The 55,742-nt window shown below is 44.2% G+C and carries 75 protein-coding genes and 3 pseudogenes (2 of these 78 running past the window's edge); 73 read left to right on the top strand and 5 right to left on the bottom strand.

The features are described from left to right. Positions 1-14: the 5' end (the start) of a cation diffusion facilitator family transporter gene (locus Q0V21_RS28475; protein ID WP_301881733.1), read on the bottom strand. It extends 955 nt beyond the left edge of the window; 14 of the gene's 969 nt are visible here — the first part of the coding sequence; its start codon is at positions 12-14; the stop codon falls past the left edge of the window. 314 nt (positions 15-328) lie between these two features. On the opposite strand from Q0V21_RS28475, the gene Q0V21_RS28470 reads away from it, so the two are divergent. From Q0V21_RS28470 to Q0V21_RS28365, 22 genes are all read left to right on the top strand, one after another. Beyond that, positions 329-1,006, top strand: coding sequence for a response regulator transcription factor (locus tag Q0V21_RS28470; RefSeq protein ID WP_079346508.1), 678 nt, complete (start codon positions 329-331; stop codon positions 1,004-1,006). Next, complete coding sequence (locus Q0V21_RS28465; RefSeq protein WP_301881732.1) at positions 1,003-2,379, top strand: sensor histidine kinase; 1,377 nt, start codon at positions 1,003-1,005, stop codon at positions 2,377-2,379. Before Q0V21_RS28470 ends, Q0V21_RS28465 begins: the two co-directional genes overlap by 4 nt. 66 nt (positions 2,380-2,445) lie before the next feature. Continuing rightward, on the top strand, positions 2,446-3,570 hold the full coding sequence (locus tag Q0V21_RS28460) for an ABC transporter permease (protein ID WP_301881730.1): 1,125 nt from the start codon (positions 2,446-2,448) through the stop codon (positions 3,568-3,570). Further along, positions 3,567-4,244, top strand: coding sequence for an ABC transporter ATP-binding protein (locus tag Q0V21_RS28455; protein ID WP_301881729.1), 678 nt, complete (start codon positions 3,567-3,569; stop codon positions 4,242-4,244). The genes Q0V21_RS28460 and Q0V21_RS28455 overlap by 4 nt, the downstream gene beginning before the upstream one ends. 165 nt (positions 4,245-4,409) lie before the next feature. Then, positions 4,410-4,949, top strand: coding sequence for an NUDIX hydrolase (locus Q0V21_RS28450; RefSeq protein WP_301881728.1), 540 nt, complete (start codon positions 4,410-4,412; stop codon positions 4,947-4,949). A 120-nt stretch (positions 4,950-5,069) separates the two neighbouring features. Continuing rightward, positions 5,070-6,158 carry an L-dopachrome tautomerase-related protein gene (locus Q0V21_RS28445; RefSeq protein ID WP_301881727.1) on the top strand — a complete coding sequence of 363 codons (1,089 nt, stop codon included), beginning with the start codon at positions 5,070-5,072 and terminating at the stop codon, positions 6,156-6,158. Between the two features lie 233 nt (positions 6,159-6,391). Beyond that, positions 6,392-6,943: a helicase gene (locus Q0V21_RS28440; RefSeq protein WP_301881827.1), complete on the top strand. Its 552-nt coding sequence runs from the start codon at positions 6,392-6,394 to the stop codon at positions 6,941-6,943. Further along, on the top strand, positions 6,933-7,976 hold the full coding sequence (locus Q0V21_RS28435) for an alpha/beta fold hydrolase (protein WP_079346494.1): 1,044 nt from the start codon (positions 6,933-6,935) through the stop codon (positions 7,974-7,976). Before Q0V21_RS28440 ends, Q0V21_RS28435 begins: the two co-directional genes overlap by 11 nt. 47 nt (positions 7,977-8,023) lie before the next feature. Further along, positions 8,024-8,527, top strand: a complete 504-nt coding sequence (locus tag Q0V21_RS28430) for a GNAT family N-acetyltransferase (protein WP_079346492.1) — start codon at positions 8,024-8,026, stop codon at positions 8,525-8,527. A 56-nt stretch (positions 8,528-8,583) separates the two neighbouring features. Continuing rightward, on the top strand, positions 8,584-9,561 hold the full coding sequence (locus tag Q0V21_RS28425; RefSeq protein WP_301881724.1) for a GNAT family N-acetyltransferase: 978 nt from the start codon (positions 8,584-8,586) through the stop codon (positions 9,559-9,561). Between the two features lie 3 nt (positions 9,562-9,564). Continuing rightward, complete coding sequence (locus tag Q0V21_RS28420; RefSeq protein WP_301881723.1) at positions 9,565-10,572, top strand: aminoglycoside phosphotransferase family protein; 1,008 nt, start codon at positions 9,565-9,567, stop codon at positions 10,570-10,572. 45 nt (positions 10,573-10,617) lie between these two features. Continuing rightward, positions 10,618-10,911 carry an RNA polymerase alpha subunit C-terminal domain-containing protein gene (locus Q0V21_RS28415; RefSeq protein WP_079346486.1) on the top strand — a complete coding sequence of 98 codons (294 nt, stop codon included), beginning with the start codon at positions 10,618-10,620 and terminating at the stop codon, positions 10,909-10,911. A 445-nt stretch (positions 10,912-11,356) separates the two neighbouring features. After that, entirely contained in the window at positions 11,357-11,863 is a 507-nt protein-coding gene (locus tag Q0V21_RS28410) for a DUF2569 domain-containing protein (protein ID WP_024628170.1), read from the top strand. 95 nt (positions 11,864-11,958) lie between these two features. Then, positions 11,959-12,558, top strand: a complete 600-nt coding sequence (locus Q0V21_RS28405; protein ID WP_301881826.1) for a histidine phosphatase family protein — start codon at positions 11,959-11,961, stop codon at positions 12,556-12,558. A gap of 16 nt (positions 12,559-12,574) precedes the next feature. Then, on the top strand, positions 12,575-12,901 hold the full coding sequence (locus Q0V21_RS28400) for a hypothetical protein (protein WP_301881720.1): 327 nt from the start codon (positions 12,575-12,577) through the stop codon (positions 12,899-12,901). Positions 12,902-12,952: 51 nt separating this feature from the next. Beyond that, complete coding sequence (locus Q0V21_RS28395; protein ID WP_301881719.1) at positions 12,953-13,609, top strand: pyridoxine/pyridoxamine 5'-phosphate oxidase; 657 nt, start codon at positions 12,953-12,955, stop codon at positions 13,607-13,609. Positions 13,610-13,630: 21 nt separating this feature from the next. Continuing rightward, positions 13,631-13,939, top strand: a complete 309-nt coding sequence (locus Q0V21_RS28390; RefSeq protein ID WP_179132685.1) for a hypothetical protein — start codon at positions 13,631-13,633, stop codon at positions 13,937-13,939. Between the two features lie 67 nt (positions 13,940-14,006). Then, entirely contained in the window at positions 14,007-14,585 is a 579-nt protein-coding gene (locus Q0V21_RS28385) for a GNAT family N-acetyltransferase (protein WP_301881718.1), read from the top strand. Between the two features lie 111 nt (positions 14,586-14,696). Beyond that, a complete protein-coding gene (locus Q0V21_RS28380; protein ID WP_301881717.1) occupies positions 14,697-15,371 on the top strand; it encodes a hypothetical protein in 675 nt (224 codons plus the stop codon). Between the two features lie 147 nt (positions 15,372-15,518). After that, complete coding sequence (locus Q0V21_RS28375) at positions 15,519-16,487, top strand: radical SAM protein (RefSeq protein WP_301881715.1); 969 nt, start codon at positions 15,519-15,521, stop codon at positions 16,485-16,487. A gap of 207 nt (positions 16,488-16,694) precedes the next feature. Further along, positions 16,695-17,696 carry a phosphodiester glycosidase family protein gene (locus tag Q0V21_RS28370; RefSeq protein ID WP_301881713.1) on the top strand — a complete coding sequence of 334 codons (1,002 nt, stop codon included), beginning with the start codon at positions 16,695-16,697 and terminating at the stop codon, positions 17,694-17,696. Positions 17,697-17,698: 2 nt separating this feature from the next. After that, entirely contained in the window at positions 17,699-18,712 is a 1,014-nt protein-coding gene (locus Q0V21_RS28365) for a bifunctional glycosyltransferase family 2/GtrA family protein (protein ID WP_301881712.1), read from the top strand. A gap of 351 nt (positions 18,713-19,063) precedes the next feature. On the opposite strand, the gene Q0V21_RS28360 is transcribed toward Q0V21_RS28365, so the two are convergent. Genes Q0V21_RS28360 through Q0V21_RS28350 form a run of 3 tightly spaced genes read right to left on the bottom strand, consistent with a single transcriptional unit; the run spans position 19,064 to position 21,939 of the window. Then, positions 19,064-20,521: a PTS transporter subunit EIIC gene (locus Q0V21_RS28360; RefSeq protein ID WP_301881710.1), complete on the bottom strand. Its 1,458-nt coding sequence runs from the start codon at positions 20,519-20,521 to the stop codon at positions 19,064-19,066. Positions 20,522-20,551: 30 nt separating this feature from the next. Continuing rightward, complete coding sequence (locus tag Q0V21_RS28355) at positions 20,552-21,058, bottom strand: PTS sugar transporter subunit IIA (RefSeq protein ID WP_024628180.1); 507 nt, start codon at positions 21,056-21,058, stop codon at positions 20,552-20,554. After that, entirely contained in the window at positions 21,055-21,939 is an 885-nt protein-coding gene (locus Q0V21_RS28350; protein ID WP_301881708.1) for a PRD domain-containing protein, read from the bottom strand. Before Q0V21_RS28350 ends, Q0V21_RS28355 begins: the two co-directional genes overlap by 4 nt. Positions 21,940-22,205: 266 nt before the next feature. Between Q0V21_RS28350 and Q0V21_RS28345 the strand changes: the two genes are divergently transcribed. The 4 genes from Q0V21_RS28345 (at position 22,206) to Q0V21_RS28330 (ending at position 27,204) form a co-directional block, all read left to right on the top strand. After that, entirely contained in the window at positions 22,206-22,763 is a 558-nt protein-coding gene (locus Q0V21_RS28345) for a glycerol-3-phosphate responsive antiterminator (protein ID WP_301881706.1), read from the top strand. Positions 22,764-22,957: 194 nt separating this feature from the next. Then, positions 22,958-23,779 (top strand): MIP/aquaporin family protein, encoded by an 822-nt coding sequence (locus tag Q0V21_RS28340; RefSeq protein ID WP_301881825.1) that lies wholly within the window; start codon positions 22,958-22,960, stop codon positions 23,777-23,779. A 36-nt stretch (positions 23,780-23,815) separates the two neighbouring features. Continuing rightward, positions 23,816-25,309, top strand: a complete 1,494-nt coding sequence (glpK, locus tag Q0V21_RS28335; RefSeq protein WP_094937673.1) for a glycerol kinase GlpK — start codon at positions 23,816-23,818, stop codon at positions 25,307-25,309. A gap of 206 nt (positions 25,310-25,515) precedes the next feature. Then, entirely contained in the window at positions 25,516-27,204 is a 1,689-nt protein-coding gene (locus tag Q0V21_RS28330; protein ID WP_301881705.1) for a glycerol-3-phosphate dehydrogenase/oxidase, read from the top strand. Positions 27,205-27,481: 277 nt separating this feature from the next. Here Q0V21_RS28330 and Q0V21_RS33030 read toward each other — a convergent pair. Next, positions 27,482-27,583: pseudogene (locus Q0V21_RS33030) on the bottom strand (CidB/LrgB family autolysis modulator); the annotation flags it as partial. A gap of 178 nt (positions 27,584-27,761) precedes the next feature. Between Q0V21_RS33030 and Q0V21_RS28325 the strand changes: the two are divergent. The 47 genes and pseudogenes from Q0V21_RS28325 to Q0V21_RS28090 all read left to right on the top strand — a co-directional run. Then, positions 27,762-28,190: a VOC family protein gene (locus Q0V21_RS28325; protein WP_301881704.1), complete on the top strand. Its 429-nt coding sequence runs from the start codon at positions 27,762-27,764 to the stop codon at positions 28,188-28,190. 20 nt (positions 28,191-28,210) lie between these two features. Continuing rightward, positions 28,211-28,537, top strand: a complete 327-nt coding sequence (locus Q0V21_RS28320) for a DUF962 domain-containing protein (protein ID WP_024628187.1) — start codon at positions 28,211-28,213, stop codon at positions 28,535-28,537. A gap of 41 nt (positions 28,538-28,578) precedes the next feature. After that, positions 28,579-29,286, top strand: a pseudogene (locus tag Q0V21_RS28315) (AAA family ATPase). Between the two features lie 42 nt (positions 29,287-29,328). After that, positions 29,329-29,888 (top strand): annotated as a pseudogene (locus tag Q0V21_RS28310) (AAA family ATPase). An 18-nt stretch (positions 29,889-29,906) separates the two neighbouring features. After that, positions 29,907-30,395 (top strand): cysteine hydrolase family protein, encoded by a 489-nt coding sequence (locus tag Q0V21_RS28305; RefSeq protein ID WP_094937679.1) that lies wholly within the window; start codon positions 29,907-29,909, stop codon positions 30,393-30,395. A gap of 468 nt (positions 30,396-30,863) precedes the next feature. Further along, positions 30,864-31,385, top strand: coding sequence for a GNAT family N-acetyltransferase (locus tag Q0V21_RS28300; protein WP_301881703.1), 522 nt, complete (start codon positions 30,864-30,866; stop codon positions 31,383-31,385). 228 nt (positions 31,386-31,613) lie between these two features. Next, on the top strand, positions 31,614-32,096 hold the full coding sequence (locus Q0V21_RS28295) for a hypothetical protein (RefSeq protein WP_301881702.1): 483 nt from the start codon (positions 31,614-31,616) through the stop codon (positions 32,094-32,096). Between the two features lie 89 nt (positions 32,097-32,185). Next, positions 32,186-32,491 (top strand): hypothetical protein, encoded by a 306-nt coding sequence (locus Q0V21_RS28290; RefSeq protein ID WP_301881701.1) that lies wholly within the window; start codon positions 32,186-32,188, stop codon positions 32,489-32,491. Between the two features lie 249 nt (positions 32,492-32,740). After that, positions 32,741-33,055, top strand: coding sequence for a hypothetical protein (locus Q0V21_RS28285; RefSeq protein ID WP_301881699.1), 315 nt, complete (start codon positions 32,741-32,743; stop codon positions 33,053-33,055). Positions 33,056-33,093: 38 nt separating this feature from the next. Continuing rightward, positions 33,094-33,708, top strand: coding sequence for a zinc dependent phospholipase C family protein (locus Q0V21_RS28280; protein WP_301881698.1), 615 nt, complete (start codon positions 33,094-33,096; stop codon positions 33,706-33,708). Positions 33,709-33,746: 38 nt separating this feature from the next. Continuing rightward, complete coding sequence (locus tag Q0V21_RS28275; protein WP_301881697.1) at positions 33,747-34,055, top strand: hypothetical protein; 309 nt, start codon at positions 33,747-33,749, stop codon at positions 34,053-34,055. A 65-nt stretch (positions 34,056-34,120) separates the two neighbouring features. Then, entirely contained in the window at positions 34,121-34,603 is a 483-nt protein-coding gene (locus tag Q0V21_RS28270) for a GNAT family N-acetyltransferase (RefSeq protein ID WP_301881695.1), read from the top strand. Between the two features lie 89 nt (positions 34,604-34,692). Continuing rightward, on the top strand, positions 34,693-35,196 hold the full coding sequence (locus tag Q0V21_RS28265; protein ID WP_301881693.1) for a DUF4188 domain-containing protein: 504 nt from the start codon (positions 34,693-34,695) through the stop codon (positions 35,194-35,196). Positions 35,197-35,254: 58 nt separating this feature from the next. Continuing rightward, positions 35,255-35,767, top strand: a complete 513-nt coding sequence (locus Q0V21_RS28260; RefSeq protein ID WP_301881692.1) for a hypothetical protein — start codon at positions 35,255-35,257, stop codon at positions 35,765-35,767. 32 nt (positions 35,768-35,799) lie between these two features. After that, a complete protein-coding gene (locus tag Q0V21_RS28255) occupies positions 35,800-36,183 on the top strand; it encodes a hypothetical protein (protein ID WP_301881691.1) in 384 nt (127 codons plus the stop codon). 268 nt (positions 36,184-36,451) lie between these two features. Beyond that, positions 36,452-36,898 carry a LytTR family DNA-binding domain-containing protein gene (locus Q0V21_RS28250; RefSeq protein ID WP_301881690.1) on the top strand — a complete coding sequence of 149 codons (447 nt, stop codon included), beginning with the start codon at positions 36,452-36,454 and terminating at the stop codon, positions 36,896-36,898. Next, positions 36,895-37,305: a hypothetical protein gene (locus Q0V21_RS28245; protein WP_301881689.1), complete on the top strand. Its 411-nt coding sequence runs from the start codon at positions 36,895-36,897 to the stop codon at positions 37,303-37,305. Before Q0V21_RS28250 ends, Q0V21_RS28245 begins: the two co-directional genes overlap by 4 nt. 15 nt (positions 37,306-37,320) lie before the next feature. Continuing rightward, on the top strand, positions 37,321-37,722 hold the full coding sequence (locus tag Q0V21_RS28240; protein ID WP_301881688.1) for a hypothetical protein: 402 nt from the start codon (positions 37,321-37,323) through the stop codon (positions 37,720-37,722). A 32-nt stretch (positions 37,723-37,754) separates the two neighbouring features. After that, positions 37,755-38,111 (top strand): immunity protein Imm33 domain-containing protein, encoded by a 357-nt coding sequence (locus Q0V21_RS28235; protein ID WP_256984635.1) that lies wholly within the window; start codon positions 37,755-37,757, stop codon positions 38,109-38,111. Positions 38,112-38,158: 47 nt separating this feature from the next. Next, the gene (locus tag Q0V21_RS28230; protein WP_301881687.1) at positions 38,159-38,569 is read left to right on the top strand and encodes a hypothetical protein; all 411 of its coding nucleotides are present in this window, start codon (positions 38,159-38,161) and stop codon (positions 38,567-38,569) included. Beyond that, positions 38,559-38,897 carry a hypothetical protein gene (locus Q0V21_RS28225; protein WP_301881686.1) on the top strand — a complete coding sequence of 113 codons (339 nt, stop codon included), beginning with the start codon at positions 38,559-38,561 and terminating at the stop codon, positions 38,895-38,897. The genes Q0V21_RS28230 and Q0V21_RS28225 overlap by 11 nt, the downstream gene beginning before the upstream one ends. A 237-nt stretch (positions 38,898-39,134) precedes the next feature. Continuing rightward, positions 39,135-39,812, top strand: a complete 678-nt coding sequence (locus Q0V21_RS28220; protein ID WP_301881685.1) for an HAD family hydrolase — start codon at positions 39,135-39,137, stop codon at positions 39,810-39,812. Then, on the top strand, positions 39,809-40,312 hold the full coding sequence (locus tag Q0V21_RS28215) for a hypothetical protein (protein ID WP_301881684.1): 504 nt from the start codon (positions 39,809-39,811) through the stop codon (positions 40,310-40,312). The genes Q0V21_RS28220 and Q0V21_RS28215 overlap by 4 nt, the downstream gene beginning before the upstream one ends. Positions 40,313-40,350: 38 nt before the next feature. Continuing rightward, a complete protein-coding gene (locus tag Q0V21_RS28210; protein WP_301881682.1) occupies positions 40,351-41,199 on the top strand; it encodes an adenylyl-sulfate kinase in 849 nt (282 codons plus the stop codon). 29 nt (positions 41,200-41,228) lie between these two features. Continuing rightward, entirely contained in the window at positions 41,229-41,714 is a 486-nt protein-coding gene (locus tag Q0V21_RS28205; protein WP_079346432.1) for a YcxB family protein, read from the top strand. A gap of 379 nt (positions 41,715-42,093) precedes the next feature. Continuing rightward, positions 42,094-42,660, top strand: a complete 567-nt coding sequence (locus tag Q0V21_RS28200) for a histidine phosphatase family protein (RefSeq protein WP_301881679.1) — start codon at positions 42,094-42,096, stop codon at positions 42,658-42,660. A gap of 25 nt (positions 42,661-42,685) precedes the next feature. Further along, positions 42,686-43,063, top strand: coding sequence for a MerR family transcriptional regulator (locus tag Q0V21_RS28195; RefSeq protein ID WP_079346426.1), 378 nt, complete (start codon positions 42,686-42,688; stop codon positions 43,061-43,063). A gap of 33 nt (positions 43,064-43,096) precedes the next feature. Continuing rightward, complete coding sequence (locus Q0V21_RS28190; RefSeq protein ID WP_301881676.1) at positions 43,097-43,735, top strand: Type 1 glutamine amidotransferase-like domain-containing protein; 639 nt, start codon at positions 43,097-43,099, stop codon at positions 43,733-43,735. A gap of 19 nt (positions 43,736-43,754) precedes the next feature. Then, positions 43,755-44,648, top strand: coding sequence for a PhzF family phenazine biosynthesis protein (locus Q0V21_RS28185; RefSeq protein WP_301881674.1), 894 nt, complete (start codon positions 43,755-43,757; stop codon positions 44,646-44,648). A 26-nt stretch (positions 44,649-44,674) separates the two neighbouring features. Beyond that, complete coding sequence (locus Q0V21_RS28180; RefSeq protein WP_301881672.1) at positions 44,675-45,463, top strand: aminoglycoside adenylyltransferase domain-containing protein; 789 nt, start codon at positions 44,675-44,677, stop codon at positions 45,461-45,463. 84 nt (positions 45,464-45,547) lie between these two features. Further along, entirely contained in the window at positions 45,548-45,772 is a 225-nt protein-coding gene (locus Q0V21_RS28175) for a cytidine/deoxycytidylate deaminase family protein (RefSeq protein ID WP_301881671.1), read from the top strand. Between the two features lie 79 nt (positions 45,773-45,851). After that, complete coding sequence (locus Q0V21_RS28165) at positions 45,852-46,331, top strand: GNAT family N-acetyltransferase (protein WP_301881668.1); 480 nt, start codon at positions 45,852-45,854, stop codon at positions 46,329-46,331. Beyond that, positions 46,273-46,680 carry a GNAT family N-acetyltransferase gene (locus tag Q0V21_RS28160; protein WP_483312391.1) on the top strand — a complete coding sequence of 136 codons (408 nt, stop codon included), beginning with the start codon at positions 46,273-46,275 and terminating at the stop codon, positions 46,678-46,680. Before Q0V21_RS28165 ends, Q0V21_RS28160 begins: the two co-directional genes overlap by 59 nt. Before the next feature lie 28 nt (positions 46,681-46,708). Then, on the top strand, positions 46,709-47,308 hold the full coding sequence (locus tag Q0V21_RS28155; RefSeq protein WP_301881665.1) for an HD domain-containing protein: 600 nt from the start codon (positions 46,709-46,711) through the stop codon (positions 47,306-47,308). A gap of 46 nt (positions 47,309-47,354) precedes the next feature. Beyond that, positions 47,355-47,804 (top strand): NUDIX hydrolase, encoded by a 450-nt coding sequence (locus Q0V21_RS28150; RefSeq protein ID WP_024628219.1) that lies wholly within the window; start codon positions 47,355-47,357, stop codon positions 47,802-47,804. Between the two features lie 22 nt (positions 47,805-47,826). Beyond that, a complete protein-coding gene (locus tag Q0V21_RS28145) occupies positions 47,827-48,156 on the top strand; it encodes an HIT family protein (RefSeq protein ID WP_301881663.1) in 330 nt (109 codons plus the stop codon). Positions 48,157-48,377: 221 nt separating this feature from the next. Beyond that, the gene (locus Q0V21_RS28140) at positions 48,378-48,536 is read left to right on the top strand and encodes a hypothetical protein (protein ID WP_173405199.1); all 159 of its coding nucleotides are present in this window, start codon (positions 48,378-48,380) and stop codon (positions 48,534-48,536) included. 109 nt (positions 48,537-48,645) lie between these two features. Next, on the top strand, positions 48,646-49,422 hold the full coding sequence (locus tag Q0V21_RS28135) for a hypothetical protein (protein ID WP_301881661.1): 777 nt from the start codon (positions 48,646-48,648) through the stop codon (positions 49,420-49,422). Between the two features lie 64 nt (positions 49,423-49,486). Further along, positions 49,487-50,179 carry a hypothetical protein gene (locus tag Q0V21_RS28130; protein ID WP_301881660.1) on the top strand — a complete coding sequence of 231 codons (693 nt, stop codon included), beginning with the start codon at positions 49,487-49,489 and terminating at the stop codon, positions 50,177-50,179. Positions 50,180-50,258: 79 nt separating this feature from the next. Next, positions 50,259-50,678: a hypothetical protein gene (locus tag Q0V21_RS28125; RefSeq protein WP_301881659.1), complete on the top strand. Its 420-nt coding sequence runs from the start codon at positions 50,259-50,261 to the stop codon at positions 50,676-50,678. A gap of 297 nt (positions 50,679-50,975) precedes the next feature. Continuing rightward, complete coding sequence (locus Q0V21_RS28120; protein WP_301881658.1) at positions 50,976-51,536, top strand: GNAT family N-acetyltransferase; 561 nt, start codon at positions 50,976-50,978, stop codon at positions 51,534-51,536. 112 nt (positions 51,537-51,648) lie between these two features. Beyond that, positions 51,649-52,149, top strand: coding sequence for a PH domain-containing protein (locus tag Q0V21_RS28115; RefSeq protein ID WP_301881656.1), 501 nt, complete (start codon positions 51,649-51,651; stop codon positions 52,147-52,149). After that, positions 52,146-53,681: a PH domain-containing protein gene (locus Q0V21_RS28110; protein WP_301881655.1), complete on the top strand. Its 1,536-nt coding sequence runs from the start codon at positions 52,146-52,148 to the stop codon at positions 53,679-53,681. The genes Q0V21_RS28115 and Q0V21_RS28110 overlap by 4 nt, the downstream gene beginning before the upstream one ends. Before the next feature lie 324 nt (positions 53,682-54,005). Continuing rightward, positions 54,006-54,785, top strand: a complete 780-nt coding sequence (locus Q0V21_RS28105) for a Cof-type HAD-IIB family hydrolase (RefSeq protein WP_301881653.1) — start codon at positions 54,006-54,008, stop codon at positions 54,783-54,785. A gap of 103 nt (positions 54,786-54,888) precedes the next feature. Then, the gene (locus Q0V21_RS28100; RefSeq protein WP_143805381.1) at positions 54,889-55,059 is read left to right on the top strand and encodes a YHYH domain-containing protein; all 171 of its coding nucleotides are present in this window, start codon (positions 54,889-54,891) and stop codon (positions 55,057-55,059) included. A 121-nt stretch (positions 55,060-55,180) separates the two neighbouring features. Then, positions 55,181-55,327 (top strand): hypothetical protein, encoded by a 147-nt coding sequence (locus Q0V21_RS28095; protein ID WP_179132684.1) that lies wholly within the window; start codon positions 55,181-55,183, stop codon positions 55,325-55,327. Between the two features lie 17 nt (positions 55,328-55,344). Next, positions 55,345-55,742: the 5' portion of an HAD family hydrolase gene (locus tag Q0V21_RS28090; protein WP_079346402.1), read on the top strand. Its footprint extends 265 nt past the window's final position; the window shows 398 of its 663 coding nt (coding positions 1-398); its start codon is at positions 55,345-55,347; its stop codon lies beyond the right edge, outside the window.

The following is a 55,742-nucleotide window of genomic DNA, read 5'->3' as shown; positions in this document are numbered from 1 at the left end:
TGATGTCCGGACATATGAAATCCTCTCCTTTGGAGCCGTGCTCCGGTATGTAATATAATTTCTTTTGTGACTAAAAGTGATCCTCGGCAATGATTAATCATTTATAAGTGAATATATGAGCAACCGTTCATATGTTATGTTTTTATTATAGGTGCGCTTAATAATAGTGTCAACCAGCTTTGAGAAAATATAAACATGACCGATGCACTCATTGCATGTTCGCTGGCGATTTACATTGCTTTTGTGCTACCATCTGTGCAGGATCAATATCGCGGTGGTTCCCACTACAAATTAGATGAATTTGAAACTAGAAGGGGCGGACAACGATATGAAGAATCTGCTTCTGGCGGACGATGATGCCAATATTAGAGCACTTCTCCGGCATGTTATGACCAAGGAAGGGTACCGGGTGCATGAAGCACAGGATGGAGTGGAAGCGGTCAAGGTGATGCAAGAAACGCCGATCGATCTGGCGATCCTGGATGTGATGATGCCAGGCATGGATGGACTGGAGTTATGTGATTTCATTCGCCAACATTATGACATTCCGATCATGCTGCTGACAGCACGGGATCAGCTATCCGACAAGCGGGATGGGTACTTAAGAGGTACGGATGAGTATGTGACAAAGCCGTTTGAACCCGAGGAACTGGTCTACCGGGTCAAAGCATTATTTCGCCGGTACCATCGCACGTCCAGTGACATCATTCGCATGAACCGCATCGTGATTGACCGGAACAATGTGGAGGTCTCCGATGGGCAATCGATTCTTTTTTTGCCAATGAAGGAGTTCGAATTGCTCTCCCAGCTGGCTCAATTCCCAGGCCGTTTGTTCTCGCGTGATGAACTGATTCGGTTGGTCTGGGGAGCCGATTACGAAGGAGATGACCGTACCGTGGATGTGCATATCAAGCGGCTGCGTGACCGTTTTGCCGATTATGCGGATGATTTTGTCATTCAGACGGTACGGGGGATTGGTTATAAGATTGAGGTGAAAGCGCATTGAGATCACTGTACTTTCGGGTATTTCTGATTACGATCGCGGTGATTCTGGTCAGCGCCATGCTCGGTTTTCTTTTATCCAACATTTATTATCATGCGAAGCTGAAGTCTTTCAATGATGAGAAGCTGGTGAGCATCGCAATGCAAATGAAGCAGTTTGTGGAGCAAGAACCCGCTACGGTGGAGCATTATCTGAATAATGCCGCAGCGCTCGGTTACGAAATCTATGTGACGGATGGAAAAGGGAATGACCAATTCTATGGTCGTGAATTCCGCCAGAAGGATCTGGACAAGCAGGCTGTAGACCGGGTACTTGGTGGTGAGATTTACCACGGGGTTGCCGAGTTTCCTAGCAAACCGTTCATTACCGGGTTCTTTGATAATCAACTGAGCAATACCGTCGGTGTTCATCTGCAGATGGGCACTGCAAGTTATGCTCTGTTTATGCGTCCGGATGTCATTTTGCAATTCGGTGAACTGCGTATCTTTTTTGCGCTGATTGGCGCGTTTACGGTGGGCATTAGCATCCTGCTCTTTTTGATCAGTACCCGCTATCTCGTGAATCCGATTGAACGTCTGTCGGAGGCGACCAAGCGCATTGCCCAAGGAAACTATAATCTGAAATTACGTACCACGCGGCGCGACGAGATTGGACAGCTGGCCCAGCATTTCATGACCATGAGTCGTGAGTTGGAACGGGTAGATCAGGCACGTCAGCAGTTTGTATCCAATGTATCACATGAGATTCAGTCGCCTCTGACCTCCATTCAGGGATTTGCCCAATTGGTAGGGGATCGCGAACTGCCTGAACAAGAACGGGAGCACTATGCCTCCATTATTGAGGAAGAGAGTCGTCATCTGTCTTTGCTGAGTAAACAGTTGCTGCTGCTCTCCTCCCTTGAACAGGGCCATGAGGATTTGACGAAAGTGAAATTCTCTCTGCGGGATCAGTTCCGTCAAGCGGTTCAGGTGCTGCAATGGCAGCTGGAAGAAAAGGAGCTGCTGCTCCGAATTTCGGTACCCGAATCCATCCAGCTATATGGCAATGAAGTGCTGCTCATGCAGGTCTGGATGAATCTGTTGGGGAATGCCGTGAATCATCTTCCACAGGGGAGAAGCATCGAGATTCGTGCCGAGGAGATCAATGCCCAATGCATAATCCATATTCGGGATACAGGGGATGGGATTGCGGCGGAGCATTTGCCTTTCCTATTTGATCGTTTCTACCGGGTAGACCGTGCAAGAGAGCGTTCTTCCGGCCGAACCGGGCTTGGACTTGCCATTGTGCAGAAAATTATCCGCATCCATGACGGTACGATTGAGGTGTCCAGTTCAGCTGAAGGAACGGTCTTTACCGTGACGCTCCCGCAGATGTAATCTGTTATTCATTTGCCGTTCATTTTCGCCTCCTATACTTGGGTTATCAAGAGGAGGTCAGAGAATATGTACTTGGCTATTAGAGAGATGAGGTTTGCCAAAGGGCGGTATGCGTTAATTGCTACAATTATGGTGCTTGTTTCATTTCTGGTTTTATTTGTAACAGGTCTGGCACAGGGACTCGCGTATGACAACGCGGCTTCCATCAAAAATATGGCAGCAACCCATTTTGTTCTGGAGCAGGATTCGAATCATCGTTTTACCCGCTCCCAGGTCAATCAGGAACAACTGGAGCAGACACGCTCCGCTGTGGGGCAAGAGAATGCTGAGCCGCTGGGTGTGAAAATGACAACGGTCAGTCCAGCTGGTGAGACGAAGAAGATTGATGTAACGCTTTTCATGGTGAATCCTGAAGGCTGGCTCGCTCCAACCGTAACCGAAGGGTCTCCGATCACGGATCAGAAAGACGGGCAGGTTGTGGTGGATCAAAAGCTGTCTGAATCCGGCGTGACGATTGGAACGGTACTGGTTGACCAAGCCTCGGGAACGGAGTGGACCGTGGGTGGATTTGTTGAAAATGAGTCCTTTAGTCACTCACCGGTTGTGTTCCTGAACGAACAGGAATGGCTTGCTATTCAGGAAGGTTCCCGTACTTCGCAAGGAACAGCAGACTCCAATGCTCCTGTATACAATGCAATTGCCGTTAAGGATGCAGGTGAGAAGGTAGACAGCCTGAGTAGCGCTCTGCCGAATACGGAAGTAATTACGAAGTCTGACGCGGTATCGGCTATTCCTGGTTACAAAGAAGAGCAGGGATCACTGCTCATGATGATTGCCTTTTTATTTGTCATCTCGGCGTTTGTACTTGCGGTATTCTTCTACGTCATCACGATTCAGAAAACGAGTCAATTTGGCATTTTGAAAGCCATTGGGACGCGAAATTCGTATCTGGCTGGCAGTGTTTCATTGCAAGTATTGCTTCTGTCCGTCGGCAGTCTGGTGATCAGTGTTCTGCTGGTTCAGCTGTTTGAGTCCATCTTGCCAGCTTCAATGCCGTTTCAATTAAGCTTGTCCACACTGGCACTAACCTGCGTGTTATTCCTCATTATGTCTATGGCGGGTTCGTTATTCTCGGTGTGGAAGGTTACCAAAATTGATGCGCTTGATGCGATTGGGAGGACTGCAGCATGAAAAACCGACTGGTATTACAGGGAATTACACAGACCTTCGAAGATGGTGGGGTCAAACGGACGATATTGGATAAGCTGGATCTAGAGGTGGCCGAAGGAGAACTCGTCGCAGTGATGGGGCCTTCCGGCTCAGGCAAAAGTACATTTCTGTCCATCGCAGGGGCACTCCTTGAACCGACGGAAGGACAGGTTCTGCTGGATGGCGCATCGATTATGGGCAAAAACAAACAGGATATATCCGATGTGCGGCTTCAGCAGCTTGGATTTATTTTTCAAAGCGCCAACCTCATTCCATATCTGAAAGTGGAGGAACAACTGATGGTGGTTGCGAAGCTTGCCGGAACGGACAAAGCCAAAGCAGCGAAGCGAGTCGATGAGCTGCTGGATACGGTAGGTTTAACCCATCGGCGTAAGGCATATGTAGAGAAGCTGTCCGGCGGGGAACGCCAGCGGGTTGCCATTGCGAGAGCATTGATGAATGATCCAGCCGTATTGCTCGCGGATGAGCCGACAGCCAGCCTGGATGCGGAACGCGGCCTCGATATTGTTGGCATGATTGCACGGCTCGTGAAGGAGCAGGGCAAGTGTGCAGTTATGGTTACGCATGATGAGCGGATTTTGCCGCTATGTGATCGGGTTCTCTTTTTGGAAAATGGGAAACTGGTACACCATTAGCGCTCGGAGTGGCATGTGTAAACATGTTTTAGTTCAACTGATATAACATGAGAAGGTCATGGATTCCCGATGGGAAAGGTGGCCTTCTTTTTTCTTTTTTGATCTATAATGAAAGATAGGATATAGATGGAAGATTTATTTTACATAGAAAGGATTGGATAGAAGATGAAGACTTTGGATCAGGAACAATTCCCGGCGCTCAGTACATCGATTCATTGGGGGATTGTTGAAGCGGAGTTTAGGTTGAACGATATCGTGGATGAAACGCTGGTAAGCAATGTGAGTATCATCCCGTTTGTCGGGGAACAAGTGGTTATTTTTCAGATCGATAATGGGAAATGGGAGCTGCCCGGAGGTACGTTGGAGGCAGGAGAGAAGTATATGGGTGGACTGCAACGTGAAGTGATGGAGGAGCTCGGAGCCAAATTGATCACGTATCAGTTGTTTGGACATTTTCATTGCATGTCGAGTGCGCCTGATCCGTATAGACCGCATATTCCGCATCCTCATTTTGTGAGACTCATTGGCTATGGAGAGGTTGAACTTGTGGGCCAACCGCTGAATCCAGTGGATGGGGAGCAGGTGATTGCTGTAGAGGTTGTAGAGATTGGTGAAGCGATCAAGAGATTTGAAGAACAGAACAGATATGACATTGCGGAAATGTACCAATTGGCTTATGTGCTGCGAGAAGAAGGCAAACAGTGAGTGGCTAGAGACATGTTTCGGTTAGAAAAAGAATAATTAAGAGCCAGGCATTAGACAAAGTCTTAAACATATGATTAGGTAATATCTATTCAAATATGTTGGGGAGGATATCCTAAAACTATGTTACCTATGGAGGAATATTTCGGAAAGTTAGAGCTCGTTTTTTCATTCTATGGGGCTATGCCTACAGGCGTTAGTGTATCAGAAACCGGGCGCATCTTCATTTGCTTTCCCAAATGGGGAGATGACGTTAGATTTACGGTAGCGGAAATTGTTGAGGGTCAGTTGCAGCCTTATCCAAATTTAGAAACGAATTTGATAAACCCTTTGAATATCAGTATGTCCTTCGTCAGTGTCCAAAGTGTAATTGCTGATGGAAGGGGAACTCTGTGGGTATTGGATACGGGTGCACCAAATTTTTCTGAGCCTGTTAAAGGAGGAGCCAAATTAGTCGCTGTAGATTTAAAAACAAATACAATAAGAAAAGTATATACGTTTGCAGAAGATGTAGTCTTGCCGACAACGTATCTGAATGACGTCCGATTTGATTTTCGTGTGGGTAAAGCAGGTTACGCCTATATAACGGATTCTTCTTCCAGAGGTCCAGGTGCTATTATCGTTGTTAATTTAGAAAACGGAAATGCGTATAGACGGTTAGATGGAGCAAGGTCAACCTCACCCGATCCGTATTTTGTGCCGAAAGTGGAAGGTAAAATTTTGATGAATCGAAACACGGATGGTTCGACATCTCCCTTTCAATTGGCCTCTGATGGTATAGCGATTTCCCCAGATGGAAAAATGTTATTTTACTGTCCACTATCCAGTCGTTACCTTTACTCGATCTCAACAGAAGCCCTAAGAGACAGAACGATACCGGATTTTAATTTAAGTTATCTTGTGCAGTATTGGGGAGAAAAGGGTGCATCTGATGGATTGATAACGGATGCAAAAGGAAACGTTTATGCTGGAGACTATGAAAACGATAGTATTCGAAAAATATTGCCAAATGGAATAATGGAAACCATTGCACATGATCCGAGAATTTTATGGCCGGATACGTTTTCTATTGGTCCGGATCAACACTTATATGTAATTGTGAACCAATTACATAGACAGGCAAGATTTCATTATGGAAAAGACATGCGACAAAAACCGTATAGTTTACTTCGTTTGAAAATTGATGAATTACCTGCTCCTACCTTTGGATAAATATATCCCACTTACAAAGCAGACTCTATTTGTGTAGAAAATGCATTTTATAATTATAAGGTTTTAAAGAATATGAGGGCTGTCTAGCGGCAGCCTGTTCAACTAACAGAGTATAGGTAAACAAGGAAATGTATGTGGAATTCTAGAATATTTAAATTCAGTTTATTATATCGTTTTTTAGGCCTGACCCAATTTGTTAGGAGTGATAACGAGTGCGTATCGAAAACGAGAAAATGTACCCTGAGTGTGAAATGATTAAGAGGACAGTAGAGGTTGGTGGACTTACGAAAACGCAGCTTTTTCAAAAATTGCAACAAAACTCTATCATGATGAATGAATTGGGAGAGAAGCTATTAACTGATGATCAATTTACAACTTCTGATACAAAGTACAGTCTGCAGACCGTTGAACTAACCGTTGGTGAACTTGGTTTTCCTGATGGAGCTACTACGGGTCAGATCTTTAAAAGAGCAAGCGAATTAGATTTGGAATTATGCCCGCTTGAGCTGGGGCCTCACCTAAGACTGGTGTATCTGGATCAGCCTGAAGGTTATTCGGGAAATCTTATACAACGACATCGAGCTCCAGTGGGCTCTATCACAATTGCATCAGAGATACTAACCGAAGACGAAGATTTTCCGAGTGGGTTTTATCTTAGACGAATTAACGGCGTGTTGTGGCTGCGTGGATACCGTGCTGATCATCTGCACGTTTGGAACCCTGATGATCATTTTATCTTTAGTCAAACTAATAAGACCTTGAAGGAAATTGAAAATGGTGCGTAAGAAGTCAATTAAAATATTCAGACGCGCCATAGTTAGTATCCTTTTAATCGTAATCCTCGCTCTGATCTTTCCCACATGGACCCCTGGGATCAAGGGAGAGAATAGTATCAGCACGTTAGGACAGGTTGAGATCAATGGTGCAGGTCATGAGGTTATGATTCGCGGGATGGACCGGAACAATCCGATTCTTATTTTCGTGCATGGTGGTCCTGGTTGCTCCGAGATTCCTTATGTAAGGAAGTATCAGCAGGAGCTTGAGCAACATTTCACCATTGTGCATTATGATCAGCGTGGAAGCGGAAAGTCATATCATTTGTTGGAGGATTATTCAGGTTTGACCTCGGATATGCTTGTCGATGATTTGCTCGCTTTAACGGATAATGTTACTAACGAGCTGGGACAAGAGAAGGTTGTGCTGGTCGGTCATTCATTTGGAACATACATAGGAACAAAAGCGGCAGCCAAAGCACCGGACAAATTCATGGTTTATATAGGCATTGGACAAATGGCGGATACTCCTCAGAGTGAGCTGGATAGTTTGGAATATACGATCACGCAAGCGAAACAAGCAGGCAATACAGAAGATGTGGAAAGTTTGGAGCTTCTTCGCCATTCAATCGAGCGAGGAGAAAAGTACACGCCAAGAGATCTGGTTCGCAAGTATGGCGGTGCAGCCAGGCTGATTGACGATAACAAGGATTATACGCTTGGCTTTCTACTGGGAACCGAATATAATGCGCTGGATGTGATTCGGTATTCCATGGGAGTACAGGCTACACAGGAAATTCTCATGAAGGAAGAATCTTCCAACCATTTGCCAGACATTGTAGATCAACTGGAGCTTCCGACTTATTTTGTTATGGGGAAATATGATTATATGACATCTGTGAAAGCGGCACGAGAGTATTTCACTAAGCTTCAAGCTCCCGAAAAAGATTTTGTTGTATTTGATGAGTCGGCCCATTACCCACAGTTCGAGGAGAAAGAACGATTTGCAGCGTGGTTGATCGGGATAGTAGACCGTTTGAAATAAAGTAATTCAGGGAAAAGATTTTGACTTTGAATAAGCGAGGGATCTTGATGGAGCAACTTAATACTAAACTCACAACTAGACTTGCATTACCGGAGGAAGCACCAACTGTGTTGAACCTATGGCAAGAGTCTGCCCGGTGGCTGAACTCCAAAGAGATATATCAATGGCGTCCCGAGTATTTCAATCTGGAAAAAGTCATTGAATTCATGAATGATGGATCAGAAGTATATCTTGCTGAAATGAATCATGAAGTCGTAGGCACGTACACCTTAACATGGTCAGATCCCTTGATTTGGAAAGAACTCGACAACCCGGATTCCGGATACATACACCGATTCGCAGTGAATAGAGATTTTAAAGGACAAAGTATAGGTCTACTTCTTCTAAAATCAGCAGAAGAGAATATTAGACATAAAGGCAAGACCTTGATCAGGCTGGATTGCATGGCCGATAATCTTAGACTTAATCAATATTATAAAGATTATGGATTCCAATATATCCGAAGAGTGGAACTGGGGAGCTGGAGTGCCAGTCTATATGAAAAACAATGATAGTGTCTCTATCGGAGTTCGTTAAGCCCGTACATGTATAAGAAGGAGGTCTATTTATGCTTTTATCCTATTATCCAATGAGATTAATTGATGCGGAAAGAATCGTTACCTGGAAGTATGATCATGAATACGAAATGTACAGTTTCTCTGATTCCGATGAAGATATTCATGAGTTGATGAATGGAGAGTACTTTTCAGTCCTGGATGAACGGGAGAGGTTAGTAGGATTTATTTGTTGCGGGGGATCAGCTCGTGTGCCGGGAGGAACCGCAATCGGACTGTATCAAGAAGAAAGATATCTGGATATAGGCATCGGATTAGATCCAGATCTGACAGGGCAAAAGATAGGATCTGTATTCCTTAAACAAAGTTTAGTATTCTTGCAAAACCAATTTAAACGTTCTCAGTTTCGGCTGGTTGTCGCCTCATTCAATGAGCGAGCAATTAAAGTGTATGAGCGGACAGGCTTTAAAAAAGATAAGGAGTTTTATAGCAAAGTGAATGACGAGGACTTGTTATTTATCAGTATGAAAATGGAAATGCCCATCTACTCTTTTGAAGAAATAAAAGAACAGGATTTGAATGAAGTCAAGGAAATATATAATTACTATGTCTCCAACACGACCATCTCATTTCATACCGAAGAATTGACTCTGGAAGAAATCAAAGCATCTGTCATGAACCCAAATCCGCGGTTTAAATCGTTTGTTATTAAAGAAGAGAACGAAATTAGAGGCTACGTGCTAATTACCCAATATAAGAGCAAACAAGCCTATGATTTCTCGGCTGAAGTAACGATTTATTTGAAACCGGGCACCGTAGGGAAAGGTATTGGCGGAAAAGCGTTACGTTATATAGAGGGTGTTGCACGTGAGCAAGGATTCTACACGTTGATTGCTACCGTTTGTATGGAAAACACACGCAGTATATCCTTATTTGAAAAGCATGGATATGAGCAATGTGCGATGTTTAAAGGCGTGGGATATAAGTTTGAGCGAAGATTGGATATTGGTAGTTTTCAAAAGTTGTTATAGCCTATGAATAATATTCAATATAATCTAAAATTCGAAAAACTCATCACTGATTTAGAACTTGGTGAGTTGATCAGTAAGCCCAAGGCAATCTCGGGTGGGCTTTTACATCGCATGTATGCCATTGAAACCACACATGTCAAATATGCTGTGAAAGCACTGAATCCTCAAATTATGAGTAGACCTACAGCTATGCAGAATTATATTCAATCTGAAAAAATAGCAAGCTTGGCAGCAAGTTTTATCCATGCTCAACCTGCCAAAGTGATAAACGGTTCTTTAATGCAAATATTAGATAATCAATGCTATCTTATATTTGACTGGATTCATGGTAAAAGTTTGGAGCTTCATGAACTAACCGAAACTTATTGTGAACATATGGGCATGATTCTTGCGGATATTCATAAAACTGATTTTTCGCAACTTCAAATTCCTAATCTTCAGTTGGATCATTCGAAAGAAACAGATTGGACTTATTATCTAAACAAAGGGCAGAAAGAAGACTCTGATTGGACGCTTCTATTAGGTAATAACCTTCAAAAGCTATATGAGTGGAGTGCTCAGGCAAAAAAATCATCAGTCATGCTGGGATCAGATACAGTTATTAGTCATAGAGATCTTGAACCTAAGAACGTGATGTGGCAGCAGAACAATCCCATCATTATTGATTGGGAATCAGCGGGTTATATCAATCCGATGCATGACCTGGTGGAAACAGCTATGTATTGGTCTGTAGATCACACCGGAAACGTGTGCAAAGAAAGGTTCATAGCTTTTATAGAGGGATATCGGTCTCGAGTTGGGAATTTAAACGCCAATTGGAGAATGGTTCTCGAAAATGGTTTTGCCGGAAAGTTGGACTGGCTCGAATACAGTCTAAAACGCTCCTTGTGGATTGAATGTACTGACAATGAAGAACAACAAATGGGAACATCACAAGTTACATGGACTATAGAGGCTTTAAAACAATACGAGGATATGATCTCAGATGTTGAGAACTGGTTGAGTATCTAAATCCGAGATAACTGTTATCTGATAAAACGGAAAGGAGTGACTCACATGGCAAACACTAAAGGAACATTAAGAACATGCGAACAAGGGCATGCCTATTACAAAAGTAGCGATTGTCCAACCTGTCCTGTCTGTGAGAAGGAACGAAAACCGAAAGAGGGATTTCTTGCATTGCTGTCTGCACCCGCCAGACGAGCGCTGGAGAATCAGGGAATTATAACGTTGCAGTTACTCTCGCAATACACTGAAAAAGAGATTTTGAAGCTGCATGGAATTGGGCCTTCAGCGATGCCAAAACTTCGACAAGCGCTCGAAGAAGAGGGATTATCCTTTAATAAGTAACCCTCTTCTTTTTTTATTTCCACTAATCCAAACCGGAAACCATTTCCTCAACCGTTACCTGGTACAACAGATTCCTTTAATAGAGGAGTAAACGGATCTGCCTTGCTTGAACGTTATATGCAGATATGCCATCTCTGCACGAGTTAAGTACAGTATGGTGGAAGAATACGTTGCTGAACATGGCAGAAGTATAGCTAAGGTTTTCATTTTCCGAATCATGACCTGAATTGGTGAATTTTGTATCGTTTTACTCCTCTGTGATGTACAATAAGGAAGTTGTGACAAAACCCGATAACAATGAAAGGTAGCAGCAGGGAGCTATCAGGGAAGTACTAGACAGATACATACAGAGTATCAAAAGAGGTTGAAAGTAACACGTAGCATGTTGAGAACTACAGTAGAGTAATCATCTCAGAATGACAAAACAGAATAAGGAGTGTTATTAGTGGAACCACATGTAGAGGAGTCGAAGGTAGACTATCGACCATTAGGTGTATCGGGACTTGGGGGATGGTTGATCCTCATTCAAATCGGACTTTTTCTTACAATCATTTTGCTCGCAATACAACTATTTCAATATAGTTTGCCAGCAGTGACTACAGAGTCATGGGAGTTGTTAACTTCAGATCAATCGGACTATTATCACCCGTTATGGGGCCCGGTCATCATTTTTGAAACAGTATATAATGCGCTATTTTTAATGTTTAGCATATACACTGTCATTGCTTTTTATAGAAAAAAATCGATATTCCCTCGTCTTATGATTATGTTTTATAGTGTCAGTCTAGTTGTGGGTATTATTGACTATTTATTGCTGCTTCAGATTCCGATGGCCAGAGAGCTTGAAGATGGGAGTTCGGTAAGAGATATTGTAAAGTCGGTACTTACCTGTGCCATATGGATTCCTTACTTTATTAAATCAGAACGAGTTCATAATACGTTTGTCAGATAAAAACATAAGCCCCGACCTAAGATGGAAGATCTAGGGCCGGGGTTTGTTATAAGAAGAATTCGAATAGAGGAGGAGATAACTTGAAGATTTTCTTAGTGAGACACGGGATGGATGAGGAGGGATACAGAGGTGGCTGGAGTCAGAGAGGACTCATTGAGCAAGGTATTATTCAATCGGAGAGGCTCGGAGTTTATCTGTATCATCATTCAGAGCAATATAAGATCAATACGGTGATTAGCAGTGACCTCCCACGTGCAGTACAGACTACAAAAGAGCTTGAAAAAAGGCTGGATATAAAAGCGCATTACCTGAAGGACTGGAGAGAAATGAACAACGGAGATTTGGCTGGCATGCCAAACAAGGAAGCTGAAGTGAACTATGCAGGAGTTTATTTTAACAAGCTTGGAATGGATACCCCGTTTCCAGGAGGAGAAAGCCCTCGAAATTTTTATAACAGAATATGTACATCCTTTCGAAATTTATGCCAGAGTATAGAGGAGCACAAGGTCGAATCCAATGTTCTGTTGGTTACACACGGTGGAGTAATTAACATACTTTATTATCTCTTAGGACACCAAAATTGGACTAATACATCGGAGTTTCATTCTATAGGGAATACCAGTGTTCATACGGTTGAAAAAGGACTAAATGGTTGGGAGTTTAGCAGCATGAATATGATGAATCATCTAGGTTAGAAAAGGGAGTAAATACATGGAGATTTATTTTGAAGAAGATAACGAACTTTTTAGCTGGGAAGCGGAGAGTAAGGGATACAGATACGACATTTATGTAAAAATCGATAAAGAACTGTTTCGAGTTGCGGCATATGATCTTGCTAGAATTACACAGGACTTTAATGATGAGGTAAGCCATAATGGATCTTATAGAATTGATAACAATCTAATTCTATTAAAAGAAGTCACCAAAGACGAGATTATATCCACCATAACTAGACTATACCTGGAAGATTATTTTAGAGAATTGAAGCCGTTGGATGAAGGAAACGTAATGAGTTTAAATCTTATAAAAATAAATTAAGTTCAATTACGCTACAATGGAATTAAATGGAAGTCTAAGGAGGTAGTCGCTATGAGTGATAAACCGAGTAATTTGTTGCGCGGGTTGAAGTCCTTGTCTGGACCTTTTCCATCTTGGGATACCGAGCTGTTACCGGATCGACCTGGGGAGCTTTTTTTGGATTGGCTGAGACTGGCTATTGATTATGAGGTGAAAGAACCTCATGCGATGACGATCTCGACAGTGGACTCGAATGGTTTCCCAGATGCACGAGTATTAATCTTGAAAGACGTAGTTGACGAAGCTTTTTATTTTGCATCTGGATCGGAGAGTCGAAAAGGACAGCAGCTGGCGAACAATCCGCAGGTGGCACTGACCTTTTATTGGCCTGCGCTGGGCAGACAGATTCGAATAAGAGGGACCGCCGAGGATATGGGCGAGGAAGCGGGGGCGGCCGATTTTCGGAAAAGATCAGCAGGGGCACGCGCAGTTGCGATGACAGGAAGGCAGAGTCAGGAACTTGAGAGCGAGGAAGAATTGGAACGTGCCATTGCCGCTCAGAAGGAACGAATCAGCCAAGATCCTGATGTTATTACACCGAATTGGAGACTGTACGCCGTGAACGCACAGGAAGTTGAATTCTGGCAGGGAGACCCGGAGCGGAAGCATCTGCGAATCCAATATGTTCTGCATCAAGGGCAATGGAAGCACCAGAAGTTATGGCCGTGATTTTATAAAGGGGGAATATGTGTGAGTCGTAGAACTACAGGGACACTTCTGCTGGTCATAGCGGCATTTCTGTACGGTGTTCGATATTTAACTGCTGCTATTTTTGGTTCTGGTGTAGCTTCATGGAGTTCGGACTTGTTCCAGGAGATGTTGAATTATGTTGGGACTGCTCCGAGAAATTGGAGTATAGTTGCTTTAATCCTGGGGGTGTTCTATTTAATATGGGCGGAATATGAAGCAACCAGCTCCAAAACCAAAGAAAGTCTCAAGCGATTTGTGAGTTATGGAATTGTAGATCAAGAAGCGGAAAGCCGGAACAAAACAGAATAACAGGACAAAGTGATTCCTTATAAGCAACGGTCGCAAAACTAACTTAAGGACCCGGGGAGGCATACAAATGAAGTCGATTGAAAGCTATTTCGACCCATTTCCAGTATTGGAAACAGAACGATTGCTCCTTAGGCCCATTACCTATGCTGATCTGGATGAGATGTACCGTTATTGCGCGGTTCCTGCTGTATCGGAGTACACAACCTGGGATGCACATCAGAGCAAGGAGGATACCAAAGTCTTTATTGATTTTATCATGAGCCAATATGAGGCGGATAAGCTGGGACCATGGGGGATCGAGGATAAACAAACGAAGAAGCTGATTGGCAGCTGCAATTATTTGGGGTGCGACAGCAACAGTATGAGGGTGGAATTGGGTTATGTGTTATCCAACGAGTACTGGGGTCGAGGAATCATGACGGAAGTGGTTAGCCGAATCATTCAATTTGGATTTGAAGACATCGGGTTGGAACGAATTCAGGCTAAATGTCTGGTCGGAAACATCGGTTCCGCAAAGGTCATGGAAAAGGCAGGCATGAAATTTGAAGGGGTTTTAAGGAAGTATATGAAAATTAAAAACGAAATGCAGGATTTGAAAATGTATGCGATCATACGATCCGATTATGATTCAGACACATATAATTAAAATAATATATTATAGTAGTTTCGTTTCATGATCTGCGATTGTTTAAATAGTCGATCTGTTATATCTATTATGTTGGTAATTCTCAAACTTTCCGAAAGGTAAGGTGTTAATATGGTTAAAGTTAGAAAGTATCCAGAACGTGTTACTGCTTCTATGTATAGAGTGTACCATGATAATGAGGCTTTACTATTAAGACATAATACATCTATTCATTTTGGAGAATCTACTAAGCAACTGGGCATGGTTATAATGACAAATCCGGGGAGTTTTGAATTAAAAAAAACACCAGAATGGAATTCTTATAAGAATGGTACAAGCGAGGGTGATACTTTTGAAGTTAATGATTACGCTGACTTGACTATGCGCAACATAATTAAGCTACTCAAATGTAGTTTTGAAGGACATTCTGAGCCAAGCGGTATTCTACGCATTTATAACCTTTCCAATGTACGCCAATCTGCTGGTCTGAAAGCAGAGGTCTACCATAATCGAGCAAAACAGGTTATTTCAAACCATGTACTCTCATTGCTTGAAGATCCTATAACTCATTCCCAAGATTCTTTTTTGGAAGAGTGCGAAAAATCACGTTTTGTAATAATGGGATTTGTGGATAAAGTGTTTGAAGAGAAGATGAGACGGGTTATTGATTGGTCTGAGCATGTTCGAGAGCGTCGTGTATGTGCTGTTGATAATAAGGGGCGTTTTTCACACCCACGAAGATGGATAACAGAACCTTTATTAATGGAAAAGGCGATTGAATCCTTGAAATCGGTTATACAAGTATAAGTTTCTGTTAAGTTTTTTGAATAATTGCAAAGACATCGTATTCTATACTTTTTGAAACGTACATAATGTCATATCGTGCATCGACCGAGATCCGCTATAATCTCCAAGTTGAAAAAACATGGATAAGGAATCGGGAGGTACATCAAATTGACAGCGAAAAACAGATATAAATCACTGGAACTTGAAACACCCGGCGTATATGAATTGGAAGGACTGGAGGTCGGTGTGACCTCCAATTGCAATTACAAATGCGACTATTGCTGCGCATACAATCGGGACGATGGGCAATGCATAAGCGGTCAGGAGGTTATCCGAATTATCCGTGAACTTCCGCGGCTCAAGCGGGTGCGTTTATCCGGGGGAGAGGTGACGCTGAAATATCAGGATTGCTTGGAGATTGTGAAATATTGTGGGCTACATGGCATCGACACGCAGTTAAATACCAATGCCATCCTGCTGACGGAAGAACGAATTCATGCCTTGCGTGATGCGGGCTTATCCAATATTCATATTTCGTTCAACTATACGGACCCAGATGCATATGCCGCCTATTATCGTGTACATCCCCGCATGTATGAGCGATTGGAGCACAACATCCGTCTTTGTACTGAGGCGGGGCTGGAGACCGTATTGGAGACGCTGCTATTTGAAGGTACCCAGGCCAACATGCAGGCCATTAGCGATAAAGTCTATGATTTGGGTGTACGCATCCATGAAATCCAGAACAGCATCGTGATGCCGCATAGCCAGTGGAGCCAGATTGTCACCAAGGAGTCACTCATCCACTCCGTAAACGAGCTAATCAAGCACAAGAAGCAAGATACGACGTTATATTTTACCTGCATGGATCGTTTTGCCGAAAAATTGGGTTTGTATGAACAGCCGGGTGTGTACTTCTCCAATTGTGTGGATGGAACCAAACAGCTTCATTTGCATGGGAATGGGGATATTCTTATCTGTGAGTTATGCCATCCAGTTGTCATTGGTAATATCTATCAGGGAACGTCCTTGAAGGATATCTATACCAAACGGCCGCAAGCGTTAACGGATTATCTGGAAAAGCAGCCCTGCCCTGCATACGATGCTCTTTTTGCAGGTGAACAACAACGTTTATAAAAGGCGGTTCAACTCTGAACTGTGCCTGTTGGGTTTATACATATGTAGGATAAAATCCATTCATCATCATTTAATCAGAAGGTTGCATGATCTCCTCGACGGAGACAGCGCGATCTTCTTTTTTTTTGCGTTCCCATGTTTCAGATTCATTTAAGCTATCCGACCTATCATGAGCCTAAGAACTTTATTAAGAGGTGAATTTCACGTATGACGATGCACAGAGAACCCAACCAGCGGAACAATGAGAACAACAAACTTAACACGAAACCCAAGTCCAGACGGAAATGGATGATCCTTACGCTTGTCATCATACTGGGGCTAGGCACAGTGATATACAGTTTGGCGAACCGGTATTTGATTCGACATGTAGAAGTGGTCGTGGCAGACGATAACACAGCAGCGGTCAGCAGCGATTCAAACACGGCTGAGGTTAACGCAACCGAAGTGAATGCAACGTCAGATGACTGGAACTACTCCAGCGATGATATGCAGGTCAAGATCGACAAGATGCAGACGGGCTCCGGCTCGGACCAGATCACGTATTACGTCGCGGATGTACAGCTGACGGATGCGAGCAGCCTGCGCTCGGCTCTGGCAGATAACAGCTTTGGCACGAATATTACCGAAAACACTTCAGAAATTGCAGCGGCCAACAATGCGATCTTTGCAATCAATGGAGACTACTACGGTTTCCGCGACGATGGCGTGATTATCCGTAATGGTACGGTATATCGGGATGATCCGGTGCGTGATGCGATGGCGCTATTCAGTGACGGTACGATGAAGACGTACAACGAGACGGAAGTTTCCTCATCGGAACTGCTGGCGGAAGGCGCGACCAATACATTATCTTTTGGACCGATTCTGATTCAGGATGGTGAGATTGTCAGTGACTTCAGCAATGTGAAAATTGATAACAACTTTGGTAACCGATCGATCCAGGATGCGAACCCAAGAACCGCGATCGGTATGATTGCCCCCAATCATTATGTGTTCGTTGTGGTGGACGGACGGCAGGATGACAGCCGTGGCATGACTTTGGCAGAGCTTGCTGATGTTATGAAAGGTCTTGGAGCAACAGAAGCCTACAATCTGGACGGCGGCGGTTCATCCACCATGTACTTCATGGGTCGGGTTGTCAACAATCCACTGGGCAAAAATCAGGAACGTGGTGTAAGTGACATCCTTTATCTGAAGGAGGGGCAATAATCATGACGATATTAATTCCATCATACGAACCGGATGTGCGGTTATTAAATCTCGTTTTACAGTTGCAGACGTTTAAGTTAGGACCCATTGTTATTGTAGATGATGGCAGCGGCCCGGGTTACCGGGGGATTTTCGAGACGGCTGAAGCCTATGGGTGCACGGTCCTGACACATACGATTAATTTGGGCAAGGGACGTGCGCTCAAGACAGGCTTTCAACATATCAAGGAACATGGGCCACAGGGCAGAATTGTGTGTGCGGACAGTGACGGACAGCATCTCCCGCATGATATCAAACGTATATTTGATGTACTATTGGAGCAGACCACCCCGGGCATGGTTCTGGGAAGCCGTCGTTTCAGTGGAACCATTCCAGCGCGCAGCCGTTTCGGCAACACGATCACACGAGGCGTCTTTTCTCTCACGACAGGTACGAAAGTATATGATACACAGACAGGCCTGCGTGGTTTTCCGTACTCGATGCTGGACTGGCTGTGCCAGATTCCGGGAGATCGATTTGAATACGAAATGAACATGCTGCTAACAGCACATAAAGAAGGGTATGAGATCACGGAGGAGTTTATTGATACGGTCTATCTGGATCACAACAAATCCTCACATTTCCGCCCGCTGGTAGATTCATTCCGCATTTATATGCCGATTCTGATGTTCAGTACGTCTTCGGTGCTGTCCGCTCTGATCGATTTAGGCTTATTGTTCGTCATTCAGTATTTCACGCATAATCTGTTCCTATCGGTCGTTGCAGCGAGACTATGCAGCTCAATCTTCAACTATACGATTAACCGGAAGTATGTATTTTCAGCCGTGAAAACGTCCAGGGTCCGCCAGTCATTACCGAAATACTTTTCACTGGTCATTCTGGTGCTGCTATTAAATTACGGACTGCTGTACTTTTATAACGAAAAACTGATTATCCCGCTGATCGCGGCCAAGCTGTTAACCGAGGTGTCGATCTTTGTGTTCAGCTATTGGGCGCAGCGTAAGTTTGTCTATTAATACAGAGAGAGTGAGCGTAAGCTTGCTCTCTTTTTTTCATTCAAAACCGTTTCATGTTTACCGCGTTATGGGGTACGATGGAGGTAGTTGGGATTTTCCTCCAATCGCAGTTGCCCCCAAATTTCAAATGATGTTTTAGCCGAAGAAATTAGGGGACAAAGGCGAACGCTGACGCTTTTCCGGAATTGCTTCGTGCTCTCCGCTGCTTCGTGCTCACCCCTACCTCATAAACCAAAAGAAGACATGGCCACTCAAAAGAATATTCTGCGCTTCTTGGTTAACAAAAAAAGGACGAGAACAGGGTAAGCCTACCCTTGTTCTCGTCCTTTTAAACTCAAAGGAGGACGAGCGTTACATCAGCTTCTTAATCTCATCCTTCAGGATTTCGGACTGGGTGCCGAAGATGACCTGCACTGCTCCGCCACCGAGCCTCATGACGCCGGAAGCACCAAGCTGTTTGAGCGCCTGGTCGTTGACGGCTTTGTCGTCCCTAACAACAAGTCGGAGGCGAGTGATGCAGGCGTCGATGCTCTCGATATTATCTGTTCCCCCGATCCCGGCGAGCACTTTGCCAGCCTTGGTGTCGTCAGACGCCGCTGCCACGGCGGAAGCATCAGTGGGGACATCGGCATCATCAGCGTCATCCTCGCGCCCCGGCGTTTTCAGGTTGAACTTCACAATCATGAACCGGAACAGGAAATAATAGACCACCGCAAATGCGAGTCCGACCGGGATCATGAGCAGCGGATTGGTCGACAGCTTCATGTTCACGAGGTAATCGATCAGACCTGCCGAGAAGGCGAAGCCCAGCTTAACATTCAGCAGGTACATGATCAGGGCCGCTGCACCGGTAAGAATAGCGTGCACCACATACAGCAGAGGCGCCGCGAACATGAAGGAGAACTCGAGCGGCTCGGTAATACCCGTTAAGAACGAAGCCACCGCTGCGCCGATAAAGATCGAAGCGACCATTTTGCGCTTTTCTGGCCGGGCTGTATGAATCAAGGCAAGCGCCGCCGCCGGAAGAGCGAACATCATAATCGGGAAGAATCCAGACATGAACATGCCTGCCGTAGGGTCTCCGTTGAAGAAGCGGGTCAGGTCGCCGTGCACGACTTCCCCGGCTGCATTGGTATAATCTCCGATCTGGAACCAGGCGATGGAGTTGAGGACATGATGCAGACCGAGCGGGATGAGCAGGCGGTTGGCGATCATGAACACCATGGAGCCAACGCCGCCAAAGCCTACAATCCAGGCGCCGAAAGCGCCGATGGCATCCTGAATCGGGCTCCAGACCATGCCGAACAGGATGGCCAATACCAGCATGGAGCCGGCGGTGACCATCGGCACAAAGCGTTTGCCAGAGAAGAAGCCGAGCCAGTCAGGAAGCTTGATATTGTGGTATTTTTTATACATATAGGCTGCTAGCAGTCCGGCAAATATCCCGCCCAATACGCCCATATCCAGCTTGACATCGTCAGGAATATAGCCGAATACACCTGGAACGGCTCCCAGAATCCGCGTCAGCACCATATAAGCGATCAGGGCGGAAAGCGCGGCGACCGCATCCCCCGCCAGTCCGATTGCCACCCCGATGGCGAAGATGAGCGCAAGGTTGCCGAAGATCGCCCCCGCCCCCTCATTCAGGAATGGAACTACATACTGATTGAGAAATCCCCCGATCACGGGTCCGAGCGGAATGTCCTTTTCATAATTAAGAAGACCCAAGCCTTGAAGAATACCTGCCGCAGGCAGGGTTGCTACAGGAAGCATCAGGGATCTTCCCAGCTTTTGCAGTACTTTCAGCATATTGTTCTTCCTTTCTTTTTGTGATTTATGTTATTTGGGCAAGCTGACTTTCATGATAGTTCCCAAGCCTGCTTCTACATTGCCATACTCCGGGTGTGACTCCCACGGCTGTTCTGCCGCATTCGCAACGATGACAGGGGTGATGACCGGATAACCGGCCGAAGCGATCGCATTCAGGTCAAATTCAATCAGGGTCTGACCGACAGCGACCTGATCCCCGGTCTGCACTTGGGGTGTGAAGCCCTGTCCTTTCAGGCTGACAGTATTCATACCGATATGCAGCAGCAGCTGCAGCCCGGAAGCATGCTCAATCATTACGGCATGATGCGATTTGATCAGGTGCACCACAGTGCCGTCGATAGGGGCGACCAGCCTGCCCTCCTGGGGAATCACTGCAACTCCCGGTCCCATAAGTCCTTGCGCGAACGCTTCGTCAGGCACTTCTTCCAAACTGACGCAGGTTCCGGTGAGTGGGGAGGCGACGGATATCGTCTCAGATGTTTTGGCAGATTTGTTGTTTTTCCATTTCCAGATCATTGTGTGTTGTCCTTTCTGTTGTTGGTTTTGGCATGGGTTTGAAAAAGCCGGTATAAATGCATGGCGAGAAAAGCCGTTTCTTCCTCGGGTACCTCTGTACCTAAATCCTCGGCCATTACAGCGCTCAGCTTTCTGGCCAGCTGGTATTCGGACGGATACTCATTTTGCACATATGGTGCGAAAGTGGGGGCCGTCATCGGCTGCTGATACAGGCGTTCCATGGAGAAGCGCAGGTGTATCATGAGTCTTGCCTGGCTAAGGCTGCCCTGCTCAAAGCGAACGCCACCCTCCTCTTCAATAATGGATTGAAGCTTGCTGATCACATTTGATACCTTAACCAGCTGTCCGACAGGAACGTGGTTTACGGAGGAGTACACATGGTATGTCAGGAACCCGGCCTCATCCTCCGGGACCTCTACGCCAAAGGCCTCTCCGATCATGGCCGCCGCTTCCGAGGCGATTTCGAATTCCTTCGGAAAACTAAGCTTTGTCTCCATAAGGAAAGGATTCAGAATCTCCATCCCGTTGCGAAGCCGATATAAGGTGAACTGAATATGACTCGGAAGAGCAAGGTAGATCTTGTCATTCAGCTTGCCGGGAAACTGCTCAGCGATGAGACGGATAATCCGGTCAGAGATGTCGATGACACTGGGGTCCAAGTCCTTCATCAGCTCCTGCGCCTGCCCCCACTCCTCCCGGTCCTCCAGTCGGAACCTTTTCTCAATCCGCGGATCATCGGCCTGCACGGTGCTTTCCCCCTTGAACGCAAATCCCAACCCTTTGCCGATCAGCACGTACTCCTTGGTATTCTGGTGCGACCGGGCCAGAACAATATTGCTGCCGACGACCCGCTCCACCTGCAGCATCATTCCTTTACTCACGGTTCACCGCCTCCTCGTTTCTAAAGTTAACGCTTTCATTCAGGAACGACAAAAAGAGCCAAGAAGCGAGTATGGTCTCGTCGCTTCTTGGCTCATGCCCTCTGGGGTGGTAACACGCCAATTCATTTTATGTTTTTATATAATACGTTCTTCCTACATCATATAGGAGCTGATATGACACCGTCAACCATAATTTTGTCATCCGTCTGTTCGTCGTTTAATATAGGGAATGTGTAAATGAAAAGGTACCTTCTAGGAGGCGGGACATGGCTTTTTACGGACAGCAGATTATACCGGCTGCCAAGAACATGAAGCAGTTTGAAGCGATATTGGATAGTGATTACAAGTTCGGAGTATTTCTGGATACGCATGTGGCGCAGCTCCGCAACCTGTATCAGATGGCCCGCGGCAGGGAGAAGAATATGCTTCTGCATGCCGATCTGGTGCAGGGTTTGAAGAACGACGAATATGCGGCACAGTATCTTTGCCAGGAGATTAAGCCGTTTGGCATCATTTCCACCCGCGCCGGCGTCATTACAACAGCCAAGAAGAAGGGGATTTTGGCCATTCAGCGCCTGTTCATGCTGGATACGATTGCGCTGGAGAAGAGCTACTCGCTGCTCAAGAAAACACAGCCGGATTTTATTGAGGTGTTACCCGGCGTCATGTCGCAAATGATTCCCGAGGTCAGTGAGCGGACAGGCATTCCCATTCTTGCCGGAGGGCTGATCCGCACTGTCGAGGAAGTGGAATTGGCGCTCGCTGCCGGGGCTACGGCGGTCACCACCTCGAATAAGAGTCTGTTCGATCAGTACAGTCTGTGAAAAAAATCATATTGACACCGCTTACATGTTACGATATGATCAACTCAAGTTAATACATCGTGACGGAGACGAGGAGAGCCACACAGACATCCCATGCTGCAGCATGGGGGATGTTTTGTGACGGCTCTTCTCTTTTTCGTGCGTTTGAAAGTGGTTACACGAAGTTTGCTAGGAAAATTAAGGGGGATAGGATGATGACACCATTTTTAGCCGAATTGGTAGGCACAATGATTCTGATTACACTGGGTGCAGGAGTTTGCGCCGGGGTGACGTTGAATAAATCACTCGTGAAGGGCTCAGGCTGGATCGTTATCAGCATGGGCTGGGGACTGGCGGTAGCGTTTGCGGTTTACGCGGTTGGCGGAATCAGCGGGGCGCATCTGAATCCGGCGGTGACGCTGGCGTTGGCATTCCAGGGATCGTTCCCATGGGCAGACGTACCTGCGTATATTATCGCTCAACTGATCGGGGCAATGGCCGGTGCAGCGATTGTCTATCTGCATTACCTGCCGCACTGGAAGGCCACCGAGGACCCGGGCGCGAAGCTGGGCGTATTTGCCACCGGGCCGGCGATTGATCATCCGTTTTCGAATGTGCTTAGCGAGATGATTGGGACGTTTATTTTTGTGCTCGCTCTCCAGGCTATGGGGGCTAACACTTTCACAGAAGGACTTAATCCACTGCTCGTCGGTTTCCTGGTCGTCAGCATCGGTTTGTCCCTGGGCGGTACGACAGGTTATGCGATCAACCCCGCAAGGGATTTGGGACCACGTCTTGCACACTTCCTGCTGCCGATCGCGGGCAAAGGAAGCTCCAATTGGAAATATGCGTGGATCCCGATTGTGGGTCCGCTGCTGGGCGGTTCGTTCGGAGGTCTTTTTTACAGTGCTGTATTTAAAGGAGCCTTGATTCCGGCGTTCTGGGTGGTGCTGGTTCTAATCGCTGTTGTGCTCGTTATTGCTCTGCAGGCCGGGCGCAAGAATGGAGCAAAAACCGCTGGCAAGCTGGTAGCTTGATGATTGTTCAATTAACTATATAGGAGGATGTAATTTATGGAAAAATATATTTTGTCACTGGATCAAGGAACGACCAGCTCCCGAGCTATTTTATTCAACCACAAGGGTGAAATCGTATATACGGCACAGCATGAATTCCCGCAATACTTCCCCCATCCCGGCTGGGTGGAGCAGAACGCCAATGAAATCTGGAGCTCGATTCTCGCAGTCATCGCCTCCTGTTTGTCCGAGTCGGGCGTCAAAGCCGCGCAAATTGCCGGCATCGGTATTACCAACCAGCGCGAAACGGTCGTGGTATGGGATAAAACAACCGGCCTTCCTGTATACAACGTGATTGTATGGCAGTCCCGCCAGACCGCCGAAATTTGCGAAGAGCTGAAAGCACAGGGATTGAACGACGTATTCCGCCGCAAAACAGGGCTGTTGATCGATCCGTATTTCTCCGGCACCAAGGTGAAATGGATTCTGGATCATGTGGAAGGCGCGCGTGAGAAGGCTGAACGCGGCGAGCTGCTGTTCGGCACGATTGATACCTGGCTGATCTGGAAGCTTTCTGGCGGCAAGGCGCACGTAACGGATTATTCCAATGCGGCCAGAACGCTGATGTACAACATTCATGAATTGAAATGGGATGAAGAGCTACTGGAAATTCTGGGTGTGCCGCAAAGCATGCTGCCGCAGGCTCGCCCTTCTTCCGAGGTGTACGCTCATACCGTCGATTACCATTTCTTCGGCCAGAACGTGCCGATCGCCGGAGCAGCAGGCGACCAGCAGGCGGCTCTGTTCGGGCAGGCCTGTTATGACAAAGGCATGGCCAAGAACACTTATGGCACGGGCTGCTTCATGCTGATGAACACAGGGGATCAGCCGGTCGAATCCGAGCATGGGCTGATTACGACGATCGCTTGGGGATTGGAAGAGGGGAAGGTGCAGTATGCGCTGGAAGGCAGTATTTTTGTGGCAGGCTCGGCCATTCAGTGGCTGCGCGACGGACTGCGCATGTTCAAAGAGGCGAAGGATAGCGAAGCTTATGCTGCCCGTGTAGAGTCGACCGATGGGGTATATATGGTTCCAGCCTTCGTAGGGCTCGGAAGCCCGTATTGGGACAGTGATGTGCGCGGAGCTATGTTTGGACTGACACGCGGCACGACCAAGGAGCATTTCATCCGCGCCACGCTGGAGGCCCTGGCTTATCAGACCAGGGATGTGCTGACAGCCATGGAGAGCGACTCGGGTATCAAAATGAAGGCATTGAAGGTGGACGGCGGCGCGGTTCTGAACAACTTCCTGATGCAGTTCCAGAGCGATATTCTCAGTTCTACCGTGGAGCGTCCCGCAATTCACGAAACGACAGCTCTGGGTGCCGCTTTTCTGGCCGGTCTGGCTGTTGGCTTCTGGAAGGACCTTGATGAGCTGCGCGCGCACATGAAGGTGGAGCGCTCCTTTGAGCCGGCTATGGATGAGGATACCCGGGAGCGGCTTTATGAAGGTTGGAAAAAGGCGGTTCATGCCGCTATGGCCTTCAAATAATAACCAGCTGAAAAGCGGCGGATTTATACTTTATTTTTCCGTAGCAGTATGTTACGATGAATCCAAGTTAATATCCTTGTCAGGAGATTCGGAGAGACCACGATACACCCGGCACCGCCGTGGGTGCAGTTTCGTGGTCTCTTTTTTGTCGTGCTATAGGATTATTTTGGGATAGGTGTATTTAAATAGAAATTGGAGGAAAATATATGACAACAGTTCAATTTGCGGGAAAAGAACGGGCCAAGCTGCTGCGGCGGATGGCTGGAGAGCATTTCGATGTGCTGGTGATCGGCGGCGGCATTACAGGAGCAGGGATTGCACTCGACGCGGCTACACGCGGCATGAAGGTGGCGCTGGCGGAAATGCAGGATTTTGCGGCAGGAACCTCCAGCCGCTCCACGAAGCTTGTTCACGGTGGTCTGCGTTATCTGAAGCAGTTTGAAGTCGGGATGGTGGCCGAGGTTGGCAAGGAGCGGGCGATTGTATACGAGAACGGACCGCATGTTACGACGCCGGAACGTATGTTGCTGCCGATGCATAAAGGGGGAACGTTCGGTAAGTTCACGACCTCCATCGGGCTGCAGGTATACGACCGGCTGGCGGGTGTCAAGCACAGTGAGCGGCGACGGATGCATGATGCACAGGAGACGCTCGCCAAAGAGCCGCTGCTGAAGCGTGAAGGCTTGAAGGGCGGCGGCACCTACGTGGAATACCGAACAGATGATGCCCGGATGACGATCGAGGTCATGAAAAAGGCGGTCGCCTCCGGCGCTCTGGCAGCTAACTATGCCAGGGTCTCCAAGCTGCTCTACGAAAATGGTCGTGTGATCGGAGCCCATGTGAAGGATCGTGCATCGGGCGAGGGCTATGATGTGCGGGCTACGCTGGTTATTAATGCGGCGGGGCCGTGGGTCGACACGATGCGTGAAATGGACGGGTCCAAGAAAGGCAAGATGCTGCAGCTGACCAAAGGTGTGCATCTGGTCTTCGATCAGCAGCGTTTCCCGCTGCACCAGGCGATCTATTTCGATACGCCGGATGGGCGGATGGTGTTTGCGATCCCGCGGGATCGCAAAACCTACGTCGGAACGACGGATACGGTTTATAAGGCGGATACGGCCCATCCGCGAATGACTACGGCGGACCGCACCTATATTATCAATGCGATCAACTATATGTTCCCGGACGTGAAAATCACCGCTGAGGATGTGGAATCCAGTTGGGCGGGGGTACGGCCACTGATTTATGAGGAAGGCAAGGATCCCTCGGAAATTTCGCGCAGAGATGAAATTTGGGAGTCGGCATCCGGGATGGTCACTATTGCGGGCGGCAAGCTGACAGGCTACCGTAAAATGGCGGAGATGGTCGTGGATCGGGCAGCAGAGCTGCTGAAGAACCGGGCAGGTGCCTCCTATGGCGGCGCAGTTACCAGAGACTTGACCATGTCCGGCGGCGATGTGGGCGGTTCCAAGGGTTTTGAGGGCTTCGTGCGATCAACTGCCGATAAGGGCGCTTCTCACGGAGTGCCACGCCAACTGGCGGAAGCCTGGGTCAAACGCTACGGCTCCAACGCTGAGCGGCTGTTCGCCATTGCCGCCCGGCCGAAGCAGGGCCAGGCCGAGGATGCGCTTCCGGATGAGGTGCGAGTACCGCTGCTGTACGCCATGGAGGAGGAGATGGCGGTCACGCCGGCTGATTTCTTCATCCGCCGCACCGGCGCTCTCTTCTTCAATATTGCCTGGGTGAAGCAGTGGAAAACACAGGTTATTGGGCTCATGGCCGAACGGGCAGGCTGGAGTGCAGAGCAGCAGGAGTGGTACACGGAGGAGCTGGAGACGGAACTGCATTATGCCGTGGTGCCTGAAGACGAGAAGAGTACTGTGTCGGTTGGATAGGCGGAGGAAGTCCCAGAAGCTCCATTGAACTGGGGCTTCTCTTTTTTATGTGGTGAAACGCTCCGGGAACGAAGCATTCCTCCAATTGCTATTGATCCTCCGGGCCAAAGGCGAACGCTCCGCTTTTCCGGAATTGCTTCGTGCATATTCATAAATGAAGAAAATAGAAGGAATCGCTAATTAACAGGATCTTCTGTTATTCCGTGAAAAAGGTCGAGAACAGGAGCAAACTTACCTCTGTTCTCGACCTTTTGTTCGTGAATAGTCCATTACGCTGTTAGTGCAGGAGCAGCAGTCCCACGAGGAACGACGCGATTGCCAGTGTGAACACTGCGGCCAGCACCATAGAGATGCTGGAGATCGTTCCGGTTAGCCGACTCAGTGATTTTTTTGCAAAAGAAACAGGACACCATGCACCTCTTGTCTAATGGTTAAAGTACCCACAATAACCTGAAGAGGGGGTGTCCTTAACAACAATTGACGTAAACATGACTTATTAACAGGTTGGAGTTATCCTATTCCAAATTCATGTTGAAAAGATATGGGAGGAGAAGAATATGGTTCCACAGCGAGTTAGTCTCGTAACTATTGGTGCAATGAATTTGCCCAAACTGCGTTCGTTCTATCAGAAGCTTGGCTGGAGTGAGACAGCAATCAGTTCAGATCAGTACAGTGTCTTTGAAACGACAGGTGTATTGTTATCGTTATATCCTATTCGGGAGCTTGAGAAAGATACGGGTATGACATTCAGTGCATCTGGTGGATTGAAGGGAACGTTACTGGCAATCAATGTGGATAAAGCGGAAGACGTGGATGATACCATTGGAAAAATTCGTGAAGCCGGAGGGAATGTAATCAGAGAACCATATGACGCTGCCTGGGGCGGAAGAATTGCTTATTTTCTGGACCCGGAGAATAACTGCTGGGAAGTCACTTGGAATCCAACCGCCGTATTCGATGAAAAAGGAGCCATGATCACATTTTAAGGTGAAATGAGTGTGACCGCATGTTGAATCGTGTTCGCAAAGATTTGCGTTATTATCTTCAGGAACATCAGGATCGGAACAACCTCATCTTGCATTATTTCGCATTTTTATCGGCGTTTGTAGCCTGGATTTTTTTGTTCATTAATATCAAAATCATGCTGGTTCTGGCACTTCTTCATTACGCCCTGTCCTGGATTGGGCACTTCTATTACGAAGGCAACAAACCGGCGGCATTCCGGTATCCGCATATCGGTTTTTATGCCGGGTTCACCTGGTTTTTTATCAAGACCATTGAGATCATCACCCGCAAAGAGATTATCCATCCGTGGATCAATCAAGAGGACTGAAACCAGCAGGAGTCCAACGTTATAAGAATAGGAGTGTGTCTATGTACCTTCGAAGTGTGGAGTTACTGTCTGATAAAGTGGAAAATCCGGATTAATATCCGTTTCATATACCGTCCATACAGTCATTGGAGCGATTGGAATTCAATAATAACATTACTTTTTTTGTTGGTGAAAATGGATCGGGCAAGTCCACGCTCTTGGAAGGCATCGCTCATCAATGTGGATTTAATACAGCCGGGGGCGGGAGAAATAACTACTTTGAGATTGATGCTGCAGAATCGTCATTAGGGGATTATTTGCGTTTATCCTGGCTGCCCAAAATCTCAAAAGGCTTCTTCATGCGCTCGGAGTCTTTCTACCAATTTGCCTCCCATGTGGATGAGATGGGTACTCTTGAATACTATGGCGGGCGTTCGTTGCATGAACAATCCCATGGGGAGTCTTTTCTCAATCTGTTTGTGAACCGATTCAATTCCAAAGGCATCTATCTGCTCGATGAACCCGAAGCCGCCTTATCTCCAGCCCGTCAACTCTCCTTGTTGCGCATTCTTCACGATCTATCAGCTAATTCCCAATTTATTATCGCGACACATTCGCCAATTTTATTGGGTTATCCGGGGGCATGCATTCTGAGTTTTGACGGTGGTGGAATCCAGGAAGTGGAGTATGAGGATACAGAGCATTATCAGATCACCCGTAGTTTCCTGGAAAACCGCGACCGGATGCTGAACGAGTTGTTCAAGGACTAAAATGAAATAATGGAGCGATTAAGTCATAAAGGAGGCATTGATATCAAACATCGAATACATATCTTTGGAGCATCAGGCTCAGGAGCATCTACCCTTGGTCAGGTACTATTAACGAAGCTCCCTCATGTAAACTTGGATGGGGATGATTATTTTTGGATTGAGAAATTCACTACACCGCGAGAACCTCTGGACAGATTAAAGAGGCTTACGGAAGATCTCAATAAACACCAGCAGTGGATTCTCTCAGGAGCAGTTTGTGGTTGGGGCGATCGTTTGAAGCCGCTTTTTGATCTGGTCATTTTTCTGCATGTACCTAATGAGATCAGACTTGAGCGTCTGAGAACAAGAGAAGCCTTGAGGTATGGTGATGCGATTTTACCAGAGGTGGAAGCATGTATGAGGAATCCAAAGAATTTTTGGCGTGGGCCTCGCAATATGAAAACGGGGGTTTAGACATAAGAAGCAAAGCTCTGCATGAATACTGGATGAGCGATTTAACTTGCCCGATTTTGAAGATTGAGGGGCGTCATTCCGTCAAGGAAAGAGTGGACATCGTGATGCAATATTTGAATGAAAATGCAACTTCATCAGCAGAAAATTAAATTTAGAGGAGAGATTATATGAAAATAGGTTTTCTGATCGTGGATATGCAAGAGAGTATTGTAAGGGATAAGTTGGATCAAAAAGCAATAGACCGCGCTTGTGAATATATCAATCATGTCGCAGATGTTCTTCGTTCGAGCGGGCATGTGGTGGTTCATGTGCAGGACGTGGAGGGGATGGAGGATTCAGATTCAGAGGCGTATCGTATTATTTCCGAGGTTGATGTGAATGAGAAGGATCTAACGGTTACCAAGGAAAGTTCCAACGCATTCTGGCAGACAGACTTGGAGCAGATCTTGAAGAGTCACGGTGTTGAGCTGTTGATCATATCGGGATTTGCCGCCGAGGAATGTGTTCTGTTTACCTATAATGGCGCGATGGAGCGAGGATTTAGACCTGTCATGTTGCAAAATGGGATTCTCAGCACGCATCCCGAAGCGGTGATTTCAACCTATAGGGACCGGAATGTGATTTCCTATCCTGTAGTTAATTATTTAATCAAATAAGTGTCGGTCGGTTAATTATAGATATCGTTGGTTACTGTAAAAATGGAGGTGATGGCTCTAAATATGCTTAGCATCGTTTTAGTCATGTGGTTTGCAGTAGGGTTAGTACTTTTCGTTCAAGGGTTAAAGAAAGGATCTCCACTTATGTTATTTTTGGGTGTGATATCGATCCTGGCTTCCATACTTACGTTTATGGGGGGGATGGCTTTTTTACCTCTTGTTAGTCCCGTTGCACTTGCCATTGCATACCTTGCGAAGAAAAATAAAACGACAAAAATGCCTAAACGGACTCTGTAAAGGGTCTCTTTTTATACATAAGCATTTTCTCCAAGACAGGATACTTGATGGTTTAAATCAAACTTTGCCTATATCTGTTTTAGCTGAAACCGTATATTTAGAGCAGGGCACAGCAAGCGCTGTGTATTACGATAAGCTTTGAGCCTAAATCCATGATAAGGGAGATATGCAATGATGATGAATGTACAAATCACAAGTATTTTGGCAGAAAAGAAGGAATTATTTCTCAACCTGTACAACTTGTATTTATATGATCTTTCCGAGTTCTCGGGTGAAGATTTGCTAGAAGAGGGGAAGTACGATCCGACGAATACCTATCTCTATCTGGAACGATCGGAATTACATCCGTTTTTTATTCAATATGATGGAAAGGTAATCGGATTTGTGCTGGTTTGCTCTCCTCCATATGTAGCTGAGGGTGTTGACTATACGGTACAAGAGCTGTTTCTGGTCAAAAAGTATCGTGGGCAAGGATTGGCTGCTCAAGCGGTTGATCTGGTGTTTGCACAATTTCAGGGAAGATTCAAAGTGGAGCAACTGGCCAATAACCAATCAGCTGTTTCATTCTGGAAAAAATACTATGAACAACATCACATTGAGTATGTAGAGTCTGAGTATAGCATTGTAATTAAAAACATCGCTGGGAGCCACCGGATTCTGTCTCAAACTTTTGTACGTGCAAGAACGGACTAGTCACTATTTCAATCTAACTCATTCTATGTTCAAGAAGTTTCTGTCTCCTCCCTTATTTGGGAGTCTGACAGGATCTTTTTTTGTGTTTTGTCTAGCCAAAAGGAATTGAAAGTAGATCATTCTGAGCTTATATAATAACTTCGCATTTACCAATACATGGGTTATGATGATTGAAAAGAGTTCACTGGTGGGAAAACATGCGTTATATCATAGGAAGGGGACGAAAATATGCCGATGCACCATTTTGTTATTGAAAATAAGTCGGAAATAAATGAATCTATCTACACCTCTTATTCATGGGATACTCATGGTGATATACATAAAAGTAGAATAATGGCAGATGAACATGCTTACTTGGAAGATGAGTTCATTTCATACATTCAGGATTCTCTTAACTGGTTGAATACGTGGAACCCATCTACCTGTAAAAAATGTAGTGGACTGAACAACTATGGAATAACGGTTATTGAAGAAACAGATACCTTGTTGAAGTTTCATCAACTAATTCGCGCATGGATTGATGTATTCAACCTTGCTCCTGATCAGATCAAGCTTACAGGGGATTATTGTTTGGATGGAAATGAACAGAGGGGCTATTATGAGAAACTCATGTATAACAGAGTTGAATTGATAAACGAATTAAATAAGCTTGCGAATATAGCAAAAGATGCTGAGGTGAATGGGAAGTGTATTGTGCATTTTGGCATTTGATCTTCTAAAGTGAAATTTCTTATGGAACATTGCTGCTGACTATAGGAGAAGCAGGCCATTTGAAAAGAGACGAGTAAAGAGGTGTAGAAATGGAACAGAACAAAATTTCAGCATACCAAACATTAATATACCAAGCGTTTTTAGATATACGTGTGATTGCATCCAAATTAGCAAATTCCTCAATTGAAGATGTCGAGGATACCAAAAGAAATAGTTTGCTCATATTTTATATGACAAACGCTTTTCACAATCTTGCATTATCAATTGCTGAGGGTACAAATTCAATTTATGAAGATGACTTCTGGAGTAGAATAAAGTTTATTAATGAGAAATTTCCTGATTCGACACAGTATAAAGACATATTTAATCAGTTGATTCAAAATTCAGATGGTTAAAAGATGAATCACTGAAGTACATTTAAGTTTGCAGTAGTAACCCATCATCCTTGGCATATGAAAAAGTAAAGGAGAGGCCTATGAACCAGTTTTCAGTGCCTGAGTCGATTGAAGATTCTGTAGAATCATTATTATCGAGCTTTTAGTTCTGGGTCGCAGACTGCAACAATTGATCGAGAAAAAGAATTTATCATTTGGCTTACGCAACACGACCAAAATTGTGTAGACCTTGGGAGCGTTGGGTTTGATATGGATGAAATGCCATGGACAGAAGAAGATTTTTATCCTATGAAACAATTCTTGTTAAAGACAATCGAAGGAACGATACATAAAACGGGATGGGCTTATGAGCCCAGTGTGCAATGGAGCAACATCACATTTCAACATTTCTATCATATGATTGAAAGTTTTGAGCAAAAACATGTAAATTCTCAAAATTACCTCGAATGGATAACACCTTATGAAGGTGACGAGGTGCCAACGATCCCAGAGGGCTATCCATTGTGTAATCAGCATTCGGTATATTTATCATGTTTTGGATGTATCATCTGCAATTCTTTATAATGGAAATCCCCCATTTTAATAGAGATAGGAGTATTACTATGCCTTGGCCCATGGTTCATTTTGCAATCGCATCTGAATTATTATCTGATCCAAGTCCTGAATTTATAGTGGGAAGTCTTGCACCTGACTCTATTCATGTGAGAACGAATGAAAGAGCTGAAAAGGCAAAAACGCATCTCATGCCAGAGACAGGACGGTTTGCAACAGATGAAGAGCTCAGGGCATTTTTCAATTCCAACAAGAAACGTGCGCAAGGTGATCCTAAGTTCGTGCAATATTTGTGCGGGTACATCTCCCATGTATATACGGATCGGGTATGGACTTTCGTGATTTATCCCGCATATGAGGAACATTCCAATGGAAGAAATATTTATACGGAGGATGTTACGAAGCTGGAATTTATGATTTTGAGAAAAAGGTCTGATGGCCATGATTTATTGGATAAGCTGGAAGCAGGTAAAGCTTTTGACTTAGGTGGATTGCCGGAGCAAGAGGTGTATCAGTATAGAAAAGAAAAAGTAGACTTTTTAAATAACCTTGAAAATGAGCCCTTAGGTGATTTGAGCATATTATCTATGGAAGCTATAGAAGAGTTTATTCATACGACAGCCCGGAGACTGAAACAATTGTTTACAAATTGGGAGGTGTTTTAACATTTAGGTGGCATTGCTTAAGTAAGGGAGTGATATTTTTGAAGGTATACAAGAAACAAGTTCGTAAAATAGCGATAAAGGACATTTTGTTCCTGTATGTTGTGGACGAGCAGGCACAAGATCTTATAATCCGTATATTTTCGAATACGTATAAATCTACATTTGTGGAGTTTGTTGTCCCTTGGGAAGATACGTGGGATATATTTGTCTATGAGCCCAAGCTGATTTCGAATCTCATTCAACACGCATTAAAACAAGGATGGGACTGCAACCAGAAAAATAATAGAATGAAATTCGATAACGCGACAAGTATCATAAGAGTATTAATGGCAGAGAAAGAAGCATGATGATGGCTTGGTTATACCATCCGATTTATTAGAAGGAGCTAACAAGGAAAGCAGAGGTGTTCAAAATGGAAAAACGGATTATCCTCGCCCCGTATCATGAGAAGTACGATCAAGACTTGGCTAATTTTTCACTGAGTGATGAACAGGTTCAATTTACTGCAATGCCTGCGCAAGTGATTGAGGAGGCATTCCAAAATCCGAACAAATATCCGGTAGTGATTTTGAATGATGAGACTCCAGTTGGTTTCTTCATATTACATAAGCATTCTGAATACGTAGAGGAAAGGGATTCTTCTCGAAAGATACTGGTACGAGCGCTATCCATTACGATGGAACATCAGGGGAACGGGTATGCATTGGCTGCTATGAGGGCTCTGCCAGATTTGGTTAAGCAGCTTGATCCGAAGGTCAATGAAATTATTTTAGCTGTGAATGAGGGGAATATTGTGGCACAAAAGCTGTATCTGAAAGTAGGTTTTCTGGATATGGGCGAGCGGAAAATGGGCATTCATGGTCTTCAATTGATTTTGCAATATAGAATGGAGTAGGGCCCGGGAATACGGTAATGCCAATATCGTCAAGCACAATACACTCCAAACGGGGGCTAAGTATATATTTGATAAAAAGGAGGAGTAATGTGGCGAACATACACAAGGGAAGATATTCAGCTGAGATTGAAGGCGAGTTTGTTGTTTTTATTATTGGTATGAGAATTAATCGTCTGTGGGCCATACACAAGTGGTTACCAGTGTTTAAATCCATGGGTCCGATGATTAAAGAACTGTACATGAACCCGGATACCGGGTTTCTGGGGACGGAATATTTTATGAGCTGGCGTGGAGTGACCCTGCTGCAATATTGGAGATCTTATGATGAGCTGGAGAAATACGCACGCGGTGGCCTGCACCTGGAGGCATGGAAACGATTTAACCAAACCGTTGGATCGGATGGAAGCGTAGGAATATATCATGAAACTTATAAATCTCAACCTGGTTCATATGAGACCATATATGCGAATATGCCCAAATTCGGATTAGCTAAAGTGTCTAATCATGTTTCAGCGACAGGCAGGAAGGAAACCTCCAGACGTAGAATAGGTGGAGAGAATGATCCCGCAGTACAATCACCGGAGAATCCTTAGCATATGACTCAAGTGAAGTTCGAATTTACAATCATCGCAAGTAGAGAGGAGCATGTTATTGAAAGTTAAAATCAAACTAGAAGATTTGGGTTCTGAGCAGCTTAGCTGGCTATGTGTCCAACCGATGTTGATCTCCGTTCGTGGTAAAGATGTTGCAGCAAAAGCAGAGGTATATCGGCAATTACATGAAGGACAACAAGCGATATTTCTATTCTATTCCTATCATAACCATACCAAGAGCTTGGCGGAGTTTTATTGGTTTTCGGCGTACAACATTATTGACATGAAGAGCTGGAATGGAATTAAGAACGGGATGCGCTATTTTAATCAAAATGAAATGGTAACTCTGCTGGACGACATCGAGCGTTTGATTACTGATAAAAATAAAGTTGGAGACACGTGGCGTGAGGTCCTGCCCACGGATTTGGAGAAAGACCCGATCCTGCTGCAAAGAACGGAAGAACTATACGCTAAATATCGAGCCACGGCTCAGGAAGCTATTTTACACATGAATGAAATCATTCGGCAAAATCAGGAGATGTATCTGGAGATTACGGAGATCCACACCTAAAGTAATCTCAAAATATAAGGAGTGATCTGTTCATGAAATCTCCAGGTGGATCCATTTTTCCTTATTATTATGAAGGTGGAGAAATCCATTGTCTAAAATATGGAAGCAAGCATAAAGACCAAGAAAAGCTTTTCGATGTGATGAGACAAGAAGAGGCTTTCATCTTAGGGATCAATAAAAAGCTCAAGGTTTGGGTGGATATGTATGAGACGAAGATTACCAAAGATGTTTTGGATCAGTTAATCTGCAATATGAATAATCTCAAAGATCATCTGGATAAGCTCTCATTTGTAGGATTATCATGGATGGATCGTTGGAAATTAAAAAGAAGATTGAAGAGCCTAGGGATGGGGCAATCTGTATCATTTTATGCTGATCCTGAAGAGGCAAAGACATGGCTGATAACGGATCGATGATTTGATCTTTAGCAGCAGGTGTGGGTAAAGGACATAGGAGAACTACTCTTCATGGGTAGTTCTTTTTTCATGATTTTGAAGGCGAAACGATGCTGCTGTAATTCGAAATTAGTCTAACATAAAAGAATGAGTAGTCCTTTTTATCGTGTCTATACGCTGAAAAATCAGTACCGATGTAACAAACCTGCAATTTCATGCAACAAAACGCAATTCTGTGGGTTTGTTGTGGCTTTACTTGTAATATGAGTTGTGAGAGGAGGAACAGTAAATGAAAGTCATTTTTGAAGAGGAACTGTTAATGGAAAAAAGCATGGCCAAGGTCATAACCCATCCTGATGAGAAGTCCCATTGGGACAGTATCCAAGAAGCGATCTGCCAATCGGAAACAAAACTTGTTGTCATCAATGCTAAGAACAATCGCAATGTGCAGATCGAGTTGAGTTCGGTGGTTGCGATTGAATCAGAGGATCGATTGTGCTGTGTGCGTGTCATTACAGGGGAAAGGTATTTGCTCAACAAACGCCTGAAGTTTGTGGAAGAGGATCTGAGGTCATCCCAGTTGGTGAAAATCAATAATCAAACCATCATTAACACAAGGCATATAAGTGAATTCTCGTCAACAAACCATGCCAGGATCAAGGTTGATCTGAACGACGGCTCCAGTTACTTTGTCAGTCGATTTTACATTAAAAATTTTAGGGGGAAATTATCATGATTAGTCAGTTGAAGCAATCATTTTTTCAAGTGTTTACGGTAACTTCGTTGTGGGTGACCTTGTTACTCACACTATTCTCTAATGGTCAGTCCATTGAAATGGGTTACTTGTGGAATATTGCCGGGATTTCAGCTATTGCCGCTATACTGTTTGGCGTATTGTACAATGCACTGTGGAACTACTTTACGATGAAACCCCTGTGGAATATCATCATTTCTTCCACGTTTAATATTGTAGGAGGCATGGCGATCGTATGGTTGTTTTCTACAGACATGTTCCTATTAATTGCTCCCTGGTTCCCTGGAATGTGGGTCTTATCCATCGTACTGCACATTATTGGTTTTTATTTCTATGCTAAAATGGATAGCAGGAAAAAAGCGGAAGAATTAAACAATATTCTGAAGTAAGCAAGGGGAACGAAGATGGACGAAAAAGAGATTTTGGAGTTGTACGGTTTAGATCCAGATACCAAACACAGGCAGCATATCAGGGAGTTGTTGCAGCAAGAGATCGAGAATCAAGAAGCAGTGGATCATGAATATCTCACAACCTTATGTATTATGTTATTCTGCATCGGAAATGTAGAGGACACTGGGCTGATCTGGCAGGCCAAACGCAAGAATCAGGATACGGGCAGTTATATTGATGTACAGCTTCTGTGTGGTGCCGGTTATGAGAAGACAGTGACTTATCTGGAACAGAAGGATGGGGATCAAGCGGTAGAACAGTTGAACTATCTTAGACAGTGTGAGCCATATGACTTTGTTGATTTTTCCAAAGAGGAATGGGTCTCTAACTATAAACAATATTATGAACTGCTTTAGTCATATCCAATACGCTAGAAATGAGATAATCAATGATGACAAATACGGCTTCCATTGAGGAACAGTTGCAGATGTGCCAGAAATATAATGCAAACTATGTGCCCAGCGAATTGCACCATAAGATTGGAATCGCCTGGAACGTCAAAGAGAAGTTGGAACCGATCCACGGAATGCGTATTCAGCCCGAGGGAGATACAACCGGATGGTATATTTGGGCAGAAAAATACTCGGATGCAGACGATTTTTTTGTACCTTTACATGTAACACACATCGATGACTGGGATCTGAAAATCAAGAAGTACCTCGGACTTGCGCCGGGATGGCGGTTTGTGATTGCAGAAGATTATGAGGATGTATGGTTTGACGAGCAGTTGCTTAACAGGTCATAGACAGAGCAGCCAACGAGTTTAAATGGAACTTTGAAAGGAGTCATAAAATGCCAAGTGTGCATGATAACATCATATTAAGTTACGAAGTCGATTTGGAGAACGAACGCATTAGGATGCGTACGCGTTCGTATCACTCTGATTTGTCTGAAGATACGGATATCCTTTTCTCGGATGTATTGGCACATTCGTTTGATACACCGATGCAAGGCAGCATTATCTTCGATATTAACGACGTTGGTTTAGATCATTTTATCAATTACAACCGCGATTTGTTGGAAAAGGAGAGAGGTCAGGGCTGGGCTATTTCGTATAAAACGGATGAAGAGCTGGAAAGCAAGTTGATTGAAGGGGAATATCTGTACCTGGTCATTACATCATCATATGGATTAAGTGGCTGGGTATTAGCTAAAAAGGTTGAATTGATAACAAAGCAGCGGAATGAAAAAGATGAAGAGTAGTTTCAGTTATGAACCCAACATGATCCGTAAATTACCAGTAGTTATGAGTCTTGTCACTTTAGTTGTCATTATGATTATTACCAATCCAACCAGAACCGATTTTTATACATGGCTGGAAAGCGAGTATGGTATACATGTCTCCTACGACATCAATGAAACGACGTATACACAGATCACGAACGGCCAGGAAAAAAGTCTTAATTTCAGAAGCGGACATATACAGCATGTGGGAATCTTTACTACGTATAATGAGATTTTTATGGATGCTGAGGGTAATGTGATCAACATTAAAGCCATTGGTGTAATGAACATGTTCTTTAAAAGATAGTTGGTTGCTGTTCAGATGTTGGAAGTTGGAAAGGATTTATCGACATACCACGCTTTTGTATGATGCGAACATGCAGAGCAGCGTGGTTTTTGTGTTGAGCAGAATCCGTAAGGAGGGAGGATTACGTTATTTGGTTCATTCGCAAATTCCACATTATGGGTTATGATGTACCTACAGAGAAAATTTAACATACATAGGAAGTTTTTCGGATTAGCGCATTCCAGTGGGAGGGATAGAATGAAAGCCATTTTCCTTGATTTCTACGGGACAGTTGTTCATGAAGATGATGACATTCTTCCCGTGATTTATCAACAAGTTCAGGCGACAGCGCAGGTTGAATGTACAACGGATGAGATCGGAGCATATTGGTGGAAGGCTTTTTCAACGTTGTTTTATGCAAGCCATGGCAGCCAGTTTACCACGCAAAGAATGCTGAATGTGCAATCTCTGGCAGAAACACTTCTCCATTTCAAATCGGATCTACAGGCTGAGTCGCTTAATCAGGAACAGTTAGCTCATTGGCGTAACCCGGGCATATTTGCTGATTCAATTCCCTTTCTTAATTCTCTTGAAATCCCTATATATCTTCTTTCCAATATCGATACGGATGACGTGAAAACCGCAATGAAGGCACATAACATTGAAGTGGCCGGAGTGATTACCAGCGAGGATGTTCGATCTTATAAGCCAAGGTCAGAGATGTTTGATGAAGCGATCAAGAGGTATGATTTGCAGCGAGATGAGGTGATCCATATAGGGGATTCTCTAGTGAGTGATGTACAAGGAGCGCAAAATGCGGGAATTAAGGCTATCTGGTTGAATCGAAAAGGAAAACCCAAACCGCAACAGATTACACCGGATTATGAGTGCAAAGATCTTGGCGAAGTTGTGCATATGTTGGAGGGTTGGGCATGAAAAAGTTAACCGTGTTGTCATTATTATTTCTGTTCTTAATCGCCTGTCAGGATAAAACAACCCATGAAGCTGTACCGAAACCAACGATTCCAGTGACGGAAAGCGTTACTGATGAAGCAATCGAGCAGAAGGACGATGAAGCAGAAGCACCCAAAGGCATTCCTCCTGTTTACCTTGATGAAACGAAGTATACAGGTGATGAACTGGAAATCGTCCAACTGATGAACGTTCGCATGCATTATATATGGGAAGAAGATGAGAAGGGCTATATGAGCCTTTTTGATCCACAATCGCCAGTCTCAGGCATGCCAGTTTCAAAAGTTCGCAAGGTGATCTCAATGAGCAAGATCAAGATTCGAGAGCAAAAGAAACTCTATGAGGCACTTGTGATGGTTACTGAATTAAGAGCGAACGGGGAAGAGTTCGGCCCTAGCATGGTGTTTTGGAAAAAGAAAGCGGATGGCGATGCTGCGAAATGGATTTTTGCAGACATCGATTAACAACAACTGAATGATATGAAGTTAAGGGTGATGAAATCATGACAAGACAATTGATACTTATTGAGGGATTACCGGGTTCAGGAAAGTCGACGATTGCCAAGATGGTATCCGAGATTCTGATTGAGCAAGGCAAAAAGGTGCAACTCATCCAGGAAGGGAATCTGGATCATCCTGCTGATTATGATGGTGTGGCCTTTTATTCTGCGGAAGAGTTCAGGTCTTTGGTCGATGCTCACGAAACATTTAAAGATATATTGGAGAGCAGAGCAAAAGCTTATCAGGAGGGGTTCCTGATTCCTTATCGCAAAATAAAAGAGGAATTTGGAGTGAATTTCCCTGACCATGTGGTGCAGGAGATATTCAGCAAAGATATTTATGAACTGCCTTTTGAACAAAATATGAAGCTGATCACCGAAAAATGGCGGGGTTTTACCGAAAGTATGATAAATGCGTCTGATGACTCCATCACTATATTCGAATGTTGTTTTATTCAAAATCCACTGACCATAGGTTTGGTAAAAACCAATCAATCCAAAGAAGAAAACGTGCAATATGTTTTGGAATTGGAGCGCATCGTTCAATCATTGAATCCGCTACTAATCTACATTCATCAGGAGGATCTTGCACATACCTTTGACAAGGCAATTCAGGAAAGACCCAAGGAATGGTCAGATGGATTCACACAATATTACACGAATCAAGGATTGGGACACGCGAAAGGATATAAAGGTGTTGATGGCACAGTAAAGGTTCTTCAGGCAAGAAAAGAGTTGGAAACCGAGATTTATCATTTGCTGAAGATGGACAAACACTGGCTGGATAATTTGAAATATAATCGCGCTGCTTGTCAGGAGGAGCTAGAGAAGATTTTGAAAGGTTCACTTTGAGATACTAAAGAACGGAGGAAACTAGAAACATGATTCAAATTCACTTAACCGAAGAAGATTATTGGCAAATGAACAAATTCGCGATGATTAAACTGTATGGGAAAGGTATGCTGATTGCTGTGTGTCTTCTGCCTGTAGCGATTGCAATTATTTTTAGACAGCTGGATTATTCATGGGTGCAAAGTATAATTATCGCTCTGATTAGTAGTGTGTTTGCTAATACAATGACTTACGTGCGAACCAAGCGGAAAATTAAGAAGTTGGCACGTGAGAGCAAAGGGATACTGGGTGACCAAAAGCTTGAAATTACGGAGCAGGAAATTCGCTGGAGTAATGATATGACTGCAGGTACCACACAGTGGAAAGGTCTGGAGAGTTTCAGTGAAACGAAGCAATATTTTTATATATTCATTAATAAGGCGAGTGCGCATGTCATTCCCAAAAGATCTTTTGAAACTGAAGATGAAGCTGCTCATTTTGCAAAACAGGTCAAAGCGTATATGAAAGTTGCCTAAAGTTAATCTTGAGCAGATTAAAGTAATAGTACGAGATTTCTTAGCACGGTAATACAATACATAACGGAGGTTTATTTTCATGTTATTTCTCGAGGCAACACTAATCGTCATTACCGCTATATTGTTCATCGTAGGTGTAAGGAGCAAACGTAAAACATTGGTCAGATGGGGTATAGGGAGTTTAACTTTGTTGATTGTACTTTTTATTCCATCGTTTGTTAACGGATTTGTGGAGGGGGTTTCCTCTGGTTGGTCGGCAAAGTAAATCTGGATGAACTCAAAAGGTATGGAGATTTATCCGGTGTTTTTGAAAAAGGATTTGTGCAATCTGTATGATATAGACGGTCTTAAGCATTACGTTCAAAATTAGGAGGAGCCTGTGGGAATCACATTTATTCGTCATGGTCACGCTGAACATTTGCTTAATTATCCTCATCAGCTAAATCACTTGCATCCGGGACTTACTGAACAAGGAAAGAGGCAAGCGACTGAGTTACGAAAGCAGATTAAAATCTTATCGGAAGACGTAGTTTTGGTGAGTCCTACGAAACGAACGATAGAAACGGCACTCCTCTTAACATCAGGCGATAAACTGACAGTCTGTCCACTCGTTGGCCCGAGAATGTTCCCTCAAAATCCGGAGTTTCCCGTTCTGCGCTGTGATCAAATCTATTCGAAAGACGAATTAAATGCTCAGTACACGGGGCTACGAATTCTTGATTATGAACTTGATTGCTGGGTGGATGGAATTAATCGGATGGAAGAACATCAATTTGCGGTTTATGCTGGACGGCTAGTTCAATGGTGTAGAGAGCACGGCGAGAGAACTTTTATCATTTCACATGATGGTACGATAACGAGTTACAGAGCTTTCCTTGGAGAGAAGGGGCTAACCCGAACTGACTTTCTCGGTGAAGCGGTTCATTACACGATTAGAGATCTGTAAGCAAAAAATAGAAGGTAGGGATTCCGTGAAATCTATTCCATTTTCGATCTTAATAGCCAGTGCAATCTTGGGCATATCGTTTATTGTTGGCTGCCTGTTGCTATCTAATCAGGGGAGCGCTAATGAATCGGCTCAGGCAGTGGAGCAGGAAGTGCCGAACAACAACAAACCATTAATGACGATCCAAGAAACGGCCGAGTATCTGAGTATAACTAAAGAACAGGTGATGGACATTATTAAGGCCGAACAAGGAAGTTTCTCGGCATCGGGTTTCTTTGAAGGAAAAATGTTTCCTTTCATCAAGGTTCAAGATCAATTTTTGGTTAGTAGAGTCGAGTTGGAATTGTGGGCTCAGGACGCATCTTCAAGTCATAGAAGATATATTAATGGGCAGATGCAATAAGGACTCTGGAAATTAAAAAAGGGAGAAATTCAGATGACCAAGCTGGTTTTGTTAAGTGATTTATATTTCGAATCAAATCAAAAATTAAATCAGAGAATAATGAGCTTGTTCAACTCTGACCAGCCTTCCATCGGTTATGTACCTTCGTGTTCTGACCCGGATAGAAGATATTTCGAGCTTACGAGCGGTTTCTATAATCGACTGGGAATCGAAACGATTGATTATTATGATCTGGACCTGGAGTACGAGGAAAGCAGATTCAATACGATTTTTGAAAACGATGCGATTCATTTATCTGGAGGGAATACATTCTTTTTTCTAAGTTTACTACAGAAGAGAAATGCAATGGGATTGTTGCGTTCGTATGTGAATAAGGGCGGCATTCTGATTGGAGTTAGCGCAGGCAGTATTCTAACTACACCAACGATTGAAATGGCCGGATATGGTAAAGATGCAGACGAGAACCATGTTGGATTAATGGACAAGCAGGCTCTGGCGCTCGTTGATTTTGAATTTTCACCCCATTGGGATGGCTCTGACGAAACTCTGGATTCATTAAGAGATTACGCGCTTACCAACTCGACAACAATCTATGCTTGCAAAGATGGTGCTGGGATCGTTGTTGATGGTGAAGTAGTAGAGTTATATGGCGATGTACGTCTTATAAACTGAAAAATAAGGTGGGTCTACAATGAGTGAAATCACTGTATATCATTATGATGCTTTTTCAAAGATTCCTGGTAAAGGAAATCCGGCCGGAGTCGTTTTTCATGCCGATTCGCTCAGTGAGGAAACGATGCAGCAGATTGCGCTTAAGGTCGGCTTTAATGAAACGGTCTTCGTGATGAGTTCTGAAATTGCAGACGTTAGTTTACGATATTTCACACCGGGTCATGAGATTAATCTGTGTGGGCACGCCACAATGGCGTCCATGTATGGGTTAAAGACTAGAGGATTTCTGGGAGATAAACAGTCGATCACCATTGAGACTAATGTAGGCCTATTGCCGATTCATTTCCAGCAGGAAGGCGATACGATCAACATTGAGATGAAGCAGGATCAACCCCGTTTCCTGCCATTCCAAGGTGACATAGAGAAGCTGGCAAATTCCATAAATCTAACCATGGATGATCTTGATCTATCCACACCCATCGTCTATGGAAGTACAGGCACCTGGACTTTGTTGATACCGATTCGTAAACTGACTTCTTTCCAACAAATGAAACCGGACTCCTCCCTTTTTCCTGAGATATTAAATGAGAATCCAAAAGCTTCTTTGCACCCCTTTACTCTGGAAACCCGTGATTCAGATGCTCTAATGCATGCCAGACATTTTTCCTCGCCCTTTTCGGGTACTACGGAGGATTCGGTTACGGGAACAGCATCCGGTGTGATGGGTGCCTATTATTTGGAGTATATGAATTCTGAGATGCATCAAGCTCATTTTGTTGTGGAGCAAGGCCATGAGATTGATAGAGATGGAAAAATTCACGTTAGCGTGGTTAAGGATGGACAGGACATGGATGTCAGAATTAGTGGAACGGCTGTTTTTGTGAAGGAAATGAAAGTGGAATTGGATACTTAACAATGTAAATAAAGGAGTGGGTTTAAGTGGATGAACAGGCGGTACTACATACAGCTACTCATTTGTTAAAAGAAGAATGTGCGGATTCCCTGGTGGGAATTTATTTGCACGGGTCCATGGCTATGGGAGGATTCCATCCGAATCAAAGCGATATCGATATACTGGTGGTATGCCGGGACCAGCTGTCCGCTGATACCTATCGGAGTATTGCGAAACGATTGATGCACATCGAAGATGAAATGCATATCATCACAGGATTTGAACTTAGTATTGTCTTGGAGTCTACGGTTGCTAATCTGACGTTTCCAACTCCATTTGAATTTCATTACTCCGCGTATCACCGGGAAAAGTATAGAAATGATGATCAATATCTTTGTGGTGGATACGAAGATCCAGATCTGGTAGCACACCTGGCCGTTATTGTTGACCGTGGAGTAGTGCTTGCTGGCAAACCTGTTAAGGAGTTATTCCAGCCTGTAAAACGTGAATATATGCTGGCCTCTATTACATCTGACGTTGGTTCAGCTCTGGAAGAAATAACGGAAAATCCTGTCTACTATGTTCTGAACCTATCACGGGTTCTATTGTATGTTAAAGATTCGGTAATATACTCCAAGCGAGAAGCAGGCGAGTGGGCACTTATTCATATTTTACCGAAATACAATGAAGTCATTTCACAATGTCTCGCAAAATATAACGGAGAGCTGGAAAGCGTGAATTTAAGTGATGATTTGCTTCTTGATTATGCGAAGTACATGTTGAACGAAATTAAAGGCTTGGCGGAATCTGGTTTGGAGCATGGTGGAAAGCGATGAAGGACAAGGTTGAGCACCAGAGCAAAAGTTAAAGGGCCGGTACGACACAGTACAATACAGGATCTATCAGTAAAAGGAGACATCATGATGACCATAACGACAGAGGATTTGGAACTAATTGAAGCAGCAAAGAACGTAATTTCGCGTTTGTATCAGGAGGGCAAGCATCACATAGGGGCAGCAGTACGAACTCGATCAGGAAAAATATTTACAGCGGTACATCTAGAAGCCTACATCGGTCGTGTCTCGGTATGCGCGGAAGCGATTGCCATGGGTAAGGCCATTTCGGAAATCCCTTTGAAGGTATGAATTCAGAGCCATATCTGATTGCCTGCCATCCGGATCATCGTGAATATTTCCTGAGTGTCGTTCGGGAGGGAATGAACTGATGATTAGCGAGCTTAAGCAGCATGAATTCTATAAGGTGATGCACTTCACGGACTTTAACAGCAATATTGAGGTGAAGGCTGTGGCATCTGGGTTGAATCCTGGCCGGATCTACGTTGATGATGCAGCGAATATCACAGCAGCTTTAATTTGGGTGAAGGGACAAAACGGTTTTCAGTTGATCGGAAACGCCCAAAGTAAACCCTTTCTGAACGATTTGGAAGAGTTCATGAAAGAACATATAAAACCTGAATTATTAAGATTAAATATCCATACAGTCGAAGTAGGTGTGGTGGATAAAAGTTGGGAAGATGTGCTTCATCATATGGCCGCGAATAAAGAGGTCCATAGCAATATTCAGCATGTATTCACATTGGATTCAACCCAAGGAATGACTGAGTATCGAAGTCATCAAGCAATTTATGAAGGTTATCCTTCTCAGATTAGACGAGACATTACTGAAAGTTGGAAAGTTCAATAATCTATCTTTTCTGAAGGATAAAATCTCGAGATTTTGGGATAACATGGATGATTTCTTGGAACATGGCTTTGGATACACTGCAGTACACAACGAGGATATCGCGAGTGTTTGCTTTTCGGCGTTTATATCAGATCAGTGGCATGCAATTGATATTGAAACTATCGAAGCCTACAAGAAAAATAATTATGGCAAGTGGGTAGCGCGGGCTTTTGTAGAAGAATGCAGGAATAAAGGTATCCAGCCGTATTGGGACTGCTCCCCAGATAATGCAGGTTCAATCCGTTTGGCAGAGGGGGTGGGTATGTCACTGAACTTTGATTACAGAGTTTACTGGTATAATCTCTCTTGAAGGATTTGGAAAAAACACTGGGAGGAGAATGATCGTGAACGAATTGCAGGAACAGATCCAATTTCTTATTGAAATCGATAAACTGAAAACGATTGAACGAAAAACGAGAATTATCCATGGTGACAGACTGGAAAATGATGCGGAGCATTCCTGGCATCTGGCGATGATGGCCTTGATTTTGCAGAGCCATTCCAACATAGAAGTGGATATTCTCAAGGTTATTAAGATGCTTCTGGTTCATGACCTCGTTGAGATCGATGCCGGAGATACTTTTGCCTACGATATGGTAGGGCATACGGATAAATATGACCGCGAGATTAAGGCTGCCCATCGATTGTTCGGGATATTGCCTGAGGAGCAGGCTCAAGAATTGTTGAACCTGTGGCTGGAGTTCGAGGCAAAGGAGACCAATGAAGCGCAGTTTGCCTCGTCGATGGATCGGTTGCAGCCGTTGATCCACAATCATCAGAATGAGGGAGATACGTGGCAGAAATACAATATTACAAGTGAACAGGTGTTAAACAGAAATCGAGAGATTGTGAACGGTTCCGAAACATTGTGGACGTACGCACAGCAAATTATCCAAGATTCCGTAGACAAGGGAATCTTGACTAAATCCAAGTCTTAGAGACACGTTGTTGAACTTATCTGATTCAAGACGGGGGAGAATCTTTATGGGATATATCATGGAGTTGAGAAAGCTGGTGGGTTCGCGCCCTCTAATCATGGCTGGTTCATGTGTGTTGGTCTTCAATGAGCAGAGCCATCTGCTATTGCAAAGACGTACAGATAGTCTGGATTGGGGAACCATTGGTGGATCATTGGAACCGGGAGAATCTTTGGAGGAAGCTGCTGCCCGTGAATTATATGAGGAAGCTGGATTGAGAGCGGGTGCGTATAAACTCATTACCGTTTTCTCAGGTCAGGACATGTATTACAAGTATCCGCATGGAGATGAGGTGTATAATGTCATGGCTGTCTATGAAGCTACTGAAATTCAGGGCGAACCAACCGTCATGGATGATGAAGGACTGGAACTGCGTTATTTTGATCTGAGTATGCCGATCCCTGAGATTAATCCATTCACGGAATATGTGCTGAAAAAAGCGGGATATATTAACTAAGAGTAGTGAAAGGGGATCGTATATGACACAGGATTTTTATTGTGATGAAGTGCTTAGTGGTAATACCAAAGTAAATATCGTCATGGAAACAGACAAGGTGCTGGCTTATCATCATACCCGACCATACTACAAACATCATATTGTTGTTATTCCGAAGATCCATATCCAATCGTTCATTTCACAGGAAGAAGCTAATAATGATGAACTATTACTGGAGATCATGCGCGTTATCAAAAAGGTTGCTGGGGACATGGTTGTTCAGACGGGTTTTTCCAAAATCGTAACGAATCTGGGTACTTACCAGGATTCGAAGCATCAACACTGGCATGTGGTAAGCGGTGAACGGATTTAATAGAATAAGTCTTCAGTAAAGTCTTCCAGCCGGATGCCCGGGGGGAGATTTTTCATTTTTAATGATTAGCATTAAGCCTATCAAGTGAGGAACTTGATTGAAGAAAGTAAAGAGAGGTAAAATATGCTAAAATAGGCTGGTGAATTAATAAGTTGGTATATTTATAAATCATGATAATTATATGAATTTTGAATTCATTACGGTGATAAAAAGGAGGAAGTATGATGAGTTTTTCATTCATTTCGACATTTGCAGTTTTATTTAATTTGGTGTTATTCGGATTGGGCGTATATGCCCTTATTTTATTTATCAAACTTGCTAAACGTGGGATTCAGGCGCTGGACATTTATTTATATGAGAAACGAGGAGAACGGTTCTAACCTGTAGAAATATCACTCAACAATAGAATTATCATTTTTCTCTCAGTGTTTTATTGTTGCTCTATTGATATGATTAACTCATCATTCAACTAAAGAGAGGGTAATTGACATGGATACTTTTTTAGAGCAAATCAACGAGTTGCAAGAGCTTCAAAAGGATTTGGTCAGTATACATCCCTTATTCAGAGAGCATTATCCTGTGGTTGTGGCATATGAAACTTTGTTATATATCTATGATTATTCGTCCAAGACGAAGCAATATGAATGGGTGAAAACCGTTCCGGATGATCTGAATATTCCCGATGAATGCTTGGCGGCATTTCCGGTGCATCACATGGATGAACGAATATGCGCAGTGGTGACAGATGCAGCGTTCCAAAATTTTGAGCAGAAAGTCTTCCTCTTTCATGAGTTTGTCCATTGTTACGTATATGAACAGTATCGTGACATTGGTGACCGACTTGAGATTAAACGCAGGATGGAGCAAATCAAACGTGTAACGTGGGAACTGGATTATGAGTTTCCTTATGACAATGAGATAGTTACCGAGCGGATCAATTCGTTGCTATCAGCCCTGAAGAGTAAGGATCTCTTGCAAGTCAAAGCGGCAAGATTGGCTCTGTTTAACTCTTTGAGTGAAGAACAAGGGGAGTACTTCAACTGGCTGGAGTGGAACGAGGGGTACGCGCGATATATGGAGAATCGGATTCGGGAGAAATTAGGACTAGATATGAATCATCTTGGGGATTCAGCTCCGTTTAATCGTCTTGTTTTCTATGAATGCGGGTCGGAATACATAAACCTGCTCGTTAACGAACAGCCGGATCTTCATACGGATTTGGAGCAGCTATTTGAGACGATACAAGCAGAGCGAGTGCAGGCTTGAGCATAGAATAAATTGATTTTCTTTTGTATGTGTAGCAGATTTTGCGAAAAAGGAGAATATCTCTATGCCACTGCCAATGGTTCATTTAAATGTTGCTGTTCTTTTTGCTGAAACCTTGCATGGACATGTAGAACGAGGTCCGTTCTATCTGGGGAATGTCGCACCTGACTCTATTCATATGCGCGAGGGTTGGACAAGAGCGGATAAGGAAAACACTCATTTCAACCCTAAGGATAAGAATGAAGGACAGTACGTTGAGCAACTAAAAGAACGTTATTCAACCTACATTCAACAGCACGCAGATGAGGGATGGAAGTGGTTCGTGCGGGGCTATTTTATGCATGTCCTGACAGACTTTTACTGGTTCCGTAGTGTTCATCCGCAATTTGTGGAGCAGGTTACTCTTACGGATCAAAATTCGGGTATAACCCGAACCAAGGATGAACTTGGGCGTCTGTATTACCAGGAGACGGATCAGATTGATTTTAACCTTTATCAACAGGCAAGCTGGATTGAAGACGTTTGGCAAATGCTTGAGATTGCGCCTGGCTATGATGTTGTTGATCTGTTAACCGCAGATGAGATCTTGCGCTGGCGGGATCGTACGTTTTCCTTTTTTAATGAAAGCGCCAACGAACCCGGTATAGTTCCCAAATTCATTACGGATGTAAAGATACGTACTTTTGTGGCCGATACCGCCCAGCGTTTAAAAGAACTGCTCCAAGGATGGGACTCCGAGTTGCGGTGTACAACATAAGCATCTAGAGCTACATCTAGATAATTACGTAGAGAGTTTACGCTCATGTTCTGATTAAGAATCGGAGGTATATATGCTAATGAAAAAAGCAGGGATTCTCGTAGGTCTCTTCGCGATGCTCCTTGCAGCCTGTAACCATCCAAATGATTCGAATGCAGAGGAAGATGATCTTCCGCGACTTATTACACTTATCTGTAGTCCAGATTCTAGATTTGAACCATGTCAAGATTTGCAGTTAAATGATCCCGACGAGATTCGGGTGATCGTAAAGGCCATTAAACAGGCGGAGCCCCTACCTGGAATGCCCAATTATGTAGCTCAGTATAAGCTGAATATAACGAATAAGGATGATTCACTGACAACGTATGATTTCTCTATAGGGAGCGACCCAGATATGAATGCCCTTCTTGTAAGAAATGAGGATAATTCGACCGGATATATCATACCCATTGAGAATTCAAACCAGGTAAGGAAAGTGATCCAGAGTCATACGGACTAACATCTAAGCCTACTGATTACATCGATAAGTCAGTTTACTATATAGGTTTAACAAAATAATTTACACGATAACGGAGAGGACAGAAAAAACCTGAAGAAGCGGAGCTAAAAGCTTTCTGAAAGAAAGCTGCATCGGAAGCATACGCTTCGCCTTTATCCCCGGATTTTCCCCTTTGAAAATAGGAATCAAAAAAATCTGGGGATAACAGCGATCGGAAGGTTGTTCTGTCATCGCAGTGGCAAGTGTAAATAACCTTTAGTTTAATTTATATAGCTATCGAAACGGAGAGACGGTCATATGAGTCACCTGACTACCATTCAACCTTTAACATCATCGGATATGGAGAGTGCTTGCCAGGTATTCGAAATATCCATTACGAGTGCATTTATACAAGAGGGGCTGGGTGCCCTGCACGAAGACATTCGGGATGAAATAGAACACAAAAAAGCAATGCTTCACTGCGCTTTGCATCCTGACAACAATAAGGAATCGAGTGTCTTCTTTTTGGTCGCCAAAAGAGAAGACACCGTCGTTGGCACCATTTCCTATGGTCCTTGCGGCAAGGAGATTCAAGAATGCACAAACAACCAATTGAACCAAATAGGAGAACTGGGTAGTCTCTACGTTTTGCCAGAGGTACAAGGTCAGGGGATTGGCTCTGCTCTTATTCAGGCCCTGGCTACTGAACTTCAGCGGCGTAAGATTACGCAATTTTGTCTGGATAGCGGCTACCGGACAGCGCAGCAGAAATGGCAGTGTAAGTTTGGAGAACCCTATGCCGTGGCAAAGAACTATTGGGGTGAAGGTTCGGACCATATGGTGTGGTTATGTGAAGTGAAGGATTTTGCTGCAAAATAAAATGACCCAGAGATGACGACTGTGCTGAACAGGAGTCATCTCTTTTACTAATTGAATCTTTCTGCATCGATAGAGGACTATTCTTCGTACAGTAAGAAAAAGGAGTGAATATATGCAGTACATACAGTGGAATACACCCGAGCAACGTTTATCCCCGAACGCCATAACTATATGGAGAATCAGTGCAATCATATCTAATGGAATAGGTCTGATTGTGCTTGCAGCACTGTTGGTTCTGGATTCCATTTATGGATGGAAGTCGTGGATTGGTTGGTTACTGTGGGGAGTAACAGCTATTTCGGTGCTGTATGCCGTGTGGGGGATTTTTATTCGACCTTCATTGTTATACAAGCATTGGTACTACGATGCGAATGAGGAGTTCTTGCAATTGAAACACGGGGCTCTGAAGAAGGTGCATCAGATCATTCCTATGGCGAAAGTACAATCGGTTACAACGAACCAAGGTCCCCTTTTGAGAAAATATGGCCTATATTCCGTATCGGTCGGCACGATGGGGTCATCTCATAACATCCCGGCGTTGCCAGAGGAAGTGGCGCTTGAATTGCGCCATCAGATTGCATCCTATGCGAGGATTAACGAGGTGGATGAATGAACGAGACGAAAAGACAACACCCGTTAGCCATGCTCTGGAGTGTATGGAAACTGGTTAAAAATTCTTTTGCATTTATCGTTTTTTTATTTATTCTTCGTCATGGCTCGGCGTCCAAGTGGATTATGTATGGAAGAGTCGCCTTTTATGTGGCTATGACGTTTAGTGTAATAGCCATCATCTGGGGCTGGTTTACGTTACGTTATACCGCAGAGGATAAGGCTTTCCAGATCTACAGTGGAGTATTTAACCGCACAAGAAGAACGATACCCTTCACCAAAATTCAGAACGTGAACCGGCATACGTCGTTGTTTCATCGTTTGTTCAGAGTCACATCCATTCGTTTTGAGACGGGCATCAAGGGAGAAGATGCTACGTTTCAGCTGCAAGTCGTTTCACTCTCGGAATCAGATCGGCTTGAAAAGATTGTAGCAGGACATATGTCGGAAGCAGATGCGACCAGTGATGTTATGGAACAACTCGTAGACTCAGAGAATCTGCCCGAAAACGTAACAACGGAAGAAGATACTCCAGTGCCTGTTAAAGAGGAGCTTGAACGGACTATACATTACCAGTCCACCCGTAAAGATATATTCAAAGCATCGTTCACCTCACTCAGCTTTCTGGTACTTATTCCGATTCTGGGTTCTCTCTATTCGTCGATAAAAGATTTCTTTCCTGATGAAAAAGTGACGGAGAGCATCGTATTAACGTGGCTGGATACCTGGTGGATTACCACATTGATTATCACGGGACTTATCGCTGTTTCCATTACGCTTGGTATAATTAGAACTTTTGTGAAGTATGGTGATTTCCAAATATCCTCAGATCGCAAACGAATCTATATTACGAAGGGCATGTTGGAACAGACCGCATTTTCGATTCTGAAGGAACGAGTCCAGGCGGTGAAAATCACGCAGTCTCCGATGAAAAGGCTGTTAGGACTGGCAGAAGTGGAACTGACGACAGCAGGTGGTTTGGGAGAATCCGACCAGGAGGTTAACTCGCTCTATCCTTTTCTGCCTGTAAAGCAAGCTTACGATATGATCTCGGAGATTTTGCCATCCTATCAGGTTACAGAGGAGATGCAGAAGCTTCCGCGAAAATCCTTATGGCTGCGCATGCTGATACCAAGCTGGGTGTGGATCATTGCTACAGGTTTACTGTTTTATTTCAAACCGGTGATTCTGGGACAGCATCAGGCGTGGTGGATGATTTCCGCTATTCTGTTACTATGGGTTGTCATATGCAGATTAGCTGATTTTTTCCATACACGCTACGTCCTGAATCAGAACTTTATTCAGTTGCGAACCGGCGCATTAACGTCAACATTATACATCTCTAAGCGTGAAAAAGTCATCGAGGTACAAATCACCCGGAATGTGCTGCAACGCTGGTTTGGGGTCGCTTCGATTCAAACGGTAAACCGTGCCAAACCTGTTCTGCATCACAACGTAAACGATATTTCGCTCGAAGCCGTAGAGGCGTTTCAGTTGTGGTACATGGAGCGGAGTCAGAACGTCCAGACTCGATAATGTAAAGGCAAGTGCAGGAATACTATTAAGTTAACTGTGCACTTGCCTTTTTTATTGAAGATCAATGCTTAATTTCCATAAACTGAAATAAACATTTACACGATAACGGAGAGGTCAGAAATAACCTGAAGAAGTGGAGCTAAAAGCTTTCTGGAAGAAAGCTGCATCGAAAGCATACGCTTCGCCTTTATCCCCGGATTTTCCCCTTTGAAAATAGGAATCAAAAAAATCTGGGGATAACAGCGATCGGAAGGTTGTTCTGTCATCGGAGTGGCAAGTGTAAATATTCCGCAATTCAATTTATATAGCTTAGGAGATGTTCCATTGATTAAAATCGTATTTATGGACGTGGACGGTACGTTACTCAGTGAGAAGGATCGAAGTCTCTCGCCAAGTACAGAGGAATCGATTCGAAATTTGGTTCGTAGGGGTATACAGGTCGTTCTGGTCACCGGCAGACCCTATAATTTATGCGGAGAGTTCAGGAAACTCGGAATGGATACCATAATTTCGGCTAACGGGGCATTGATCAAGAGCGGTGAAGAAGTGATACATAAATCGGTGCTTTCTGCACGAATGGTTAGAGAATTCAGTGAATTTGCCGAGCTGCACGGAAGCAGTATTTCTTATTTTACAGAGTCATTCGTGATGAATGGATTATGCACAACGGATGTGCGTGTCATCGATGCATTGAGAGATACGCTTGGCCTGATAGAATATCCACTGACCATTAGTTCTTTGGAACAAGAAGTGTATTGTATTTGTTTATATGCCGATCAAGCCGAAGTGGAGAAATTCCATTACCAATTCCCTACATTAAGATTCGTGAGGTTCCATCCTTATGTGTCTAACGTCATGGAAGAGAACGAAGTATCCAAATCGATAGCGGCAGGGAAAGTGCTCGCCCATCTGAATATTTCGAGAGAGGAAGCGATGGCTTTTGGCGATGGTGAAAATGATATCAATCTGCTAGAGTACGTGGGTCTCGGCATTGCGATGGGGAATGGCGGAGAGCGTGTCAAACAAAGTGCGGACTATGTCACTCTGCGAGCAAGTGAGGATGGCATCACACACGCATTGAGGAAGTTTAAAATCATAGAATAAGCAAATTTTGGAGTGATAAGGATATCCTTATTATGGGTTTTCATGTAGAATGATGGAGGAAGAACTAAGCCCTAAAGCATAGGGTGTGATCGAAGGGTGACGTATGAAAAAGGTTGTTATAATAATTTTGTCTCTTGTCGTACTTATTGGTGTATCTTCTTCTGCTTATGCCCATCCAGGCAGATTGGACAAAAATGGTGGACATAATTGTTCCGCGAAATCCAAACAAAAGGGCCTATGTACAGGATACCATTATCACAAAAAGAAGAAATGAACATGAGTTCTACAAGGTAAACCCAGCCCTGGTCTATTCTATGGTTGGGTTTACATGTTTATAATTCATGGTAGTCGCAGCTAACAAAATAGAAGAAACATTACGTTAGAGGTGAGTAGTTATGGGGTTTATTGGGATCATTTGTGTAATTATTATGACGGTCACACTCATCAGCATAGAAAGTAAAACGAAACGATTAATTCAAGAGCAGGCCGAAACCAATCGGAAACTGGAGTTGCTGTTGAGTAAAGAACGTTTGACAGACTAGACAGGAGGAGCATGACGATGGATCATATTAAAGCGATTATTTTTGATCTGGACAATACGATTCTCAACAGAATAAGTACCTTTGAAGGCTTCAGCCAGAGTCTGATTAACACTTATTTTGCCCATCTTGAGACTACGGATGATATTCTTAGACGAATTATTGAGCTGGATGAGGACGGCTACAAGGACAAGGATGTCTTGTTCAACGAGCTGCTCCATGAATTACCTTGGGCTGAGAACCCGCCTCATGAGGAACTTATGGAGTTCTATGGCAGAGAGTATGTGAGAAGTGCTGTTCTGATGGAACAGGCGCGAGAAGTGGTTCAAACTCTAAGAGGAAAATATAAAACAGGTTTGATCACCAATGGTAAAACTGAGATTCAGTACGGTAAAATCGATCAGCTCGGCATCCGGGA

The sequence above is a fragment of the Paenibacillus sp. 11B genome (assembly GCF_030487755.1).
In the GTDB taxonomy this organism is placed as follows: Bacteria; Bacillota; Bacilli; order Paenibacillales; family Paenibacillaceae; genus Paenibacillus; species Paenibacillus vandeheii.
Note: the sequence above shows the minus strand (reverse complement) of the source record. Positions and strands in the feature narration are given on the sequence as shown.

Bases quoted from the DNA above. Each gene is read 5' to 3' on its own strand.
- Q0V21_RS28135 (WP_301881661.1), top strand. From the start codon at position 48,646: ATGGATACTTTTTTAGAGCAAATCAACGAGTTGCAAGAGCTTCAAAAG.
- Q0V21_RS28165 (WP_301881668.1), top strand. From the start codon at position 45,852: ATGATTAGCGAGCTTAAGCAGCATGAATTCTATAAGGTGATGCACTTC.
- Q0V21_RS28240 (WP_301881688.1), top strand. From the start codon at position 37,321: ATGGACGAAAAAGAGATTTTGGAGTTGTACGGTTTAGATCCAGATACC.
- Q0V21_RS28325 (WP_301881704.1), top strand. From the start codon at position 27,762: ATGGTTCCACAGCGAGTTAGTCTCGTAACTATTGGTGCAATGAATTTG.
- Q0V21_RS28205 (WP_079346432.1), top strand. From the start codon at position 41,229: ATGATTCAAATTCACTTAACCGAAGAAGATTATTGGCAAATGAACAAA.
- Q0V21_RS28190 (WP_301881676.1), top strand. From the start codon at position 43,097: ATGACCAAGCTGGTTTTGTTAAGTGATTTATATTTCGAATCAAATCAA.
- Q0V21_RS28470 (WP_079346508.1), top strand. From the start codon at position 329: ATGAAGAATCTGCTTCTGGCGGACGATGATGCCAATATTAGAGCACTT.
- Q0V21_RS28270 (WP_301881695.1), top strand. From the start codon at position 34,121: ATGGAAAAACGGATTATCCTCGCCCCGTATCATGAGAAGTACGATCAA.
- Q0V21_RS28130 (WP_301881660.1), top strand. From the start codon at position 49,487: ATGCCACTGCCAATGGTTCATTTAAATGTTGCTGTTCTTTTTGCTGAA.
- Q0V21_RS28215 (WP_301881684.1), top strand. From the start codon at position 39,809: ATGAAAAAGTTAACCGTGTTGTCATTATTATTTCTGTTCTTAATCGCC.
- Q0V21_RS28305 (WP_094937679.1), top strand. From the start codon at position 29,907: ATGAAAATAGGTTTTCTGATCGTGGATATGCAAGAGAGTATTGTAAGG.
- Q0V21_RS28365 (WP_301881712.1), top strand. From the start codon at position 17,699: ATGACGATATTAATTCCATCATACGAACCGGATGTGCGGTTATTAAAT.
- Q0V21_RS28145 (WP_301881663.1), top strand. From the start codon at position 47,827: ATGACACAGGATTTTTATTGTGATGAAGTGCTTAGTGGTAATACCAAA.
- Q0V21_RS28210 (WP_301881682.1), top strand. From the start codon at position 40,351: ATGACAAGACAATTGATACTTATTGAGGGATTACCGGGTTCAGGAAAG.
- Q0V21_RS28150 (WP_024628219.1), top strand. From the start codon at position 47,355: ATGGGATATATCATGGAGTTGAGAAAGCTGGTGGGTTCGCGCCCTCTA.
- Q0V21_RS28125 (WP_301881659.1), top strand. From the start codon at position 50,259: ATGAAAAAAGCAGGGATTCTCGTAGGTCTCTTCGCGATGCTCCTTGCA.
- Q0V21_RS28295 (WP_301881702.1), top strand. From the start codon at position 31,614: ATGCCGATGCACCATTTTGTTATTGAAAATAAGTCGGAAATAAATGAA.
- Q0V21_RS28435 (WP_079346494.1), top strand. From the start codon at position 6,933: ATGGTGCGTAAGAAGTCAATTAAAATATTCAGACGCGCCATAGTTAGT.
- Q0V21_RS28100 (WP_143805381.1), top strand. From the start codon at position 54,889: ATGAAAAAGGTTGTTATAATAATTTTGTCTCTTGTCGTACTTATTGGT.
- Q0V21_RS28355 (WP_024628180.1), bottom strand. From the start codon at position 21,058: ATGATCTGGAAATGGAAAAACAACAAATCTGCCAAAACATCTGAGACG.
- Q0V21_RS28225 (WP_301881686.1), top strand. From the start codon at position 38,559: ATGAAGAGTAGTTTCAGTTATGAACCCAACATGATCCGTAAATTACCA.
- Q0V21_RS28330 (WP_301881705.1), top strand. From the start codon at position 25,516: ATGACAACAGTTCAATTTGCGGGAAAAGAACGGGCCAAGCTGCTGCGG.
- Q0V21_RS28230 (WP_301881687.1), top strand. From the start codon at position 38,159: ATGCCAAGTGTGCATGATAACATCATATTAAGTTACGAAGTCGATTTG.
- Q0V21_RS28300 (WP_301881703.1), top strand. From the start codon at position 30,864: ATGATGATGAATGTACAAATCACAAGTATTTTGGCAGAAAAGAAGGAA.
- Q0V21_RS28380 (WP_301881717.1), top strand. From the start codon at position 14,697: ATGGTTAAAGTTAGAAAGTATCCAGAACGTGTTACTGCTTCTATGTAT.
- Q0V21_RS28455 (WP_301881729.1), top strand. From the start codon at position 3,567: ATGAAAAACCGACTGGTATTACAGGGAATTACACAGACCTTCGAAGAT.
- Q0V21_RS28155 (WP_301881665.1), top strand. From the start codon at position 46,709: ATGATCGTGAACGAATTGCAGGAACAGATCCAATTTCTTATTGAAATC.
- Q0V21_RS28185 (WP_301881674.1), top strand. From the start codon at position 43,755: ATGAGTGAAATCACTGTATATCATTATGATGCTTTTTCAAAGATTCCT.
- Q0V21_RS28115 (WP_301881656.1), top strand. From the start codon at position 51,649: ATGCAGTACATACAGTGGAATACACCCGAGCAACGTTTATCCCCGAAC.
- Q0V21_RS28450 (WP_301881728.1), top strand. From the start codon at position 4,410: ATGAAGACTTTGGATCAGGAACAATTCCCGGCGCTCAGTACATCGATT.
- Q0V21_RS28420 (WP_301881723.1), top strand. From the start codon at position 9,565: ATGAATAATATTCAATATAATCTAAAATTCGAAAAACTCATCACTGAT.
- Q0V21_RS28460 (WP_301881730.1), top strand. From the start codon at position 2,446: ATGTACTTGGCTATTAGAGAGATGAGGTTTGCCAAAGGGCGGTATGCG.
- Q0V21_RS28140 (WP_173405199.1), top strand. From the start codon at position 48,378: ATGATGAGTTTTTCATTCATTTCGACATTTGCAGTTTTATTTAATTTG.
- Q0V21_RS28120 (WP_301881658.1), top strand. From the start codon at position 50,976: ATGAGTCACCTGACTACCATTCAACCTTTAACATCATCGGATATGGAG.
- Q0V21_RS28370 (WP_301881713.1), top strand. From the start codon at position 16,695: ATGACGATGCACAGAGAACCCAACCAGCGGAACAATGAGAACAACAAA.
- Q0V21_RS28110 (WP_301881655.1), top strand. From the start codon at position 52,146: ATGAACGAGACGAAAAGACAACACCCGTTAGCCATGCTCTGGAGTGTA.
- Q0V21_RS28095 (WP_179132684.1), top strand. From the start codon at position 55,181: ATGGGGTTTATTGGGATCATTTGTGTAATTATTATGACGGTCACACTC.
- Q0V21_RS28345 (WP_301881706.1), top strand. From the start codon at position 22,206: ATGGCTTTTTACGGACAGCAGATTATACCGGCTGCCAAGAACATGAAG.
- Q0V21_RS28425 (WP_301881724.1), top strand. From the start codon at position 8,584: ATGCTTTTATCCTATTATCCAATGAGATTAATTGATGCGGAAAGAATC.
- Q0V21_RS28400 (WP_301881720.1), top strand. From the start codon at position 12,575: ATGGAGATTTATTTTGAAGAAGATAACGAACTTTTTAGCTGGGAAGCG.
- Q0V21_RS28395 (WP_301881719.1), top strand. From the start codon at position 12,953: ATGAGTGATAAACCGAGTAATTTGTTGCGCGGGTTGAAGTCCTTGTCT.
- Q0V21_RS28235 (WP_256984635.1), top strand. From the start codon at position 37,755: ATGATGACAAATACGGCTTCCATTGAGGAACAGTTGCAGATGTGCCAG.
- Q0V21_RS28430 (WP_079346492.1), top strand. From the start codon at position 8,024: ATGGAGCAACTTAATACTAAACTCACAACTAGACTTGCATTACCGGAG.
- Q0V21_RS28160 (WP_483312391.1), top strand. From the start codon at position 46,273: ATGAAGGTTATCCTTCTCAGATTAGACGAGACATTACTGAAAGTTGGA.
- Q0V21_RS28220 (WP_301881685.1), top strand. From the start codon at position 39,135: ATGAAAGCCATTTTCCTTGATTTCTACGGGACAGTTGTTCATGAAGAT.
- Q0V21_RS28285 (WP_301881699.1), top strand. From the start codon at position 32,741: ATGGATGAAATGCCATGGACAGAAGAAGATTTTTATCCTATGAAACAA.
- Q0V21_RS28360 (WP_301881710.1), bottom strand. From the start codon at position 20,521: ATGCTGAAAGTACTGCAAAAGCTGGGAAGATCCCTGATGCTTCCTGTA.
- Q0V21_RS28280 (WP_301881698.1), top strand. From the start codon at position 33,094: ATGCCTTGGCCCATGGTTCATTTTGCAATCGCATCTGAATTATTATCT.
- Q0V21_RS28445 (WP_301881727.1), top strand. From the start codon at position 5,070: ATGTTACCTATGGAGGAATATTTCGGAAAGTTAGAGCTCGTTTTTTCA.
- Q0V21_RS28245 (WP_301881689.1), top strand. From the start codon at position 36,895: ATGATTAGTCAGTTGAAGCAATCATTTTTTCAAGTGTTTACGGTAACT.
- Q0V21_RS28440 (WP_301881827.1), top strand. From the start codon at position 6,392: ATGTACCCTGAGTGTGAAATGATTAAGAGGACAGTAGAGGTTGGTGGA.
- Q0V21_RS28175 (WP_301881671.1), top strand. From the start codon at position 45,548: ATGATGACCATAACGACAGAGGATTTGGAACTAATTGAAGCAGCAAAG.
- Q0V21_RS28250 (WP_301881690.1), top strand. From the start codon at position 36,452: ATGAAAGTCATTTTTGAAGAGGAACTGTTAATGGAAAAAAGCATGGCC.
- Q0V21_RS28290 (WP_301881701.1), top strand. From the start codon at position 32,186: ATGGAACAGAACAAAATTTCAGCATACCAAACATTAATATACCAAGCG.
- Q0V21_RS28255 (WP_301881691.1), top strand. From the start codon at position 35,800: ATGAAATCTCCAGGTGGATCCATTTTTCCTTATTATTATGAAGGTGGA.
- Q0V21_RS28415 (WP_079346486.1), top strand. From the start codon at position 10,618: ATGGCAAACACTAAAGGAACATTAAGAACATGCGAACAAGGGCATGCC.
- Q0V21_RS28385 (WP_301881718.1), top strand. From the start codon at position 14,007: ATGAAGTCGATTGAAAGCTATTTCGACCCATTTCCAGTATTGGAAACA.
- Q0V21_RS28340 (WP_301881825.1), top strand. From the start codon at position 22,958: ATGACACCATTTTTAGCCGAATTGGTAGGCACAATGATTCTGATTACA.
- glpK (WP_094937673.1), top strand. From the start codon at position 23,816: ATGGAAAAATATATTTTGTCACTGGATCAAGGAACGACCAGCTCCCGA.
- Q0V21_RS28320 (WP_024628187.1), top strand. From the start codon at position 28,211: ATGTTGAATCGTGTTCGCAAAGATTTGCGTTATTATCTTCAGGAACAT.